The sequence below is a fragment of the Pseudomonas syringae group sp. J254-4 genome (assembly GCF_032586855.1).
Lineage (GTDB): Bacteria > Pseudomonadota > Gammaproteobacteria > Pseudomonadales > Pseudomonadaceae > Aquipseudomonas > Aquipseudomonas amygdali.
Genome location: NZ_JAWHOO010000004.1, coordinates 113,793 through 171,463, shown reverse-complemented (window position 1 = coordinate 171,463; position 57,671 = coordinate 113,793). Strand labels below are relative to the sequence as shown.

Here is a 57,671-nt window from a genome sequence, read left to right as displayed (position 1 = left end):
TTCGGAGTAAGTGGGCAACGGCGTCCTGGCAACTTCGTCTACTTCCTGGCCTGAGTCTTCAGCCGGGATGTAATTTTCGGTCGTTTCTTGCGGGGCATCGGTGTACATCTCATTGATTCCATTCATTATTGAAACTCCATTTATTTAACAGTCAGGCAAGCGTAAGCCTTCCCTCCATTGGCAAGCACATATCTATTTAACGAGTACAAAAAAATGTCAGGAAATTTGCCAGCGGCTATCTGCTATGGACAGCCGCCGGCAAGTCTCGCCTTCAACGACGCGCGTTGAGCTGTTGCGACAGATTCTGGATCTGGCTGGTGAGGGTATTGATATTGCGGGTGACCTGAGCACGAAACGCGTCGAACTCGGCAGTATTGGCCTCTGCTGAAGGGGCCGGGCGGTTTTCCTGCTCGCTTTTCATGACCATCAGGTCCTGTTCCAGGCGCTCGACAGCAGCCGACGGGTTGCCCTGTTTCTTCAGTGTCGCAACATCGGCTGCCACGCTTTTGATCTGCGCATCCAGCTTGCCCTGATCGGCCTGTGCGGTTTTCAGATCGGGCAGCGCGGCTTTCAGCGTGGTCAGCTCAGCGACGACGCTTTTGAGCTGCTCCTGCAACTGCGCGCTTTCACTGTGCTGCTGGGCGGTTTGCGCGGCCATCTGCTCCAGGCGCTTGTCGAGACTGCCCTGCTGGCCTTCAACGCCCTCGCGCTGTTTGTCCTGATCTTCCAGTTGCGCTTCCAGCAGCTTGATGCGCTGCTTGAGCGCCTCGCCATCGCTGGACAGCGCCTCGGTCGCAACGACTTTGCCGGAAATATCCTGCAGGCGTCCCGCCGCTTCTTCGCTGATGCGCGCAAAGCTCTCCTGAGTGGCGACCAATTGCTGCTCCATGAGAGAAACTTGCTGAAAGCTCCACCAGCCCAGACCACAAAAGGCAATGAACAGCGCGCCGACCAACGCCCATAACGGTCCTGTGTTCGGCCCCTTTACCTTGACCACCGGTGTGGTACGCGAATAGACCGTGGTGCGTTCGCGTGCACCATTGCCCGGCGCGAAGTCGTCATCATCGTCCTTGGCGCTCAGGCTGGGAACGTCATCGACGTCATCGTATGGATCGTTGCGCATGAATAACCCTTCAGGAAGCTGTTAAACCAAAGTCGGGCAGTATAACAACAGCGCGTAACCAATCTCACTGTGCCACTACCGCATTCAGATTGCGTGCTGTGCCTGCCACCAGCCACAGAATTCATCCAGCGCCGTCCACAGGCTGACCTGAGGCTGATAATCCAGATAATGCCTGGCGCGACTGATATCAAGCGTAAAATCCCTGTTCATGACCTGCATGCCCATTCTTGACAGGGTAGGTTCAGGTCGGCCCGGCCACAGCAGGCAGGCACCTTCATTGATCGCCGCGGCACTGTAGGCCAGCCCGTATGAACGATAACGGGTGACTTGAGGCAGATGCATCTGGCGCATCACATAATTGATCGCATCCCACAGCGGGACCGGCGTGCCGTTGCTGATGTTGTAGGCCTTGCCCAGCGCCGAGCCGGTTGCCAGCAAGCTGCTCAGCATGGCTTCGTTGAGGTTGTGCATGCTGGTGAAATCCACCACATTCAAACCGTTGCCGACAATCGACAGACGCTTCTTGCGCTGCATGTGCAGCAAACGCGGGAAAATACTGTTGTCGCCTGCGCCGGTGACAAAGCGCGGCCGCAGGGCGATCACCTCCAGGCCGAACTCTTCGGCACCGAAGACCTTTTGCTCGGCCAGGTATTTGGTCGCCGCATAGTGGTTATGGAAGCGCTTGGGCACCTGCTCTTCCTTGATGCCACGGTGCGACTTGCCATCAAAGTAGATGGAGGGCGACGAAAGATGAACCAGCCTTCGCACCCTTTGTTTCAGGCAGCCTTCGACGATATTTTCGGTGAGCTGCACGTTGCCCTGCATGAAATCCTGGCGCCGTCCCCACAGGCCGACCGAGCCTGCGCAGTGCACCACCGCTTCCACGTCATCGCACAGCGCCCGCACCAGATAAGGGTCAGCGAGGTCGCCCTGGATGAACTCTGCGCCACGCCTGACCAGGTGCTCGACACCTTCGGCACGACGGCCATTGATCCGTACGCTCATGCCCTGCTCAAGGGCAAAACGCGCAAAGCGTCCGCCGATGAAGCCGCTCGCGCCGGTGACCAGAATCTTCATTTACCGCTCCGTTAACGCATCTGCAGGAAAGGAAAAACCCTGCCTGCATGGATTACACATGATCATGTTGACGATCATTCCTCGCTCAGCGGCACCAGCCAATTGGCCGAATGTTGCACAAGATGTTCGGTAAGCCGGGTCAAGAGCTGCCCGCCATTGCGCCAATGGTGCCAGTACAGCGGCACATCGATGCAGCGCTCCGGCAGCAATTCAAGCAGAGTGCCGCTGCGCAATTGGTCGCGCACCTGCAACTCGGGCGCAAGGCCCCAGCCCATTCCGGCCTCGATCATACGTATGAAACCTTCGGAGGACGGGCACAAATGATGCTCGAAGCCGTCCTGAACACCAAGAAGTGCCAGATAACGATGCTGCAAAAGGTCGTCCGGCCCGTACACCAGCGCTGCCGATCTGGCCAGTTTTTCCGGGCTCACACCGTGCGGAAAATGGCGGGCGATGAATGCCGGACTGGCCAGCGCCCGATAGCGCATGGCCCCAAGCAACTGGCTGCGCGCCCCTGCCACCGGACGCTCGCTGCCACACAGGCAGGCCGCGACCTCGCCGGCACGCATGCGCTTGAGGCCTACGTCCTGATCTTCAACGACCAGATCCAGCAACAGCCGGTGTTGCGTGCAAAACGCCCCGATCGCCGGTGCCCACCAGGTCGCCAGACTGTCGGCATTCAAGGCGATTCGCAGACGCTCGGGCATGCCCTCTTCATCCAGCGCCGGCACCTGACTTTGCAAGTCGCGCTCCAGCAGCCGGACCTGCTGCACGTGATTGAGCAGGCGCCGTCCGATGTCGGTCGGGCTCGGTGGCGTCGCCCGCACCAGCACCGGCAGACCAATGCGTGCCTCCAGCAATTTGATGCGCTGCGATACCGCAGATTGAGACAGCCCCAGCACCTGAGCGGCACGCTCGAAACCGGCTTGCTCGATCACAGCCGCCAATGCAGATAACAATTTGTAGTCGAACATCAGTTTTCCTAATGAGCGATGAATATTATTTGTTTTCCTTATATCGCTCAACGCATAAGAATCGCCATCTGAATCTGCTCAATGGAACGTATTTATGTGGCAAAGCTACCTCAATGGCCTGCTGATCGCGGCAGGCCTGATCATGGCTATCGGTACTCAGAACGCTTTTGTGCTCGCTCAGGGCCTGCGCCGTGAACATCACGTACCCGTCGCGCTATTGTGCATTGTCTGCGACGCCATTCTGGTAGCGGCAGGCGTCTTCGGACTGGCCAATGTGCTCGCACAAAACCCGACATTGCTGGCGGTAGCGCGCTGGGGCGGGGTGATATTCCTGAGCTGGTATGGCCTGCAGGCATTGCGCCGCGCCTGCTCGCGGCAAAGCCTTGAACACAGCGCAGCCGTTGGCAAAAGATCATTGCGCACGGTGTTGCTCAGTGCGCTGGCCGTTACCTTGCTGAACCCGCATGTGTATCTGGACACCGTGCTGCTGATTGGCTCGCTCGGGGCACAACAGGACGTGCCGGGGGCTTACGTGGCCGGCGCTGCCAGCGCCTCGCTGCTGTGGTTCTCAAGCCTGGCACTTGGCGCGGCATGGCTCGCGCCCTGGCTCGCCCGCCCCGCCACATGGCGCATGCTGGACGTGATGATCGCCGTGATGATGTTCAGCGTGGCCTTTCAGTTGATCCGCTCAGCCTGACCGGTTTCATGAGCGCCAGGTCAAACGCGTTGGAACCTCTATCCCACACAGTTGTTGCGTGGTTAAGCCGCAGACCCGGTGCTATGATCCGGGGTCTGCGCCGCAAAAGAGTAAAACTCCCGGTGCATGCTGTATCTGGCCGCCCGTGATCGGCCGTGCGATTACCGCAATTGACCTGAAAGGAGATAAACCATGGCTTTTGAATTGCCGCCACTGCCCTACGCCAAAGACGCTCTGGTGCCGCACATTTCTGCGGAGACTCTGGAATATCACCACGACAAGCACCACAACACCTACGTCGTGAACCTGAACAACCTGGTGCCAGGCACCGAGTTCGAAGGCAAGACCCTGGAAGAAATCATCAAGACCTCTTCGGGCGGTATCTTCAACAACGCCGCTCAGGTCTGGAACCACACGTTCTACTGGAACTGCCTGGACCCTAAAGGTGGCGGCGAACCTACCGGCGCGCTGGCCGAAGCAATCAACAAGGCGTTCGGTTCCTTCGACAAGTTCAAGGAAGAGTTCAGCAAAACCTCCATCGGCACTTTCGGCTCCGGCTGGGGCTGGCTGGTTAAGAAGGCTGACGGCTCTCTGGCTCTGGCCAGCACCATCGGTGCCGGCAATCCGCTGACCAGCGGCGACAAGCCATTGCTGACCTGCGACGTCTGGGAACACGCCTACTACATCGACTATCGCAATCTGCGTCCGAAATACGTAGAAGCGTTCTGGAACCTGGTGAACTGGGACTTCGTGGCCGAGCAATTCGCAGCCTGAGTCCAGCGTCATCGAAAAAACCCGGCCTCGCGCCGGGTTTTTTATGCTCCAGGTTTACACCTGTAGTCTTTCCGGATTCGTGTTTAATAAACGGCGTCAGACTTCGACCTGCCAGTCAGGTGAACAGCAAATGTTTTTTCGCCTGCCGCTGTTACTTTGTGTATTGTCAGAAAACGCTAGCTGACTCGCATCACGACGTAATTCTTTACAGTGTTCTGCTCAAGTTACCCACCTGGCCACCCGACACACTCAGGTGGCTTGGGCCAGTAGGTGCAAGGAACGCGAAGATCAGCCAGACGCACCGTTTCTGACCACGTCACGACGGGCGGATCTGGCTTTTCGAGGGTCATGGGGCGATATGTCCTCCGACACGAACTAAGGAACGGCCATTGAAGCTGGAACTCAAGAATAGCCTGTCGGTAAAGTTGCTGCGCGTCGTACTGCTTTCGGCGCTGCTGGTAGGCGTCATACTCAGCTGTGCGCAAATCGTTTTCGACGCCTACAAGACGCGTCAGGCCGTGGCCAGCGATGCTGAACGAATTCTCGGAATGTTCCGCGATCCCTCCACGCAGGCCGTTTACAGCCTGGACCGCGAAATGGGCATGCAGGTCATCGAGGGTCTGTTCCAGGACGACTCGGTACGCATGGCGTCGATAGGCCATCCCAACGAAAGCCTGCTGGCAGAAAAAGACCGCCCGCTGAAAAACTCTCCAACCCGCTGGCTGACAGACCTTATCCTCGGCCAGGAACGCAGCTTCACCACCCAACTGGTCGGTCGCAGCCCCTACAGCGAGTATTACGGCGACCTGCGTATCACGCTGGACACCGCCAATTACGGCGAAAGCTTTCTGGTCAATGCCGCAATCATCTTCATCGCGGGTGTATTGCGTGCATTGGCAATGGGGCTGGTGTTGTACCTGGTCTATCACTGGTTGCTGACCAAGCCACTGTCGAAAATCATCGAACATCTGATCGCGATCAACCCTGACCGTCCCAGCGAACACCAGTTGCCATTGCTCAAGGGCCACGAGAAAAACGAACTGGGGATTTGGGTCAATACCGCCAACCAGCTGCTGGCCTCCATCGAGCGCCACACTTATCTGCGCCACGAGGCGGAGAACAATCTGCAGCGCATGGCGCAATACGATTTCCTGACCGGCCTGCCCAACCGACTTCAGTTGCAGACCGGGCTGGACAGAATTCTCGAAGATGCGGGGCGTCAGCAGCACAGGGTCGCGATTCTCTGCGTGGGTCTGGATGACTTCAAGGGTATCAACGAACAGTTCAGCTATCAGGCAGGCGATCAACTGTTACTCGCGCTGGCTGACCGGCTGCGCGCCCACAGCGGACGACTTGGCGCTCTGGCGCGATTGGGCGGCGATCAGTTTGCACTGGTGCAGGCCAAAATAGAGCAACCCTACGAGGCAGCAGAGCTGGCGCAGAATATTCTGGATGAGCTGGAGGCCCCGTTTATAGTCGGTGAACAGCAGATCCGGTTACGAGCGACCATTGGCATCACGCTGTTTCCCGAGGACGGCGACAACACCGAGAAACTCCTGCAAAAAGCTGAACAGACCATGACGCTGGCCAAAGCCCGCTCGCGTAACCGGTATCAGTTCTACATCGCCAGCGTCGACAGCGAAATGCGCCGCCGTCGTGAACTCGAAAAAGATCTGCGCGACGCCTTGCCGGGCAATCAGTTGTACCTGGTCTATCAACCACAGATCAGCTATCGCGATCACCGCATCGTTGGCGTAGAAGCCTTGATCCGCTGGCAACATCCAGAGCATGGTCTGGTGCCGCCGGATGTATTCATCCCGCTGGCCGAGCAGAACGGCACCATCATCGCCATCGGCGAATGGGTGCTTGATCAGGCCTGTCGCCAGCTACGGGAATGGCTTGATCAGGGCTTCACCGACTTGCGCATGGCGGTCAACCTGTCGACCGTGCAACTGCACCACGCGGAACTGCCGCGTGTGGTCAACAACCTGTTGCAGATCTACCGCCTGCCCCCGCGCAGCCTGGAACTGGAAGTGACCGAAACCGGCCTGATGGAAGATATCAATACCGCCGCCCAGCACCTGCTGAGCCTGCGACGCTCCGGCGCCTTGATCGCCATTGATGATTTCGGTACCGGTTACTCGTCGCTGAGTTATCTGAAAAGCCTGCCGCTGGACAAGATCAAGATCGACCGGAGCTTCGTTCAGGACCTGATTGACGACGACGATGATGCCACCATCGTGCGGGCCATTATCCAGCTGGGTAAAAGCCTTGGCATGCAGGTCATCGCCGAGGGTGTGGAGACGCTCGAGCAGGAAGCCTATATCGTCACCCAGGGCTGTCACGAGGGCCAGGGCTACCTGTACAGCAAGCCGCTGCCCGGTCGGGAACTGCTGGCCTACCTGAAACAGTCGAGAGAGCGGAACGCCGCCAGCCTCTGAACGGCCCTGAACGGTACGGCTCTTTCGAGCCATCTTGAAACCGACTGTTACAACCTGCTGAATGCCTGAACACGACCGCAAAGGCGTTTTGCCTTTACATCGAATGCAAATCTTTCGCATCATGTCGCAGATTTTCTGGGCGCACCCCGCCATCAACTTTCTCGACGCAGGATTCCGTCATGATTCGTATGCCTCTGGCAACCGCTAGTCTGTTGGCCATCGCTATCTCTCTCGCCGGTTGTGGCGAAGGCAAGGACAAGGCTGCCGCCCCGGCACCCGCGCCAGCTGCTGCTCCGGCGACTCCCGCGGCGACGCCTGCTGCCCCTGCTCCGGCTGCAGCCGCCCAGACTGACGAAGCGGCGGCCAAGGCTGTGGTCGCGAATTACGCCAATATGGTTTCTGCGGTGTTCGACGACGCCGAGGCTGGTGCGAAAAAACTGAGCAGCGCCGTCGACGCATTCCTGGCCAAACCCAACGATGAAACCTTGAAAGCCGCACGGGATGCATGGGTAGCTGCGCGTGTGCCTTACATGCAGAGCGAAGTCTTCCGCTTCGGCAACACCATCATCGACGACTGGGAAGGACAGGTTAACGCCTGGCCCCTGGACGAAGGCCTGATCGACTATGTCGCCAAGGATTACCAGCACGCGCTGGGCAACCCGGGCGCGACTGCCAATATCATCGCCAACACCGAAATTCAGGTGGGTGAAGACAAGGTCGACGTGAAGGAAATCACCTCCGAAAAACTCGCCAGCCTGAACGAGCTGGGCGGTTCCGAAGCGAACGTTGCTACCGGCTACCACGCCATTGAATTTCTGCTGTGGGGCCAGGACCTGAACGGCACCGGCCCTGGTGCCGGCGCACGTCCGGCCAGCGATTACCTGGAAGGCGCTGGCGCAACCGGCGGCCACAACGACCGCCGCCGCGCCTACCTCAAGGCCGTTACCGATCTGCTGGTCAGCGATCTGGAAGAAATGTCCGGCAACTGGAAGGCCGGCGTTGCCGACAACTACCGTGCCACGCTGGAAGCTGAATCCGGCGAAAGCGGTCTGCGCAAAATGCTCTTCGGCATGGGCAGCCTGTCGCTGGGTGAACTGGCGGGCGAACGCATGAAAGTCGCACTGGAAGCCAACTCCAGCGAAGACGAACACGACTGCTTCAGCGACAACACGCACAACTCGCACTTCTACAACGGCAAGGGTATTCGTAACGTTTACCTGGGCGAATACACGCGCACCGATGGCAGCAAAGTCAGCGGCCCGAGCCTTTCGTCTCTGGTTGCCAAGGTAGACCCGGCCACCGACGCCACTTTGCGCGCCGATCTGGACGACACCCAGGCCAAGCTGCAGGTCATCGTTGATCACGCCAACAAGGGTGAGCACTTCGACCAGTTGATCGCTGCGGGCAACACGGCAGGCAATCAAGTGGTGCGTGACGCCATCGCTGCGCTGGTCAAACAGACGGGGGCTATCGAACAGGCCGCTGGCAAGCTCGGCATCACTGACCTGAACCCGGACAACGCTGATCACGAGTTCTGACAGGTACTGTTTGCGGTAGCAACCAATGCCGGTCAGTTCGCTGACCGGCATTTTTTATGCCTGACCGATATGCGCATCAGGTCTGGCCAGCGATATTTCGGCGATCTTTGTAGGGCCTTTCCCAAAGTTATTTCTGCGTATTGAAAACGTTTCCCATACCGCCGAATATCCGCGCCCCTTGCCCCATCGAAGCGCGCACATGTTTGAATTTGAATCAGGCCCTGGCGGTCTGTCATGGTCGAAAAACGCTTATCTGCTGCTCAACGCCATCAATCTCCCACAGTTGAGAAGAAAGCTTTTCGAGTGGAATCCAGCGCCGATCTGCGCGCTGCTTTTTCTGCAAACCCGCTTCAGCGAATTACTGGATCACTCGCCCGCCCTGGTTCAGATCGACGGCCCACACGACCCGACTTTTTCAAATTTTTTGACTTGCGCGCGCGAAGAATGGGGCCTGCTGCTGTTCAGCGACGCCGACCACAAGACAGTGGCTGATCACCTGCGCTGGCTGGTGTTCGTTGATAAACCAACAGGCAGGGCCTGCCACTTGAACCTTTCCGACCCGCCTGTCGCCAACGCGCTGTTCGGGCTTCATCCGGAGCACACCGACAATAGGCTGTTTGGCCCTATCGACAGCGTTTATGCAGTAGATGTCATTACTGAACACTGGGTCCAGCACGAGCGCCGTGGGGAGCCAGCCGGTCATGACAAAACTGTTCTATATCGGATGAACGACCGGCAGATGGAGGCCATGAATGACGTCGCGTTTCGCCTGATCGTGATCAGTCTTGACCAGCACTTGCGCACATTTTTTCCGGCCTACCTCACATCCACGGGTTTGAAGTCGCGATACAGCCATGTGCATGCGCTGGCCGTCACAGCCTATGAAGCAGGCTTCAACAGCGAAGCGGATATTTTCCACTACGCCAACGTCACCTGCTTTCTGGCTACCCAGCCGGTCGAGTCGCATCTCGATATCAGAGCGCTGATGAATGAAAAGTCCTCATTGACGCCATCCCGGCGTATTCAACAGGCCAACTGGCTGGCAGTGAAACGCAGTCGCGAACCGCACGGAGCAACCCGGCCATGAGTCGCAAGACACTTTCCCCTGTGGACAAAGCCTATTGGGAGTCCAGAGCAAAAAGCCATATTGATGCCCGCAACAGTACGAGCAACTGCCCGTTGATGGGCACCAAAGTCCAGCTATTGCCACTGCGTTACGGCCGCGTGGAACGGCTTCATAACCTGCCGGATACCTCGGGTTACAGAGACTTGAAACGACCGCTCGGCTTGCGCCTGGTGCGTGACGGCTATCTGTATGTGATTGATGAAAGCAGTGGTTACCTGCATGAGTATCGCCTAGACAACGGCGTGCCGACCAAACTGCTCTGGCAGGACCGGGAAGTCGCTCAGGATGTCAGGCAGACCACAATTGGCGAGCACACCCTGATCTTTGCCCGCGATACAACATTGCATGTTGCCTATGCCGAACTGCAATGGACCGCCGCCAAATGCACCCATGTGCTGGCCAGCGCTGCAGACCGTTTCTATTTCATGCAAAAAGTGAATCTGGCTGCAGCCGATTGCCAGCAAGGCGGTGTCCACCTTCACGTCGAACAGCAGGTCAGAGAGCAACTTGCCGAGCTCGCCGAGTTGCCGGCACAGCAATGCACTACACCCGAGATGCCCGAAGGAGAACGCCAGGACTATGTCTGGGAGCATCTGCCACTGTTTCGCGAGGCGCACATCGGCGAGTTGAAAAATACACTCAACCCGTTCTACGAACTGAATCACCTGTATCTGGTGCTCGACGACAGCATCGGCATTCTGCGTGACCTTGCGCAGGAGCAGGACGAGGTAGTGGGCTGGCTCAACCAGTGGCGTGAGCGCAACAACAATGAAATGCGTTACATCACCGCCAGCTACATTGACACACTGATGAGCGTTGGCGAAAACACTGCCCGGCAGACAAGCCCTGACTCGAAACTGCTGAAGAACACAACGCCCGAACAACGCACGCGCATTTACGATTACCTGAATGCGCGCAATGACTGGCATCGGGAACACCATCAAGGGCCTGTGCCAGCCACTACTTCAGCGGGGCAGTATTCCGCCATGCGCGGGGGTGCGCACGCCGAGCGGCCGCAAACCAGGTTTGCCAGACTCGACATGGAAAACAAGCACTCACAGATGGTGCTCATACTTGGCAAACCACTCCATGAAGAACTGAAAGACGACATTGAAGCGCTGGAAGAGAACAGCCAAGGCACGCTAAACGGTGTGGGCCTCGGCTCACGAGGTATTTACGACCTTGTTCGTCACCAGGAAATGCAAGCCTATCTGACTCAGGAGCGCTCGCACCTTCAACGCTGGACGCAGCGCCTGGACGATATCACCCATGATCGCGTGCGCCTGTTCACTCAAGGGGAGCTCTTTCGAAGTGCCTGGTACTTCGACCCAGACCATCCCGACCAGTTGAAAAGCGCCTTGGCGATGGAGCTCAACTGCACCCGCGACCTGTGCCGCACCGACGAAAGCCTGCGCAGGGTCAGCGACTACTTTCACGACAACCCCCACTACATTCTGCCGGTGTTCTACGGGCGTCTGGACATGGACTTTCTGCGCGCCAAATCAGGCAGCCTGCTCAAGTGGCTGGATGATATTCACAACTTCAGCGACGGACTGGCCGATGCGCAAAGGCGCGTCGCTGATATCAGCCACATCATGGGCAATCACTGGACCAACAGTCTGAACCTGGCCCCCGCCGCCCTACCCTTTCATCAAGCCGTCAATGCCAGTTACATCCCGGCCGTCGCCCTGCACCTGGAGTGCTGGCTGATTGAAATGCAAAAGCAGTTGAACAGCCCGCCGCTACGCCAACACCTGGATAACTTCAGCAAGGCAAGCAATCGAGCACAACGACTGGGCATGCTGGTGGCGCTGCAACAGGAAGCCGTCACCCTGAGAGTTGCAAACGAAACCGACGTGACAAAATTTCGCGACAACTTCGTGCGCTTGAATCAGCTGCTTGCTACCGAAGACGACCTCATCAGAGAGCGCAACCGCCTCACCAAACTTATCAACCGCCGCACACTGACAGCGGATCAACATCAAGGTCTGCTTTACGAAAGGCAATACACCAACAAACGGCTGCTGCAGACCCGCAACACGCGCGACGCGCTGCGCCGAGACCTGGAAAAAGCCATTACCCCGACCGGTAACCCGCACAACGGCGCGATTGGCGTTCGACTGGATATCACTGACCCGCAACTGCACGCGCTCAATGCCGAAATTGACAGGCTGCGTGCTGGTGCGTTTGGGGGGTATGCGACTCAGGGGGCGGCTGCAGCGGCGTTGAAGGGTAGTTTCTTTCCTTTACTGGCGGTGTATTTACAGGTTGGGAATCTGGGGGAGGCTTGGAGTGTTTGGAAAGCATCAAAGGGAAATAGATCTGTAAAAGAAAACTTTATATGGGCAAGTACACTATCTTCAGTTACCTCAGCCTCTATTTCAGTATTCCAAGCTGTATATCTAGCGATGACCAGCGAAGCTTTTAAGGCAATAACCGAAAACAGTTCCGAAACAAGAGGTATGCTGTTCGGAGTTCGTATGGGACAGTGGGGCCTGGGGTTAGGAGCTATCATTACCCCCTTAAGCCTCGTAGGTGCCGCAGGAACAACTTGGAATAACGTTGAAAAGTGGAAGAGCGGTTTGATAAGCGGCAACTCTGGAGAAAAGTCAGGTGCTTTCACCGCAATGAGCGGCGATATTGGAGGAACCGGAATTAGTGCTGTGTTGACAGGGCATGCAGGCAAAGAGCTGATAGGCTTTCTAAAAGACATTTACCCTGAAACCGGAGATGCCAGGAAGAAGGCCGCAAGCATTGCTTGGGCAACCCGTGGATCACGCTTTCTGCAGCTTTCGATGCGACTTACTCCATGGGGACTTATTTTCACAGCCCTGCAACTTGGCGGTGAAGCACTTTACAACTACTCGAACCTGGACGAAGAGCAGCGATGGCTACTCCATTGTCTATGGGGTAACGAGCCCCTGGGTTGGGACTGGAGCACGCACTCACAAAAACTTGCCGAGACTACTCTGCTGCCCACGGTTCTCGATCAAGGCATTAGCAGGTGCCAGCTGGATGGACAAGCTGTACGCAGCCTGCATCTGATATTACCGGGACTTACCGAGTCCAGCTTTGACGACACTTCCTTGCGCTGGTTGGCCGAGTTAATAGAAGCCCCCCATAGGCAGGATGTCAGCAAAGGACTTCGCCAAGGACTGTCCGTTGCCTCTGCATCACCTTTGACATTGGCGCTGAAGATCCCCGAGGACTGGCAGGGACATAACGTACTGCTGTTATTGCGGCTCGCCGTCAAACCGGCATTAGCCAACACTTACCTGAAAGCGGATCAGGGATACCTGAATTACCGTATTCCACTGAGCATGGGCTCACTAAGCAAACCCATCCATGCATCGTCAAGCGTTACCGACGAGGGTATGACATTACCTGTTTTACCTATCGAGAGAGACCATCTTTTTGAATTCTAGCAAATACGAGCAATCTCCATGTGCAGGCGATACAGAGCATGAGGCCGACACAGAAGTCTTCTACCTTGCACCACGTCCCTTGCCTACCGGGGTATCGGCGTCAAACTTACAGAACATCGACAGAATGGCTGCCGACACTTATCTAGACTTCCATTTGACCTCTGCGTCACTGGAGTTCGCAGTGCGCTGCTACACGGCTTCAGTAGCAAGCATTATCATGATGTTCCTTTTGACCGGCATTGGTACAGGCATTGCCGAATATTTTATTTCCAACACCCCCATTCTTGAAACAGCAATACCTTTCATTTTTCCCAATTGGGCTCTGTGGCTGTTTGTGTTCCTTCTGGCATCAATGTATGGCTACTTTTTCTTCAAGGCAGTGTACCAACTCACCAGCACGCCCCCCATCCGCTTCAACCGTCAGCGCCGCGAGGTGGCCTATGTCGCCAAGCGTGGCCAACCGCCCCGGTTTATCCCTTGGGAAGAAATAATTGCCTGCGTCAGCAGCAGCACAGTTGCAACGCAATACGGCACTCAGCAGAAATTCGCTCTGATGATCGGCTTCGTAGACGCCTCGGACGGCCAGGTGATGTGGCTCACGTTGCCTACTTCCATGCTTGGTATGGCAGTCAGCGAGTGGGAAGCGATCCGCGCCTACATGGAAGAAGGCCCGAGCGCCCTGCGAAAGTCCATGATGGGCACTGACCTAGAGGAAGGCACTGTGGAGTTTTTCCACATGTGTCGCCGTGACTACCTGCTTGACCACGGCTGCTTGCGCTACCTGTTCGGATTTCTGCTGATCCAGTTTTTCAGCGGCTGGACTTTGCCCTGCCACGTCGCCAGTTGGGTCAAGCGACTGCCGAAAACGGCATTTCCAAAAGCAGTACAAGACTGGTCCAAACCCCTACCCCGCGAACAATGGCAAGCCCCCAGCGCCGAACTGATCGCGCAAAGCGAAGAAGTTCGCAAAATCCTGCGCAAGGGCATGAGTATCTTTGACTACTTTCTTGAGAAGGAAAGAAATCAGAGCAAAACCGGTAGCTGATCGAGCCATGACCACAAGAAGCGCAATACGGTATCAGCCATGATCAATACAACGTATCCGCAATGCGTCCCGGCAAAGCCTTGTCATAGGCATCACCATCGATCTGCTCGGCCGAAACCGCTTTTAGTATTTGCCCGGCAGTCGGCAGCGCGCTGCGTTCGATGTGCCGGGTTGCATCCCATAAACCGGACCTGATGGTTGCCCTGCTGCATTGGAAGTACACGCTGGTCACGGAGATGCGCAGCACTGACCTGGGCAGTTGGCCGTTCACCTCGAAACGCGACAACAGTTCGGGCTGAACCGATATCTGCGCTGTTCCGTTGACCCGCAAGGTCTCGCCCACGCCAGGGATGAGGAACAGCAACGCGACACGTGGGTCGCTGATGATATTGCGCAAGGTGTCGATGCGGTTGTTGCCGCGCCGGTCAGGCAGATAAAGCGTCTTGCTGTCCTCGATATGCACGAAGCCCGCCTGATCACCACGCGGGGACGCATCAAGGCCGTCGGGCCCGGCAGAGGCCAGCACAACAAAGGGTGCCGACTCGATGAAGGGCCGGTAAACCGCGTGAATATGGTCGACTTCCTTGGTCATGGAAGGAGGAGCAATCGGGCCATAGAGCGCTTCCAGTGCTTCGGTGGTGGTCACGAACGCGCTGTTTTCCGGGTTATCCATCGATGTGGTCTCTGCTGGGTGTTTTATCTGCGTGTGTGCTGTCAACTTCGACATGTGCAGCATAGGCAAAAATGCCGGGACCAGACCAGCCTCAGAGATTCGTAACAACGCATTACGTCAGAGCAGGCAAACGATAATCCCTCTTATTCAAACTGCACGAGGCTGCTAAGCTTGCACGCCCCGATTTTCGCCTCGTTGCAGGATGTGTATGAGTACGCGGCTCCGTCTATCCCTTGCCTTGCTTACGACTCTGGCCGTGAGTGCATGCGATGACGCCCCGCGTTTCACTCATGCCGAGCCGGGAGAAGCCTTGTCCGGTGGCAGTGCGACGGTCAGGAAGAGCGATCAGAATGCCTTTTCCATGCCCTCGGCCAACTTGTCGCCCGTGCGGCGCCTGGACTTCAGTGTCGGTAACAGTTTTTTCCGCAGTCCATGGGTGATTGCGCCATCGACCACCACAGCTCGTGACGGGCTCGGGCCGTTGTTCAACACCAACGCCTGCCAGAACTGCCACATCAAGGACGGTCGCGGTCATCCACCCGAAGCTGGCGACAGCAATGCCGTGTCGATGCTGGTCAGGCTGTCGATTCCTGACGACCCGGGCTACGCCGATCTTGTGCAGCGTAATGGCGTGCTGCCTGAACCGATTTACGGTGGGCAGTTGCAGGACATGTCGAACCCCGGCGTGGCCCCCGAGGGCAAGGTGCGGGTCGAGTACGATGCGCTGACGGTCAAGTTTCGCGATGGCACCTCCGTCGACCTGCGCCAGCCGACTCTCAGAATCACCCAGCTGGGCTACGGACCGATGCACCCCGATACCCACATCTCGGCGCGCATAGCCCCGCCGATGATCGGCCTGGGATTGCTTGAGGCCATTGCCGATGAAGCAATCCTTGCCAATGCCGACCCCGATGACAAGAACGCCGATGGCATCTCGGGACGCCCCAACTGGGTCTGGGACGATGCACAGCAAAAGGTCGTCATGGGCCGATTCGGCTGGAAAGCCGGGCAACCCAACCTCAACCAGCAGAACGTGCACGCCTTTTCCGGCGACATGGGGCTGACCACCAGCCTGCGCCGCTTTGATGACTGCACACCAGCCCAGACCGATTGCCTGGCAGCGCCCAACGGCAATGGCCCGAAAGGTGAGCCGGAGGTCAGCGACAACATCCTGCGTCTGGTGGAGTTCTACACACGCAACCTGGCGGTTCCGGCACGCCGCAAGGTCGATGACCCGCAAGTGCTGGCGGGCAAGAATCTGTTTTTTCAGGCGGGCTGTCAGCAATGCCACACGCCCTCATTCAAGACCCGTAGCGACGCCGCCGAGCCTGAGCTGGCCAATCAGGAGATTCGCCCGTACAGCGATTTGCTGCTGCATGACATGGGCGAGGGGCTGGCCGATAACCGTACCGAGTTCCAGGCCACCGGCCGCGAGTGGCGCACCCCACCGCTGTGGGGGCTGGGCCTGACCGGCACCGTGAGCGGGCACACCCAACTGTTGCACGATGGTCGCGCCCGCAATGTACTTGAGGCGATACTGTGGCATGGCGGCGAAGCACAGGCGGCGCAGCGGCAGGTTCTGGCATTTGACGCGCAACAGCGTGAAGCGCTGTTGGCGTTTCTGAATTCGTTATGATTGCTCCCTTTCCAGAATCGTCTCGTTCAACATGATTTTTTCAAAATCATCTTTCGAAAATAAATAAAGGAGCCGGACATGTTCCGACCCAAGTTGTTGCTGACCAGCCTTGCGGCGCTTGCATTGGGTGCCTGCTCGCCATCCGACCCTCAGGCGGTCACGTCCGCAGCCATTGCCAAACAGGTAATCCTGCCGACCTACAGCCGCTGGGTCGATGCTGATCGTCAGTTGGCAACCAGCGCACTGGCGTTCTGTCAGGGCAAGACTGATCTGGCCACAGCCCGCGCCGACTTTCTCAAAGCGCAGAAGACCTGGGCCGAACTGCAACCGCTGTTGATCGGCCCACTGGCCGAGGGCAACCGCGCCTGGCAAATACAGTTCTGGCCAGACAAGAAGAACCTGGTTGGCCGGCAGGTCGAGCAGCTGGTGACGGCACAGCCGCAGATCACTGCTCAGGAGCTGTCCAAGGCCAGCGTCGTGGTGCAAGGTTTGTCCGCTTACGAATACATTCTGTTCGACGCGGAAATCGACATGGCCAATAGCGAACAGAAAGCGCGCTATTGCCCGCTGCTGATGGCAATCGGCGAGCGTCAAAAGCAGCTTGCCGAGGAAATCCTCAACAGTTGGAACAGCACCGATGGCATGCTTGCGCAACTGAGCAAATTCCCCAACCAGCGCTACGCAGATTCTCATGAAGCCATCGCCGAACTGCTGCGGGTTCAGGTCACGGCCCTCGACAGCCTGAAGAAGAAACTGGGCACGCCACTGGGTCGCCAGAGCAAGGGCCAGCCACAACCCTTCCAGGCAGATGCATGGCGCAGCAAATCGTCGCTCAGCAGCCTGGAAGCCAGCCTGATCAGCGCCGAAACGGTGTGGACCGGTGTCGACAACAAGGGCCTGCGCAGCTTGCTGCCCGCCGAGCAGAAACCGCTGGCTGACAAAATCGATGCGGCCTACGCTACCAGCCGAAAATTACTGTCGGAACTCAAGCCGCCGCTCGCCGACCTGCTGGCCACCGAAGCAGGACGTCAGCAGCTCAATGCGTTCTACGACAGCCTCAATGCGGTACACCGCCTGCATGAAGGCGAGCTGGCCAAGGCACTGGGCATTCAGTTGGGCTTCAACGCCAACGACGGCGATTGATCAAGAGGTACACGTGATGTTGCGACGTCAGGCCATGGCCCTCGGCAGTCTTTTGCTCAGCGCTTTCACGCTGGGCGGCTGGACGCTGTTCAGGCAAAAAGACTCACACCCTCTGCTGCTCTCCGCTCGTGACGATGGCGACGGCAAACACTACGCGGTGGGTTTCCGGCTTGACGGAACGCAGGTATTTGCCACCCAGGTGGGCCAGCGCTGCCACGACATCATCAATCATCCCGACCTGCCACTTGCGGTGTTCATCGCACGTCGTCCAGGTACTGAAAGCTATCTGATCGATTTGCGCGATGGCCGCTTGCTGCAAACCATCGCTTCGCAGCCGAACCGGCACTTCTATGGTCATGCGGTGATTCATCGCGACGGCGAATGGCTGTATGCGACGGAAAACGATACCCGCGACCCTGGCCGCGGCTTACTGGGTGTCTATCGATTCGTTGATCAGCGACTGGTGCACTCGGCTGAAATTCCTACGCATGGTATCGGTCCGCATCAGGTTTCGTGGATGCCGGATGGCGAAACGCTGGTGGTCGCGAACGGCGGTATTCGCACCGAAGCGGAAAGCCGGGTAGAGATGAACCTGAATGCCATGCAGCCCAGTCTGGTGATCATGCAGCGTGACGGTACATTGCTGAGCAAGGAGACACTTTCCCAGCAGATGAACAGCGTGCGTCACATGGGCATCGCCAGCGACGGCACCATCGTGGCAGGCCAGCAGTTCATGGGCGACAGCCACGAAGTAGCCGAGTTGTTGGCGATCAAACGGCCGGGGCAGCCATTTCAGGCGTTTCCGGTGGCAGAAGAACAACTGCGGGCGATGGCTCATTACACCGCAAGCGTTGCAGTGCACAGTGATCTGCGCCTGGTGGCCCTGACAGCGCCGCGTGGCAACCGGTTCTTTATCTGGGATCTGGACAGCGGTGCATTGAGGCTGGATGCGCCGCTACCAGACTGCGCAGGCGTGGGTGCGGTAGCCGACGGGTTTGTCGTGACTTCGGGCCAAGGGCGTTGCCGCTTTTATGATTGTCGCAAAGCGCAACTGCTGGCCAAGCCGTTGGATCTGCCCGCAGGGCTGTGGGACAACCATCTTCATCTGGCCCAGGTGGGATAGTCAGCAGTCAGGCAGCAAAGCGCCTCAGTTCCTGACCCCGGCCCCTTGCGCCAGGCTGTACATGAACAGCAACAGGTCATGGTCGGGCTGCACGCTCACCAGACTCTTGGCCACACGCGGCAACGGGCAATATCCCTCGCCGTGCTGTGTCGTGAGTATCTGGGTAGACGGTTGTTCAAGCGCTGCCACTGCGACGGTGGCAATTGCCAATGCACCGAAGATAAACAGACCTCTTGCCATTTCTAGCTTCATGACTCTAAACCTTTGATAGAGCTGCCAAACGCTGCCTGATAAAAGTAGATCAACTTTTGCCAGTCTGCAGCGCTGAATGACGAATGGCGTCGTAGCTGTTTCATATCATGCTGGGCCGCCCCTTGGGCTGTCAGGCGACGACGGCCTTTTTCGAGGTCCAGCAAGGCAACCTCGACTTTGGCATCCGGCCCCTCACCGGTCACACGTACAAATATGTGTTTGATATACAGGCAGCTGTGCTGCCAGCGGCCAAGGTGCATACGGGCCAGGGTAGCCGCCACTTCCTTGAGCACGAGCTCATAAAACAGCTCGCCATGCCGCTCGCGCCCTCCGCCAGCCTCCCACTTTTCTATCTCTTCGAAACCTTCCAGCGCCACCGTAACCAGCAATGCCCGCCAGGCATTGTCCTCGCCACGCTCGGCACCGCAAAACACCACTTCCGGCACAACTACGCCAAGCTTGCGCAGACCCTCAAGCGCTTCGCGCTCACGCAATACAGTCGGTCGCCCCAAGGGGTGCAGCAAACTGCGGTATATATGCCCTGTCTGACGCTTGGCATAAAGCGTTTGCCCGTTGTCCATCGTGAGCCGCTGTACACCACTCTCTCCACCTCGACGGGCATTGGGTTCTTCAACCCATTCGCCGTGCTGACTCCAGAAATGGTTGAACTCATCCTGCACCGAGTTCACAACTGGCTCTTTCAAGGACTGCAAACCCATCTGTTTACCTTTTACGTAAGACATAGACACGCCACATGGCGTACATCGGCAGAAAATCCATTCGGTTCTGGATACGAAATCCTGCCTGTTCAAATTCGGATTCTGCGGTAGCAACCGGTAACACAAAACGATTCTGGTAACTTTCCTGCCCGTTTTTCTGCAGGCGCTGTTTCTCAAGGCGTGCACGCTTCCATGCTTTGAAATTGCCATCGACCCACAATGAGACAATCACACTGTCACGGGTTACGCGCTGGAACTCACGCAATAGAGCCATCCGGTCGCTTGACTGGCCGACATGGTGCAGCAGGCGCATGCAGAAGATGCTGTCTACTGCGTTATCAGGCAGGTCGATGTCAAAGGCAGATGTCTGCAAAGGTTGTACCCTTTTTACAACTTCTGCCGGCTGTGATGCACAAGCGGTACTGAGCATGTCTGCGGAGTTGTCAGCACCGATGATCGAGCGGTTCGGTTTCTCGGCCAACAATGGCCAGAAACGCCCTGCACCGCAAGGCAGGTCCAGCACCAGGCCCGGGTCACCGGCCAAGTGAAGCGCCTTTCTCGCCAGTTGTTCATCGCGATGATGCGACAACTTGCGCCACAAACCGTCCTGATGCTTTTCAAGGTACTGACGAGCATGCGACTTGTCGTACTTGCGGGAAAACTCGAGTTCTATACGGTCGCTCATGGGAGCCGCTCCTGACGTTGATGCGGGCCAAACTAAAGGCACCGCTGTCACTGTCAGGTCATCTGAATGTGAAAATATTGTTACCTTTATACTTCAGATGTTTCGAGATTTTACAGAGAGTTAAACGCCATGTGTGACTTATCGACGAAGTGCGGTCGATTTACCGCCACACACTGAGGTAGATTTTCTCAAAATGAACGTCAGGTTTTGTTCAGGTTCAGTGTCACTTCGAACCGGCAACCGTGCGGCTCCATGGGCGTGAGATCAACGCTCCATCCCTGGTTGGCGCAGATGCGCTGCACCAGTGACAAACCAAGGCCCAGGCCTTCCCCGCGCTGCTCATTGCCACGCACAAATGGCTCGAACATGGCCTCGCGTTTTTCCTCGGGAATGCCGACGCCACTGTCTTCCACGGTGAAACTTTCGGCGTGCAGGGTCAGCGCAATGAATCCGTAATCGGTGTAGTGCAGCGCGTTGCGCAGCAAGTTGCCCATCACGGCATGGAGGAAGGTCGCGTTGTAACGAATTTCGGACAGCTGGTCATCGGCAGGTGGCGTGTAGGTCAGTTGCAGCCCCTTGCCTTCTATTGGATCACGCCATTGAGAGATCAACTGTTCAGCCACCCCGACCAGCGTGGCCTTGGGCGTCATGGCCGGATCCTCACGCTGGGTGCGGGCGAGCATCAGGAACGTTTGCACCAGATCACGCATCTCCTCGCAGGCGCGGCCAATACGCTCTACCTGACGACGCCCTCGCAGGTCGAGCGCAGGGTTTTCCAGCAGCAGCTCGCAGGAGCTGGCCAGCACCATCAGCGGGGTGCGCAGCTCATGACTCACGTCACTGGTGAACATGCGTTCACGAATCAACGCTTGCCTCAGACGCCCCAGCGTTGCATCGAACGCCACCGCCAGCTCGCCGACCTCATCAGCGGCGTAGTCAGGCGCCAACGGCGGTGCCAGCCCCAGCAACTGGTCACGGTGACGAACCTGCCTGGCCAGACGCACTACCGGCGCCATCACCCGGCGGGCCAATACCCAGCCGAGAAATACCGCCAGTGCCAACGCCAGAACAAAACCGACCAGCACGACCGCGAACAGGACCCGCTCACGCTCTTCAAAATCGCTCTGATCCTGAAGCAGAGCGTAATGCCGACCGTCCACCACCTCGATCATGGCGTGGTACGACAGTGGCCCACGGAAGACCTCATGAAAACCGGGTTCAAGGTGCCGAAGGTCTTTGGGCAGATCGAAATCGCCCGGACCGTTGCTGAAGTAGAACAACTGATCGGGCTTGGGCCGGTGGCTCCAGTCACTGACACTGTCCATCAGCATCAGGCGATTAAGGTCGCCGCCGAGGCCGGCAGAAATCAGTTTTTCTTCGACCAGATGTACCGTGGAGATGATACCGATGGCGAAAGACCCGGCGACCAGTGCGCTCATCAATGCAAAGGCAATGATGATACGTTGGGCAAGACTCTGTTTAAACTCCATCCCGGCCCTCGGCCAAGCGATAGCCCACACCGTGCACGGTCTGCAACAGCGGTTTGCCGAACGGTTTGTCGATCACCTGACGCAACTGGTGCACATGGCTGCGCAGGCTGTCGCTGTCCGGGCAGTCGTCGCCCCACAGTGCCTCTTCCAGAATCTCGCGGCGCAGTACATGCGGGCTTTTCTGCATCAGGACGGCGAGCAGCTTGAGCCCGACCGGGTTGAGCTTGAGCATCCGGCCTTCACGCGTCACCTCAAGGGTATCGAGGTCATAGACCAGATCGGCCACCTGCAACGTCCGTCGCCCGCCGCCCTGGGCACGGCGCAACACCGCTTCGATGCGCGCGGCCAGTTCGGACAGGGCGAACGGCTTGAGCAGGTAGTCATCAGCGCCAGAGCGGAAGCCTTGCAGACGGTCGTCCAGTTGATCGCGTGCGGTCAGCATGATGACCGGGGTATCACGACGGGCATCTTCGCGCAGACGCTTGCACAGCGTGTAGCCGTCGATGCCCGGCAGCATGATGTCGAGGACAATCAGGTCATAATGCTCGGTGGCTGCCAGGTGCAGTCCTGAGAGGCCATCCTGAGCGCAGTCGACGGTATAGCCTTTCATGCCCAGGTAATCGGCCATGTTCGCCAGGATGTCGCGGTTGTCTTCAACCAGAAGAATTCGCATAACGCACTCTCATATGCAGTTTGGGCTGGCGCAGCTTAAGACGAAGTGAGCGTCAGGGCCAGCGCCGATATGGTATGACGATTTTTTCACCTATGATTTACAAAGCACATGACACACTTTGAGACAAACCGTCGCACACAATGAACGCGGCATGCCTTTCACCGATCTGGATTCGATATGTCGAAAACCGTCGCCCCACCCTACTCTCGCCCAATCAATCCGTGGATTTATCTGGGTATCCCCGCTGTTGTAGCGCTGACCCTCGTACTCCTTGAGCTGACTTCGCTGGACATGGACATCGCCAGGCTTGCCTTCGATCCCGTCAGTGGGCAATTCATTGGCAGGCACAGCTATTTTCTGGAAGACGTCCTTCACGACCGCGCCAAACAACTGGTGATGGTTTTCGGCGTACTGGCCATGATCGGCTTTGCTGCGTCGTTCAAGGTAGAACGTCTGATCCCCTGGCGCAGAGAACTGGGTTGTCTGGTGCTGTCCATGGCGCTTTCAACCGCCTTCGTGACGCCAGTAAAAGTGATGACCTCGGTGCAATGCCCCTGGAGCCTAACCGAGTTCGGCGGCCAGGAAACCTACAGCGAATTGTTGAGCCCGCGCCCTGCCACCGACAAGCCAGGGCGTTGCTGGCCAGGTGGTCATGCAGCCACCGGTTTTACCCTGTTTGCCCTGTTCTTCGCCTTGCGCGACCGCCGCCCGAGAATGGCGAAAATGGGTTTGGCCCTGGCCTTCGGTTTGGGAACAGTGTTCTCCATCGGGCGGATGCTGCAAGGCGCGCACTTCTTTTCCCATAACATCTGGACTGCAGTGTTTTGCTGGCTGATCTGCCTGGGGGTTTACTACTTTGTGCTTTACCGCCCCGAACCCAAGGGTCTCGAGAACAGCAAGGTACAACCGACGCATTGATTGATCCGGCACACAAAGACCATAAAAAAACCCCGCACAAGGCGGGGTTCTTTATGGGTGTAGCTTTTCGGGGTAAAGCCGGCTTACATCATGCCGCCCATACCACCCATGCCGCCCATGTCCGGCATGCCGCCGCCTGCTGGCTTGTCTTCAGGCACGTCAGCGATCATCGCTTCAGTGGTGATCATCAAGCTGGCAATGGAGGACGCCGCCTGCAGAGCAGAGCGAGTCACTTTGGCCGGGTCAAGGATACCCATTTCAATCATGTCGCCGTATTCGCCGGAAGCAGCGTTGTAACCGAAGTTACCCGATCCCTGCTTGACCTTGTCGACAACAACGCTTGGCTCGTCACCGGAGTTGGCAACGATCTGGCGCAGAGGCGCTTCGACTGCACGACGCAGCAGAGCAATACCAACGTCCTGATCAGCGTTGTCGCCTTTCAGACCTTCGATAGCTTGCAGGGAGCGAACCAGTGCTACGCCACCGCCAGGTACCACGCCTTCTTCGACGGCTGCGCGGGTTGCGTGCAGGGCGTCTTCAACGCGGGCTTTCTTCTCTTTCATTTCAACTTCGGAACCGGCACCGACCTTGATCACTGCAACGCCGCCAGACAGCTTGGCCAGACGCTCTTGCAGTTTTTCCTTGTCGTAGTCCGAGCTGGTGTCGCCGATCTGCTGACGGATCTGGGAGATGCGCGAGTCGATATCGGTTTTGACGCCAGCACCATCGATGATGGTGGTGTTTTCTTTGTTCAGGATGACGCGCTTGGCATTACCCAGGTGTTCCAGGGTAGTGGTTTCCAGGCTCAGGCCGATCTCTTCGGAGATAACGGTACCGCCGGTCAGAACAGCGATGTCCTGCAGCATGGCCTTGCGACGATCGCCGAAACCTGGAGCCTTGACGGCTGCAACTTTCACGATACCGCGCATGTTGTTGACAACCAGAGTTGCCAGCGCTTCGCCTTCAACGTCTTCAGCGACGATCAGCAGAGGACGGCCAGCTTTGGCGACTGCTTCCAGAACCGGCAGCATTTCGCGAATGTTGGAGATCTTCTTGTCGACCAGCAACAGCAGCGGGCTGTCCAGCTCGGCAACCATGGTGTCTGGCTTGTTGATGAAGTACGGAGACAGGTAACCGCGGTCAAACTGCATGCCTTCTACAACAGACAGCTCGTTTTCCAGGCCCGAACCTTCTTCAACGGTGATAACGCCGTCTTTGGTCACTTTTTCCATGGCTTCGGCAATGATGTCGCCGATGGAGTGATCAGAGTTGGCCGAAATGGTGCCGACCTGAGCAATTGCCTTGGTGTCGGTGCAAGGCTTGGACAGCTTCTTCAGCTCTGCAACGATGGCGATGGTCGCCTTGTCGATGCCGCGCTTGAGGTCCATCGGGTTCATACCGGCAGCGACAGCCTTCAGGCCTTCGTTGACGATGGCCTGAGCCAGAACGGTAGCAGTAGTAGTACCGTCACCGGCGTCATCGTTGGCACGGGAGGCAACGTCTTTGACCAGCTGCGCGCCCATGTTTTCGAAACGGTCTTTAAGCTCGATTTCCTTGGCAACCGACACACCGTCTTTGGTGATCAGCGGAGCGCCAAAGCTTTTCTCGATGATAACGTTACGGCCTTTAGGGCCCAGGGTCGCTTTAACTGCGTCAGCCAGGACGTTTACACCGGCGAGCATTTTTTTGCGGCCAGAATCGCCGAATTTAACTTCTTTAGCAGCCATGATCATTATTCCTTGAATACTTTGTAGTAACGGAAATCAGCGGGAGCACTCAGCCTTCGACGACAGCAAGAATCTCGTTCTCGCTCATCACCAGCAGGTCTTCGCCGTCTACTTTCACTGTGTTGCTGCCGGAATAAGGGCCGAACACAACCTTGTCACCCACTTTCACAGCCAGCGCACGTACTTCGCCGTTGTCCAGCACGCGGCCGGTACCCACAGCAACGATCTCGCCGCGGTTAGGCTTTTCAGCAGCCGAACCTGGCAGAACGATACCGCCGGCAGTTTTCGTTTCTTCTTCACTGCGACGGATTACGACGCGGTCATGCAGAGGACGAAGCTTCATTGTCGATCTCCTGATTATGTTTGTTTGATCGTCCGGTGAGTGCACCGGCCGGTTTAAATCCGGACTTGCCGGTTACGGTTCGACGCGCGAACCGCAGAATACGGTCTGGCCTTCATGCCAGAAACCTTGCGGTGACCCATACATAAGGGCGAGCAAAGTGATTACAAGTCTTGGGCAAAAAAATTTTACAGCCCAATTGCCACCCCAAAACGAGCGCGGCACCCGAAGGTGCCGCGCTGCCGGGGGTGTAACGGCTACTTGTCGCGATGTTCGAACTCGCCTTCGATCACATCCGGCTCGCGGGTCGGCTGGTGAATGGCATTCGGGCGATGGCTGGCAGGTCCCTGATTGGCCTGAGTCTGCAGATCATCGGCGAAGGCGCGCTGACGCATAGCCTGATCCTCTGCACGGCGACGAACCTTGTTGATCAGCAGACGACGAGTAATCGGCAGCAGACAGATCACACCCAGAATGTCACTGATGAAGCCGGGCAACAGCAGTAGACCGCCACCGACGGCGACCATTAGGCCTTCAAGCATTTCCTGGGCAGGCAGCTCGCCACGCGCCAGACTTTCGCGCGCACGCAGCGCCGTGGCAAAACCGGCTACCCGCATGACGAACAAGCCGAGCATGGACGTCGCGACGACCAGCAGGAAGGTCCAGAGAAAGCCGATGGACATCCCGACACGAACCAGCAGAAACAGCTCAAGTACCGGGAATAATAAAAACAGCAGCAAAAAAACACGCATCAAATGAGTTCCTCAAGGGAAGAATGCCTTCCGAGTAGACCGTATGTGATGTCAGAAGGTCGTTAATTCAAGCTCCCTGCGCTTGGGTAACAGCTCAATTATGCGCATAAGTCAGCTGAACCTGGGCTTCACAAACGTGTATCGGTGTATTTCAGGGCCAGACGGCAGACCCGAGACGAACGCGCAAAAACAGCCTATAACGTGCTCTGGCTATGGCATAAGCACTCGCATCAAGCCAGTGATGCCATGGAAACGATCAACTGTGATTGGGCACGCACATGGAATTGAAAGACAAGCTGATAATTATCACCGGCGGATGCCAGGGGCTAGGCAGAGCCATGGCCAAATATCTGGCTGGCAAGGGCGCGAACCTGGCACTGCTGGACCTGAATCAGGACAAGCTTGATCAGGCTGTCGCAGCCTGTGAGGCGCTCGGGGTCAATGCTCGCGCCTATCTATGCAATGTCGCCAATGAAGAACAGGTCGTCGACACAGTCAACAAGGTCGCCGAGGACTTCGGGGCCATTCATGGCCTGGTCAACAACGCCGGTATTTTGCGTGACGGCCTGCTGGTCAAGGTCAAGGATGGCGAAATTACCAAACTGAGCCTGGCGCAGTGGCAGTCGGTAATTGACGTCAACCTGACCGGCGTATTCCTCTGCACGCGCGAGGTAGCGGCGAAAATGATCGAGCAGAAGACTCAGGGCGCGATCATCAATATCTCGTCGATTTCACGGGCAGGGAATATCGGACAAACCAACTATTCGGCAGCCAAGGCCGGCGTTGCCGCTGCGACCGTTACTTGGGCAAGGGAACTGGCACGCTACGGAATCCGCGTGGCGGGCGTGGCACCTGGGTTCATTGAAACCGAAATGACCGAAAGCATGCGCCCCGAAGCACTTGAGAGGATGACCTCGGCCATCCCGCTCAAGCGCATGGGCAAACCGGACGAAATCGCCCACTCGGTGGCTTACATTCTTGAAAACGATTATTTCAGCGGCCGCATACTGGAGCTGGACGGCGCGATGAGAATCTAGTCAACCCATCCTGGCAGAGCGATGCACACAGTGCGCATCGCTCGCCACGTTGCTTACCAGCTCACACCGAAACCGGCGGTGTAGCGGGTCTTGTCCACGTCGCCGTTATCCGAGCCACTGATGATGTTTTTCTCGGCCTTCAGGTTAAGCGATGCCCAGTCGGTAACCTTGTAGCGCAGCCCGGCTTCGACATCCATGGAGTAATCGGCAACGCCACTCAACGGCTTGCCCAGCTCGCCGTTGCTGAAGAACTCGAACTTCTTGCCGATCAGGTAGCGGTTGTAATCCCAGGTACCTGCGACCGAATAGAAGTTTTCCTTCTGGCCATTGGAGAATTCGAAATCTGTGCGGTTAAGCAGCGCACCGACCTTGAAGGCTCCCAGCTCGTCATCCCACAGCTGGTAACCAGGACCTGTACCGACAACACGCTGACGCGACAGGTCTTCGATCTTGTCGCGCTTGTAGGTCACGCGAGCATCCCAGAAGAATTTCTCGGTCAGGAAGCGGTCCAGCGAGTATTCGGCGCTCCAGTTGTCGGTGCCGACCACATCATCGGTCGTTTCGCGGTTGTAATCGCCTTTGGCGTTATGGCGCCATTGGCCGTGACGCGCTGAAGTCTTGAAGGCAATGTTGTAGTCATTGGTGTCGTTTTCTGCCTGCTGGAAATCCAGCGCCGCATCGATATTGCCTTTCCAGACAAGATCAGTGATAACCGGCTTGGGCTTGATGATCTGATGGATACTTGCCAGTTCGACGGTCTTGGGTGCATCGCCATTAGCCAGCACGACCTTGCCATCATCGGCAGCCTGCAACGACTTGGAGACTTCGCCTGTGTGCTCATCCTGCTTTACCAGCAGTGGCTGATCGCTTTGCAGGGTTTTGACCTGCTTCCAGTCCAACGGAATAGCGCCGCCGTATTCGGTCTGCAACAGTAGCTTGCCACCATCGAACACTTTGATTGTGCCAGTCAGCCGGTCACCGTTCTTCAACCAGACAGTGTCGGCAAGCAATGGAGTGGAAACGGTAGTAATTGCGAGGCACAGCAGGGTTCTGGACAACATAAGCGGTAATCAGGCTCTGTTTGGCGGGAAGGCGGGCATCATCCTGCAGAAGAACATCAAGGCAATCTCAATCCATGGACCGCCGGACACGGTGATAACAGACAGCAGCGATCAACCAAAGTTCCGCGAACGACAATCAATATCGTTTTATACAGGATAAACGCGTGACCGACCCGGACTTGACACTTCTTTACCCTGGCGAGCAGTCAGCTACAGAAATACGACGTACAGCCCTCTACCTGACGATGGCGCAAATACCGGAGGGCAAAGTGGTCGCTTACGGTCAACTGGCTGAAATGGCAGGGCTGGGCAGAGCTGCGCGCTGGGTGGGCCGTACATTGAGTCAGTTGCCGGACGGCTCTTCCCTGCCCTGGCATCGGGTGTTGGGGGCCGGCGGTCGGCTCAGTCTGCCCGCTGGCAGTGTGTCCGGTGACGAACAGCGAGCCCGTTTACGCGCCGAGGGCGTTACCATTCGGAATAATCGGGTGGATATGCAGCGCCATGGCTGGCGTCCCCTATAGCACAGCGGTTAGAGTGCGCCCTTTGTTTTCGTAACCTGAGGCAGATTCCAGCCCATGCCCCGTAAAACCTGGCGCGCCGCGCTCGCCGCATATGCCAGCCCGTCGACATTAGTGTTACTGCTGCTCGGATTCGCTGCGGGCATGCCTTATATGCTGGTCTTTTCGACCTTATCCGTGTGGTTGCGCGAAGCCGGTGTTGCTCGCGAGACCATCGGCTATGCGAGCCTGATCGGTCTTGCCTACGCCTTTAAATGGGTCTGGTCGCCCTTACTCGACCAATGGCGCCTGCCGTTTCTGGGCAAGCTGGGGCGGCGGCGCTCCTGGCTGGTGCTGGCACAGAGCCTGGTGATTCTCGGCCTGATCGGTATGGGTTTCTGCGATCCGCAAAAGCATTTGTCCTGGCTGATCGCAATTGCCGTAGTAGTGGCCTTCGCCTCCGCAACACAAGACATCGCCATCGACGCCTATCGCCTTGAAATCGCTCAGGACACCCAGCAGGCCGCCCTCGCCGCCAGTTACATGTCCGGCTATCGGGTGGCCGCACTGTTGGCGACCGCGGGCGCGCTGTACTTCGCTGAAGGTTTCGGCTCCACAGGCTTTGCTTACAAGCATTCGGCGTGGACCGGCACCTATGTGCTGTTTGGCCTGCTGATGCTGCCAGCGCTGGTCACTACGCTGATCATGCGCGAGCCACCCGTACCGTTGCGCACCCAGCTGTCGGCAGCGCGCTATGGTTTTACCCACCAGTTGGCCTCGGTGTTCGTGCTCATTGTGCTGCTGGTTTCAGTACCGGCAATGTTTACCCAGCTTTACAACACCGACTTCGCCAGCGTGCTGTTCAACGGCACCAGCTGGATGGACCTGCTGCTGGAAGACCGGGCTTTCCTGCGCGCCATTCTCTACACGCTTCTGACCTTCGCCTGTCTGTCATCAATGGGTCGTCGCGGGCTAGCGCCGGTGCTTACGCCGATCAACGACTTCATCATGCGTTATCGCTGGCAGGCCCTGCTGTTACTGGGCCTGATTGCGACCTATAGAATGTCGGACACGGTGATGGGCGTCATGGCCAACGTGTTCTACATCGACCAGGGCTTCACCAAGGACCAGATCGCCAGTGTCAGCAAGATCTTCGGCCTGATCATGACCCTGCTGGGCGCTGGTGCCGGTGGTCTGCTGATCGTACGCTTCGGCATCATGCCGATCCTGTTCATCGGCGGCTTCACCTCGGCAGCGACCAACATCCTGTTCCTGTTGCTGGCGGACATGGGCCCGAACGTGAAGATGCTGATCCTGACCATCTCACTGGACAACCTCAGCTCAGGGCTGGCGACATCAGCGTTTGTCGCCTACCTGTCGAGCCTCACCAACCTTAAGTTTTCCGCCACTCAATACGCACTGCTCAGCTCAATCATGCTGCTGTTGCCGCGTTTGCTGGGCGGTTATTCCGGCGTGGTGGTGGAGAAATTCGGTTATCACAATTTCTTCCTGATCACCGCTCTGCTGGGCATTCCAACGCTGGTGATGATCATCCTGCAATGGAGCCGCGAGATACGCACCGCGAAGGCCGAGGCACCGACAGCAGTTTCAGAGATTGAGAAGCCCTGATCGCCGGATCACTCATCAAGGAAAAAAAGTGGACACCGAAAACCAAACACGCCCTTTCAACCCCATCCCACTGATTCTTATCAGCCTGGGGATCTGGCTACCTATCATCGGCACTCTGCTGACATATTATCTGTCGCGAGACGCTGATGGCCTGTCCGGATCAATGGCCTTGGGCAGTGCGGTAGTCCTGCTCGCGCAGGTGGAAATCTTCGCGATCATCTTTCTGCTGATTTATGCGTTCGCTGTAAAGCCATGGAGACTGTCCAGAAAGATACGCACAGTGTTCTCCATCAACGCAGTAGCCGCCACTGTCGCGGGCATCGGCATTATCGTCACGCTGGCCAATATAAGCCTGCAGTAAACGCCAACTAAAAAGCCCTGATGCTCGTGAGCCAGGGCTTTTCATAGCACACGCCTCCAGCCCTCTCCAAAAGCAAAGTCTTGCAGCCTGCATGGCTGTGTTCATTGCGCCGTAAGAAACGCACTACAGCTTCTTATGAATTGGACGACGAAATCGTTAGCCACTCCCCACTACCTCACCGCGCCATGAGGAGTAATGTTGCCCGGTGATGGCCCATTGCAATTTAAGTGCGTGCCCCCGGAAAGAAGTCTATAGACTCACGCCCCTCTCTATATCAGCACTCTCTAGCGGAACGAGCGGCTGGTTTTATATAACGGAGCAACAATGTTAAAGGATCTAACGGCGCTATTTGCGCCACAAAACCGTCGCTTGATCAAGCTGACGACCGTTGCCCGTGACGAACAGGAACTCCTGCTGGAAAGTTTTTCCGGCACTGAAAGCCTGTCCGAGCTGTTCAGTTTCGAGTTGTCGATGATCAGCCACGATGCCGGCCTGGAGCTCAAATCGCAGATTGGCCAGCCTGCACAATTGGCAATAGAACTCGCCACCGGCGAATCGCGCATATTTCAGGAACAGACCATCGAAGCCGTTATCCGAACGGTATTTGCAGCCTACGGCGCATTGCCCGACTTCGAGTTTCAACTCAGCCAGCCACTCAAGACGCACAGTTACATCACCCAGTACCGTGAAAGCGATCTGACCTTTGTATTGAGGTTGCTGGAACACGAAGGCCTGTTCTTCTATTTCGATCACAATCAGGAAAAGCACACGCTGATCATTCTTGATCACTCGCGTGACCTCTCGCCCCTGCCGCAACAGCCAAGCATTCGTTATCACAGCGCATCCGTTACCGAGACAGCGGACTCGATTACCGAATGGCGCAGCCATCGACGTCTGCAATCGGGGCGCATGTCCATTCAGACATTCGACTACAAGCAGCCGCGCAATTCGCTGCCGGTTGGCATGCCGAGTCTCAACGAGCAGGGCAACGTCGACTCGTATGAAGTGTATGACGTGCTCGATCACTACAGCCACGGCACCTTCAATGACGGTGAACGCCTGGTACGTCAGCGTCTGGAGGCCATTGAAGTTCAGGGCAAGACATTCACCGGCAACAGTAACTGCCGCGCCATGTACCCTGGCCACACCTTTGAGCTGACCCAGCATTTTGATCATGATCGCGGCTCTGCTGAAGATCGCAGTTTTCTGCTGATAACGGTCAAGCATGAGGGCAGCAACAATTACCTGTCAGACGAAGACGCGGGCTACACAAACGAGTTCGTGTGCATTCGCCACAAAATCCCCTACCGTCATCCGATCACCGTCCCGCGCCCGAGCATTCCGGGCCCTCTGAGCGCCATCGTGGTCGGGCCGGAAGGTGAGGAAGTGTTCACTGATGAACTGGCGCGGATACAGGTCAGGTTCCACTGGCAGCGCGGCGACAGCCTGCCGCAAGGCACCACCTGGTTAAGAGTGGCGATGCCCAGTGCCGGTAGCGGCTTCGGGCATCAGTTCATGCCCCGCATCGGCCAGGAAGTGCTGGTGACCTTTCTGGCGGGCGATATCGACCGGCCTCTGGTGACGTCGGTGCTCTACAACAACATTAATCTGCCGCCACGCTTCAGCAAGGCCTCGGGGCTGCCCGGCAACCGCACGCTGTCGGGGATCCGCACCCAGGAACACAAAGGCAGCGGCTTCAACGAACTGCTGTTCGATGACACGCCGGGCTCGCTGCGCGCTCGCATGGGCACGACCCATCAGGCCACCGCCCTCAACCTGGGCAAACTGACCGATCCGCGTACTGACGGCACCGCTCAGCCACGCGGCAACGGCGCAGAACTGCGCACCGATGCCGCCATCGCCCTGCGTGCCGCGCAAGGCATGTTGCTGACCACCTATGCGCGTACCGACGCAAAAGGCTCACAGCTGGATCGCGAAGAGCTGCTCAAACTGCTGGCCGAGTGCGGCGAGTTGTTCAAATCCCTCGGCGAAACCGCTGCCGCGCGCGGCGGTCATGCCGTGGATGTTCAAGGCATCGACGCCTTGCGTCAGTCGCTGAATCAATGGCCCGCGCCGGACAGCAACGGCCTGGGCGACCCGGTACTGGCCATGACCGCAGCAGCAGGTATTGCCAGCGCCACGCCGCGCTCGCAGGTTCACTATGCCGGTGAACATCACGACACCACCGCGCAGAACAACCTGCAATTGACCAGCGGCGCGGCCATGCACCTGCAAGCGGGCAAAGGGCTGTCAGCCTTCGCCCAGGACGCTGGCATCAGCGCCATCGCCAACCGCGGCAAAGTGCTGGTGCAGGCCCAGGAAGACGACATCGCTCTCAATGCCCAGAAAAACCTGCATGTCTCGGCCGTCGAAGGCGAAGTGGTCATCACCGCGCCGACCATCCGCCTGGTCGCCGATGACGGCAGTTACATCAAGATTGGCGGCGGCGTCGAGATCGGCTCGCAAGGCAAAGTCACCGTGCACGCCAGCGAACACGACTGGATCGGCCCCAAGACCGACAGCGCTGCGATCCCCTCTTTCGGCCGCGACCCCGCCGCCCAGCAGGTCACCTTCCACTACCCCGGCCACAGCGAACAAAGCCCGCGGGCAGCAGCCGATCACTCGTATGAAATCAAACTGGAAGATGGCAGCCTGGTGAAAGGAATGACGAACGCAGACGGACTGACCGAGCGCGTGGAACGCGAAATGATGCATCAGGCGCAAGTATCGGCACTGCGCAGCGGCACACCGAAAGGAGGTGCCCAATGAACGGTGCCGATGAATACGCCGTTGCCCAAGGCAACACACGCCTGATCCCCAACCTCAATACCACCTGCAAAATGGAAGTGCCCGGCGATTTGCCCGGCGTAGTGATCTTTCTGCACGGTGTGAATGACCCAGGGGCGTCATACAGCATGGTGGAGAGCGGGTTGTGTCAGGGGGTGAATGAGCGGCTGGATCGGCCGGATTTGGTGGCGGGACGGTATGGGGCTGAATACGACGTTGCGAAGAAAAAACTCAGAGCCAAGCAACCGCTGGGAGATCGAGATAAACAGCTACTCGACGACCCAGACACCCATCTTTACAGACGCGATGCAGAAGACCCGAAAACTCGCAGCCTGCTGATTCCTTTTTATTGGGGATATCGGGCCGACCCTAGCGAAATCAGTCGAGACAAGAACAACAACCCCACAAAACTGCGCGACCAGTATCAAGACATACAGGGCAATCGCCTGGATCGCCATTTTGGCAAGGCCGGTGGTTATTTTGTCAATGCCACCAATAACCTGCTGGAAATGTATGACAAGGGCCTGCCACTGACCATGCGCCTTAAGATTGCCCGACTCACGCTGCCCAATACCCATTTTATGGGGGATAACCCACATCGACGTTATTACGTGCTGGCTGCTCATCGGCTCGCGATGATGGTCAAGGAGATACGCCGGGTGTCTCCCGACGAAACCATCACGATCATGGCGCATAGCCAGGGCACGTTGATCACCCTGCTGGCGCAAGCGCTGCTGGTCGACGGAGGGCATCGTTGCGCGGACACAATCATCATGGTCGACACACCCTACTGCCTGTTCCCGGAAGTCACCCCCAAAGATCAAGACACGCTAACCACACTGACCCGCATCGTGGCACAGGTGACTCAGGCACCCCACACCCAGCCGCCGCTGTCGGACCTGTGCAATCCTGCAACCTACTGCGGAAGAAGCGGCCCACAGTGGTCACCAATACAAGGGACGCGCCTGGACAGTGACCGTAACATGACGGTATTTCCCGAGCGCGATAACCGCGGCAAGGTGTACCTGTATTTCTGCCCGGACGACACCACCGTCGCGCTGGATGACGTCAGAGGCATCGGTACGTTTGGGGTGTGGGATACGCACGGTAAGGATAGCGATCGCAACCCCATGGCTGAATTGAAAGCCGTGCGCTTTTATCAACGCATGTGGACCAAACGCCACCGTGACGGGTCGCCGGTCATGGTTGGAAAGCCTCCAGGCTATGACCTGTTGCGCGCCAAAAACGAATCTCGTTATGCCGGCGACAGTTGGTTCGCAGGCCTCCTTTCGAAAGGCCCTACTGAAGAAGGGCATCGGATACTGATCAACGCTGAACAACTGTACCCACCACACGCCCCCTATATGTTTGGCGGGGAGGAAATAAAGGGTAAGCCGACCGAATCGGGTCTCGACAGACCTGACGATGCAAACAAAGCCTCTGCCGTAGGCAATCCAAGAGCCAAGCTCAGATGGCACTTTGTGCGCAACCACACTGGATCGATAGATCTGGAGCGAGAGCTCGTAGAATGGAATATGGGCAAAGCGCCAGGTCAACAGACCCGCATAATACGCAAACGAAGATTGACAGGCGACGGCGCACCGAAGCCTTCGGATACCTACGAAATACTACGAGAGGACACGCCGGACGAAATACGTGAGTTCATGGATGAAAGCAATTCGACCGAGGTGCTGGACTTCAATAGCTATCACTCGGGTCTGTTGCGAAGCCCGGAAAACCATCAATGGGTAACGGCGATGGATATCGCGATTGGTCAGGCGAAATGCTTGGACGATCCAGCAATGCGTGATGTGCTGGTGGCGATTGCGGATTGGAAGATGGATGTAAGGCAGTTTCTTAGCACCACTGAATTACCTGGCTGGGAAAATCTTAGCGCTGAAGCTCAGGCACTCGTGAAGGCCAGCCATGAGTATTATCAAAAAGGAATCTTTCCACCTGCGAGCGTAGTATCTCTGGTCCCTCCTCCCTTAGTTCAGGCCTCAATGAAAAGTGGAGGTAACCAGTGACAGACAAACGGCAAAAATCAACGCTTCGTCCAAAACTTAAGCTTTATGTCTGGATAACCGGAGTAATGCTCGCGCTATGGCTCGGCTTCGTTCTGATGGTCTATCTCAACGCACAGGAAAACAACATGGAACTTCGTGACATAAACTCGGTTACCCGCTGGGGTATTGCAGGGATTCTAGGTGCGGTTCTGCTCAGCTACAGCGGGCATTGGTGGGGCAAAGCTATTGCCAATGAAAAGCACGAACTGGCGGCTTATAAATCCGAGATTATTGCTAAGAACTCAGAACAGCAGACTGCGCAAGCACGAACATACTCACTAGAAATACGAGGCGTAGGCCTTGCAGTCAATGACTGGCATCAATCGTCTGTCTGGCGAGAAATTGCTAAAAAAAGCAACAATTTCTCATCGATATTTCCGTCGGACTCTAAAGCCTATAACCCATCATTGAGCTCGCGAGAAACTACAGCGGATATTAATACTCGGGTGGCTTTTCAGCATTCCGCAGGAGAGTCAGTAGCCTATTGGCCAATTCCAGCCTTTGCTTTAGGCCCTCCGAACCCTTACGAAAAGCCCTACCGTGCAGCGAACCTGATCAACTCTGGCCGGAATGCAGCGACCTTAGGTGTCACCCAGCTTCTCTGGCAAAACGATGAGAGCACCAACTACGCACAAAGCATGATCGAGCGCCTGTTTCAGTTTTTTGAGGCTAATCCTAAAGTTCCGCAAGCACTGATCGCAAGCGAGGACGGGGACGTCACGCGGAACATATATCGCAAACGTGGCACTCCTGGCCTGCAGAAAAATACTCAAGTAGTACCAACGGTATTTGAAAGCATGACAGGCCTGCTGGTCACCCGCTCTGACAGGGTAGATCGATATATTCGTCCCTATGCGACAAACGAGCCAGAGGACAACCAGAGCAAAGATACCGATCTAGGCAAGCTTTGGGCTTTCTACTGGGATCGGGACAAAGCATTTATGGACTGGTACGAAACTGCCGAGAAAGCGAAAGGCGTTGAAACCCCCTACGCCCCCGGAACCATGTCCACCGCCTACTGGCAATCCCAGCTCCCCACCCTCTGGAAAACCATTAGCAATCGCGGCCCCGGCAATTTCGAGCCCTCCCCTTGGTTACCTATTCGCTGGGGTCAGCATCAGGTCAAGGAGTTCGACGCTGCGCCGGTGCTTGGCTACCTGCATCGGCCAATCAAGGCTCTGATGCAGGATGAAAACGGCAAGCGCCTGAAACCTGCCTTGCAAGCCAAAGCCTTGCAAGCCGCCTGGGTAAAGGCACTAGACACACTGCCTGAGGGTCAGAAACCTGTGCGGGTGTTCTACGACAGCACCAACAACCCTGAAGCGGAAATTGCCCTCAACAATGCCCTGCACGACCTGAACAAGGACGGCCACGGTCTTGAGCTGGGCAACGTCGAAGAGGGTTACGACATCGGTCGCCGTCTGGGTAATACCGGGGTCAGCGGTGCATTGGTCGAGATCAATCTGGCTACCATCGCCAGTTACAAGGATGGCGGTGTCAGCGCCGTGGTCTACGCCGGCACCGATGGCAACCTGACCGTACAAATGGTCCGCCCGCCCGATGAAGCCCGTAAAGCGAAGAACAGCCAGAACCGCGGCGCAGATCCGTTTACCTTCGGCTCGCCAACCGGCGGGGCACCCGCAGAGTGAGTTATCCGGTCTGCCTGGGCGACGCCACCAGCAGTGGTGGCCGAGTGGTCTCCTGCCAATTGGCACGCACTCACACAATCAACGGCAAGCCTCCGGCCGTACTGGGCGACAAAGCCACCTGCCCGCTTCATGCAGGTGAGTTCGCCTTTATCGAGGGCAACCCCACCCGAAAACTGAACGGCATACCGGTGGTCCTGCACGGCCACCGACTGGCGTGCGGCTGTCAGGGTGTGGCCAGCCACGCCATGAATGTGCGAGTGATTTAGGATATTTCGTGATCAGGTCATGCAGCGCAAGTACAGGAAACAACATGGAACTGCCCCCTCAATTGGAACAAGGAAGAAACATGTACACGCGTTTTTGTCAGGCCGTCGTAGGGATGCATTTAGTCGCTGGGATGGTTCTATTAGCGGGCTGTGCGCAAGAGTCAGTGTCCCCGTGTGACGAGTTGATTGGTGACTACGCCACAAAGCCCAAGAATCAGCCAAGGATTCGTATCGAGAAAAGCGGCGAGAAGTTCTTGTTCACGCATAGCGAATCGGGTGCACAGGTCAGTGAGCCGCTCACCCCCTTACCCAACGCCGAAATAGTGGAAATGTTTGAAGGCAAGATAGTCCCGCCTCGCTGCATTCTCACCGCTGATGGTATGAAGATAATGAAGCTCCCCGCTGGCAGCGGCGTTAATCCCACAGAGGATCCCGATCGGAAACTTTCGCAGTATCCCGAGCCGACCCCATTCCTCATGGGCATATCTGCGGGAGTAGCGGCTGTACTGGGTCTTTACCCGGTGCCTCATCAAGAAAAACTCAAAGATATCGACGAGGAAGATGAGGACGACGGTTACATTTACAGTAAATAACGTACTTTTTGTGCCGGAGAGCTGAAAGGCATGTTCGTATCAACAGACGGTAAAGCGCCCGGGCATCGCTGAAGGCAGACAATCATCAATCATGAAAATAGCCTTTTCCTGAACCTGCAGATAAAGAAAAGCCCCGACTCTCACGAGCCAGGGCTTTGTCATACCGCACAAACCACTATTCCTGAACCACCCGCACAATCCGTTGCGGCAGTGGAATCTCGATGCCTGCGTCCTTCAAGCGGTCGCGTGCTTCGATGTTGAACATCGACGTCACGTCGCCCATGTCGCCACTGCTGGTCCAGACGCGCAGGGACAAGGTAATTGCGTTCTCCCCCAGCGCTGCCACCACGGCCTGTGGGGCCGGGTCCTTGAGTACGCGTGGGTCGTCTGCCATGTCCAGCAGGACCTGCAACGCTTTCCTCAGATCTGCGTCGTGGCTGACGCCGATGTCGAAGGTGATCTTGCGGGTTGGCTGACGGTTGGTGTTGGTGATGATCCCATTGGACAGGTTGCCGTTGGGAATGATCACCGTACGGTTGTCGCCGGTGCGCAGCACGGTGTGGAAGATCTGGATGTTGTCGACGGTTCCCGACACACCCTGGGCTTCGATCCAGTCACCGATACGGAACGGGCGGAACAACAGAATCAGCACACCACCCGCAAAATTCGCCAGGCTGCCTTGTAATGCCAGACCGATCGCCAGGCCAGCCGCACCGATAGCGGCCACGAACGAGGTGGTTTCGACGCCGATCATCGACGCGACGCTGACCACCAGCAGGATTTTCAGAATGATGTTCGCCAGGTTGCTGACGAAGCCCTGCAAGGCCAGGTCGGCGTTTCGCAACGCCAGCAACGCACCAAGCTTGCCGGTCAGCCGGTTGATCAGCCACCAGCCCACACACAGCGTTACGACTGCCAGCAGCAAGCGGCTGCCGTACTCCATGATCATCGGAATCCAGGCCTGCGACGCTTGCCACAGATGACCGACTTCTGCGTTTAAATCCATCGTTATCTCCTTACTCGTCACGAACTGCGATCAAAACCACGGCGGCCTGCCGTCATTTCAATGCTCAGGGCGATTCGGACTGGCCGGGGAACGCAGGGTTCCCCGGCTTTCAATGCAATGATCAGTCGCGGAAGTTGTTGAATTGCAACGGCATGCCTGAATCGTAGGCACGCAGCGCTGCGATGGCTTCTTGCAGGTCGTCGCGTTTCTTGCCGGTAACCCGCACCTGCTCGCCCTGAATGGCGGCCTGGACCTTGAGTTTGGCCTCTTTGATATGGGCGACGATTTTTTTCGCCAGTTCCTTGTCGATGCCTTCGCGCAGGGTGACTTCCTGCTTCATCAATTTGCCGGAAGCGTAGGCATCCTTGATCTCGAGGCATTTTGCGTCGATCTTGCGTTTGACCAGCGCCAGCTTGAGGATTTCGACCATGGCCTCCAGCTGGAAGTCTGCTTCTGCGGTCAGCGTGACGGTCAGTTCCTTGAACTCGAAAGTACCTTTGCCTTTGAGGTCATAGCGACGGTCCAGCTCTTTGATGGCATTGTCGACGGCATTCGTGACTTCGTGTTTATCCAATTCGGACACTACGTCGAACGAGGGCATGTATGTTCTCCAGATAAACGGCGTGCGCACGATTCGGGCACGCGTGACTTGACGGTTTGAAAGAACGCTCATTATAACGAGACTTTTCCTGCATTCACTGTGAGCCTTTCATGCACATCCTTGTTTTCACCTTCAGCAGACCGCTTCAACGCCTTAACGTGCCTCACTGATGGCGCTGACATGGCATGTTCTCGGCGCGGGAAGTCTGGGCACTCTGTGGGCGGCGCGACTGGCGCGCGCAGGCCTGCCGGTGCGGTTGATTCTTCGCAATGCTGAACGGCTGGCGGCGTATAACGCCAGCGGCGGTTGCGTGACACTGGTCGAAAACGATATCGCCCATACGTACTCGGTCGAAGCACAGACCGCCGAACATCAACAACCCATCGAGCGGCTGCTGGTAGCCTGCAAGGCCTACGACGCTGAGCATGCTGTTGCGCAGTTGGCACCGCGTCTGGCGGCTCGTGCAGACGTCATCCTGCTACAAAACGGCTTGGGCAGTCAGGACGCTGTGGCTGCAGGAATTCCCCATATCCGCTGCCTGTTCGCCTCCAGCACCGAAGGCGCGTTTCTGGAGTCGGACTGGCGTGTCAGGTTCGCAGGCCACGGTTTCACCTGGCTGGGCGATGTATCGAACCCGGTAGCCCCCTCACTTCTGCAGGACTTACACGACAGTGCAATTCCCCATGAATGGACGCCGGACATCCAGACTCGCCTGTGGCGCAAGCTGGCGCTCAACTGTGCAATCAACCCGCTGACGGTGCTGCACGACTGCCGCAATGGCGGCCTGCTCGAGCACGCCTGCGAGGTCGCTACACTGTGTGCCGAGCTGAGCGATTTGCTGGGCCGCTGCGGCCAGCCAGCGGCAGCGCATGACTTGCATGCTGAAGTGCTGCGGGTCATTCATGCAACGGCAGCCAATTACTCATCCATGTATCAGGACGTGCTTCACGGGCGACGCACCGAAATCAGCTACCTGCTGGGTTACGCGTGTGCGGCAGCCGTGCGTCATCGCTGTCCGGCAGCACACCTGCAGCAATTGCAGACACGTCTGACAGCACATCTGGCACACAAGGGTTTGCGTACTGACTAGCGCGCGCTACCCTGCTCGCATCACACGTCACTGCGACTTGCCCAATGCCTTTGCGCCAACGCCTGGAAAACCTGCCGGTAGGTCAGAAACTGCTGGCCGCCCTGCTGGTCCTGATGACCACCGTGCTGCTGGTTGCGAACCTGACCTTCATCAGCGCGGCTTATTACATCTCTCAGGAAGCGATGGCCCCGCAGGCCCTGCAGACCATTGGCCGTCTGATCAGCAGCGCCAATCTCAACGAGCGCGCCTTGAACTCGCCTGCCGATGCACGTGCCTTGCTCAAGGAACTCAAAAGCTACGGCCCGCTACGTGCAGCGGCCATATATGACAGCGACGGAGAACGACTTGAGCAGATGCAACAGGGCGAGGGCCTGCAACTGCCCAGGCACTACAAGGACCTCGAAAGCTGGCGGCTTACCGAGTTTCGCAGCACGCAGGTCATCACCGTACCGAAAGGCGACGAACCGCCCGGGCACATGTTGCTGGTTGCCAGCAGCGAGCTGCCTCCCGCGTTCTACACCGGCACGCTGACCGCGAGTCTGGGCATTCTGGTGTTCAGCGTGTTGCTGTGGCTGGTGGTGGCACGGCAGATCCGGCGCTTGATTACAGAGCCCATTTATCAGCTGGAAGAACTGTCGCGGCAGGTCACCCGCGAAGAAAACTACGCACTGCGCGCAGAGCCTGGCAACGAGGATGAAATCGGCAGTCTGGCCGAAGCGTTCAATACCATGCTGTCGCGCATCGAAGCGCGTGAGCAACAACTCAAGCGCGCTCGGGATGATTCCCAGGAAGCTTACGATCAGGCACAGGGACTGGCCGAGGAAACCCGCCATACCAACCGCAAACTGGAACTGGAAGTTCAGGTGCGCAGCAAGATCGAGAAGAAGCTTACCGGTTTTCAGAACTACCTCAACAGCATCATCGATTCGATGCCCTCGGCGATGATCGCGCTGGACGAGCAGCTGTATGTCACCCAGTGGAATCAGGAGGCAACAGCGCTGTCCGGAACCACGCTGGACGAAGCGTTGAACCAGCCGATCTTTCTGGCCTTCGAACCGATGCGCTCGTTTCTGCCGCAAATCAAGCACACCGTCGAGCGCCACAGCGTGACCAAGATCGAGCGCGTGACCTGGATCAAAAACGACGAGTCGCGCCACTACGCGCTGACGTTCTACCCGCTGACCGGCGATGCCGGGCGTGGCGTGGTGATCCGTATCGATGACATCACCCAGCGTATATCGCTGGAAGAAATGATGGTGCAGTCGGAGAAGATGTTGTCTGTCGGCGGTCTGGCCGCGGGCATGGCCCACGAGATCAACAACCCGCTGGGCGCCATCCTGCACAACGTGCAGAACATCAGGCGGCGTCTGTCTCCGGAACTGCCGAAGAACATTGAGCAGGCCGAAGCCGATGGTGTAGACCTGGCACAGGTCAATCATTACCTGGAAAGCCGCGAAGTACCAAAACTGCTCGATGGCATCCAGCAAGCGGGGGCCAGGGCAGCAAAGATTGTCAGCCACATGCTCAATTTCAGCCGCTTGAGCAGTCGTCAGCTGTCAGCCTGCGACTTGCCGGCGTTGATCGATCAGGCTGTGGAAATTGCCAGCAACGATTTTGACCTTACCGTCGGTTTCGACTTCAAGGGCCAGCACATCATCCGTCAGTTCGACCCGGAACTGGGTCCGGTACCGTGCATCGCCAACGAACTGGAGCAGGTGCTGCTGAACCTGCTGAAGAACGCCGCCCAGGCCATTCACCAGCGCCCGGAGAGCGAGGAGCCTGGACGCATCATCCTGCGTACCCGTCTCAACCCGCCCTGGGCCGAAATTCAGGTGGAGGACAACGGCATCGGCATGTCCGAAAACGTCCGCAAGCGTACTTTCGAACCGTTCTTTACCACCAAGGAAATTGGCCAGGGCACCGGGCTGGGTCTTTCGGTGTCGTACTTCATTGTTACCAATAATCATAAAGGCCAGATGGAGGTGCATTCCTCTCTCGGCACAGGCACCTGCTTTACACTGCGTCTACCGCTGGTGGCCAACCAGGTAAGCGTTCAGCAGCAGGTTATTTCCAAGTCTTGATCAGGAATCGCAGCAATGGGCTTTCGTTTGTCGAAGATTTACACACGCACCGGTGATGCCGGAGAGACCGGTCTGGGCGACGGTCGACGGGTGTCCAAGGATCATCCGCGCGTCGAGGCCATTGGTGAGGTCGATACGCTCAACAGCCAGCTCGGCCTGTTGCTGGCCGGACTGATCGATGAGGCCAGAAGCGTGCCGGCCCTCAACGAAGTGATCGAGGTGCTCGCGCCTTGCCAGCATCGACTGTTCGATCTGGGGGGCGAACTGGCGATGCCGACTTACAAAGCCCTGAATGGCGCGGAGGTCGAGCGGCTGGAAGCGGCAATCGATGTGTGGAATGAAGAGCTGGGGCCGCTGGAAAATTTCATCTTGCCAGGCGGCTCTTCGCTGATCGCTCAAGCGCACATCTGCCGCAGCCTGGCGCGCAGTGCCGAACGCCGTTGCCAGCATCTGAACGCGGTCGAGCCACTGGAAGGCGCCGGGCTGGCGTATATCAACAGGCTGTCGGATTTGTTGTTCGTCGCAGCTCGGTTGATCGCCAGAAGACAGGGCATCGCGGAAATACTCTGGCAGCCCGCGCCCAAGCCGGTTTGATCGGCGCCACGAGGCTTATCGCTCCCCCCGCGGTGTAATGCATTTTCATGACGCTCTACGCGACTATCGTGCGATGCTTCGCGTCGGCATGCCGTTCAGGACGCTCTGCGTCCTCTGTAGCAACTCAGACGATCTCGTCAGGCCAGAACGCGCGGATCCCGGCCACGCCCTGTGCGCCGCTTTCCCAGGCCTGTTGGCGCAGCGCAGGGCCTACGCCGCCCAGCAGAAAGACGGGCTTGTTGAAACCTGCTATCAATCGGATGGCCTGCTCCCAACCCAGCGGCTGTGCATCGGGATGAGTCAGGGTGGGCTGAACCGGTGACAGGGTGACGAAATCCACGCCCATCTGTTCGGCCAGGGCCAGCTCTTCGGCGTTATGGCAGGAAGCAGCCAGCCAGCGGTTCTCAGGGAACGGACGTCCACGACTGGCGTACTTGCGCAATTGCTCCGCCGTCAGGTGCCAACCGGCGGACGGAAAGTCGCCCAGCCACTCCAGAGGCCCTTTGAGCATGAGCTGCGCCTTGCCGGCACACAGACCCGCCGCATCCACGGCCAGGTCACGGTACTTGGGGTCGTAACCACCCGGCGCACGCAACTGGACCAGTTTGATGCCGCCTGCGATGGCTTTCTGCATACCGCGCAACAGCTCGATATTGTCCAGCCCGTCAGGCGTGATCAGATACTCGCCGGGCAAACGTGCCGCGGCGACAATTGGCTGGTTGGCGGCCGGAAAGTCGTAGTCAGGCAGCTCTCGCGGAGCCGCCCAGACCAGTGGCTGCCCTTCAGCACCATGCGGCTCGCCGGTAAATGCCGAAACTTCCCAGACATCCAGCAATACCTGCTTGTCCGCATAGTCGTGACAGACCTTGATCAATGGGCGCGCTGCCGTGACCTGAATCCCCAACTCTTCCTGGAGTTCACGTGCGAGTGCGGCCTGGACGGTCTCACCCTCTTCGACCTTGCCGCCGGGAAACTCCCAGAGGCCACCTTGATGCTGAGTGTCGGCACGTCGGGCAATCAATACACTGCCGTCAGCGCCACGAATGACGGCGGCAGCCACATGAACTCGTTTCACGATCAGGACTCCTGCAGACCGGCCTGCTGCCAGCGCTTGAAAGCGGGCCACTGGTAGATGGTTTCGATATACGCCAGTGCCTCTGCCGGCAACTGGACGTGATAGCCGCGCAGACGAATAGCCACCGGTGCGAAGAACGCATCAGCAATGCTCGGCTTGCCAAACAGAAAAGGACCACTTTCGGCGGCGGCAGCGCGACATTCGGCCCACAGCTCGACAATGCGGTCGATATCGTTCTGGGTGTCGACGGTGATCACTTCCAGCGCCTTATCCTGACGCAGGTCCATTGGCATGTTCGAGCGCAGATTGACGAAGCCGCTGTGCATCTGCGCGCACGCCGAACGGGCCTGGGCACGCGCGGCGGTGTCACGCGGCCACAGCTCGACGTCCGGGAAGCGCTCGACCAGATATTCACAGATCGCCAGCGAATCGATGATCGTGCCGTGCTCACACTGAAGCGCAGGCACCTTGCCGGTCGGCGAATACTTGAGAATATTCTCGCGGGTGTCCGGCAGGTTCAGGCGGATGACTTGATCGGTGAACGCAGCACCGGTCATTTCCAGCACCAGCCAGGGACGCAGCGACCAGGAGGAATAGCGTTTGTCGCCGATAATCAGATGCAGGCTCATGGTTCAGCTCCATTGAGCCCGGCGCGAAGGCGGGATGCCCGCGCGCCGGGCATTGAATCAGGTGCGATATTCCGCGTTGATCTTCACGTATTCGTGAGAAAGGTCGGTAGTCCAGATGGTTTCGCTGCAATCACCGCGACCCAGCTCGATACGAATGGTGATTTCTTCTTCGGCCATTACCGCCGAGCCCTGCTCTTCGGTGTAGGTCGTGGCGCGGCAGCCCTGGCTGGCAATGCATACGCCGCCCAGGAATACGTCGATCTTGCTCACGTCCAGGTCCGGCACGCCAGCGCGGCCGACAGCCGCCAGAATACGCCCCCAGTTCGGATCGGAGGCGAACAGCGCGGTCTTGATCAGCGGCGAGTGGGCCACGGCATAACCGACGTCCAGGCACTCCTGATGATTGCCGCCACCGTTGACTTCTACCGTCACGAACTTGGTCGCACCTTCGCCATCACGCACGATGGCCTGAGCGACATCCATGCACACGTCGAACACGGCTTTCTTCAACGCGTCGAACAACGGGCCCTTGGCCTCGGTGATCTCGGGCAGATCAGCCTGACCGGTGGCAATCAGCATGCAGCAATCGTTGGTCGAGGTATCGCCATCGATAGTGATGCGATTGAAGGATTTGTTGGCTCCGTCGCGAATCAGGTCCTGCAGTACGCTCTGCGACACTTTGGCGTCGGTGGCGATGTAGCCAAGCATGGTCGCCATGTTCGGGCGAATCATGCCTGCGCCTTTGCTGATGCCGGTTACTGTGATGGTTACGCCATCGTGGGTGAACTGACGGCTCGCGCCTTTGGGCAGGGTGTCGGTGGTCATGATGCCGGTCGCCGCAGCGGCCCAGTTATCCACAGACAGATCATCAAGCGCGGCTTGCAGCGCGCCTTCGATTTTTTCCACAGGCAACGGCTCGCCGATCACACCCGTTGAGTAAGGCAGCACTGCTGATGCGTCGACGCCAGTCAGTTGCGCCAGCTTTTCGCAAGTACGTCGCGCAGCAACCAGACCTGGTTCGCCCGTGCCTGCGTTGGCATTGCCGGTGTTGGTCAGCAAATAACGCACCGTGCCCTGAACGCGCTGCCTGGCCAGGATGACTGGCGCGGCGCAGAACGCATTCAAGGTGAATACACCGGCAACGCTGGAGCCTTCGGCACAGCGCATGACCACAACATCCTTGCGCCCTGGGCGTTTGATGCCGGCAGAAGAAATGCCAAGTTCAAAACCGGGAACCGGGTGCAACGCAGGCAAAGGACCAAGACCAACAGCCATCGGGGTGCTCCTCAAGGAGTATGGCGCCGTCCGCATCGGTACGGCGATCAATGAAAAAACGCCGCGACGGGCAAGCCGGTCGCGGCGCAGGTATTACACAGTCAAAGGCCTAGTTGATCTGGCCGTGACAGTGTTTGAATTTCTTGCCCGAACCACACCAGCACAGCTCGTTGCGACCCAGTTTCTGGTCGTTGCGGACCGGCTCGGATGCGACGGCTACAGGCGCTTCGCCACCCTCTTCATCCGGCAGCGGCTGGTCGATGCCCGGCGCAGGAGCGTGTTCGAACTGCATACGACTGGCCAGTTCTTCGGCTTCCTGACGCAGGCGCGCCTCTTCTTCCTCTGGATCTTCGCGACGAACCTGAACATGCGAAAGTACACGGATGGTGTCGCGCTTGATCGAATCCAGCAGCTCCTGGAACAGCGTGAAGGACTCGCGCTTGTATTCCTGCTTCGGGTTCTTCTGAGCGTAGCCGCGCAGGTGGATACCGTGACGCAGGTGGTCCATGGTCGACAGGTGATCTTTCCACAGGTCGTCCAGCACGCGCAGGAGGATCTGCTTCTCGAAGGAACGCAGGGCTTCGGCGCTGGCCTGGTCTTCCTTCTCGTTGTACGCCACCAGCAACTGCGCCATGATTTTTTCGCGCAGGCTGTCTTCGTGCAGGTTGTCGTCTTCGTCCAGCCACTGCTGGACGGGCAGTTTGACGGCAAAGTCGGTGTTCAGCGCGGCTTCCAGACCGGCAACGTTCCACTGCTCCGGCAGGGATTGCGGCGGAATATGCTGACTGATGAGATTATTGAGCACTTCCTCACGGAAGTCAGCGATGGTCTCACCAATGTTCTCGGCAGCCAGCAGCGTGTTACGCATGTGATAGATCACTTTGCGCTGCTCGTTGGCCACGTCATCGAACTCGAGCAATTGCTTGCGGATGTCGAAGTTGCGACCTTCCACTTTGCGCTGCGCTTTTTCGATGGCGTTGGTCACCATGCGGTGCTCGATAGCCTCACCGGACTGCATGCCCAGCGCCTTCATGAAATTCTTCACGCGGTCCGAGGCGAAGATACGCATCAGGCTGTCTTCGAGCGACAGGTAGAAGCGGCTGGAACCGGTGTCACCCTGGCGGCCGGCACGGCCACGCAGCTGGTTGTCGATACGGCGCGATTCGTGGCGCTCGGAGGCAATAACGTGCAAGCCACCCGCTTCGATCACTTGCTGATGGCGTTTCTGCCAGTCAGCCTTGATCTGTGCAATTTGCTCAGGGGTTGGGTCTTCCAGATTGGCGACCTCTACTTCCCAGTTACCGCCCAACAGGATGTCGGTACCGCGACCCGCCATGTTGGTAGCAATGGTCAAAGCACCCGGACGACCGGCCTGCGCGATGATTTCTGCTTCTTTTTCGTGGAACTTGGCGTTCAGAACCTTGTGATCGATGCCTTCCTGCTTGAGCAGATTGGACATGTGTTCCGAGGTTTCGATGGTCGCCGTACCTACCAGCACAGGGCGGTTCTCTGCAATGCAGGCCTTGATATCGGTAACGATGGCTGCGTACTTCTCTTCCGCCGTCAGATAGACGAGGTCGTTGAAATCTTTACGCGCCAACGGCTTGTTCGGCGGGATGACCATGACGGCCAGGTTGTAGATCTGGTGGAATTCGAACGCTTCGGTGTCGGCCGTACCGGTCATGCCGGACAGTTTGTTGTACAGACGGAAGTAGTTCTGGAACGTGGTCGATGCCAGGGTCTGGCTTTCGGCCTGAATGTTCAGGTTTTCCTTGGCTTCGATGGCCTGATGCAGGCCCTCGGACAGGCGACGGCCCGGCATGGTACGGCCGGTATGCTCGTCGACCAGCAGAACCTGACCGTCTGCAACGATGTACTCGACGTTGCGGTTGAACAGTTTGTGCGCACGCAGACCCGCATAAACGTGAGTCAGCAGGCCCAGGTTGTGCGCCGAGTACAGGCTCTCGCCTTCAGCCAGCAGGCCGACTTCGGTGAGCATTTCCTCGATGAACTGGTGACCGGCTTCGTTCAGCTCAACCTGACGGGTTTTCTCGTCAACGGTGAAGTGGCCCGGTTTGGTGACTTCGCCTTCCACTTCCTCGATATGCTGCTCGAGCTTGGGGATCAGGCGGTTGATTTCGGTGTACAGCTTGGAGCTGTCTTCGGCCTGACCGGAGATGATCAGCGGCGTACGCGCTTCGTCGATCAGAATCGAGTCGACTTCGTCGATTACGGCGAAATTGAGTTCGCGCTGGAACTTGTCGTCCATGCTGAACGCCATGTTGTCGCGCAGGTAATCGAAGCCGTATTCGTTATTGGTGCCGTAGGTGATGTCGGCAGCGTAAGCGGCGCGTTTTTCTTCCGGCGGCTGGAATGGCGTTACGATGCCTACGGTCAGACCGAGGAATTCGTACAACGGGCGCATCCAGTTGGCATCGCGGCGAGCGAGGTAGTCGTTCACGGTGACTACGTGAACACCCTTGCCGGACAGCGCATTGAGGTACACAGCCAACGTACCGACCAGGGTTTTACCTTCACCGGTACGCATTTCCGCGATCTGACCTTCGTGCAGGGTCATGCCGCCGATCAACTGAACGTCGAAGTGGCGCATGCCCATGACGCGCTTGCCCGCTTCACGAGCGACAGCAAAGGCTTCAGGCAGCAATTGATCCAGGGTCTCGCCTTTGGCTATGCGGGCCTTGAACTCTTCGGTCTTGGCGCGCAATTGCTCGTCCGAAAGGGCCACCATTTGCTCTTCGAAGGCATTGACGATCTGTACCGTCTTGAGCATGCGTTTTACTTCACGCTCGTTCTTGCTTCCAAAAAGTTTTTTCAACAAAGGCGCAAACATATCGACAGGATCTTCCACACATAGGAATGGAGGGCGGCCCCGTGAGTCGCCCGTGCAGCCCAGATGGCCGCATGCGAACGAGCATTCTACCCGGAAACGATGGTGAGGAAAGTGGCGTTATTCCACGATGCTGGCACAGCGCTGTTACGGGGCAGGTTTACAATGGGGCCAATTTCAAGCACTTCAACCCATAATCCGGGGAAGTTACTCATTGATTTGCATATGAAAGCACGGAAATGCCCTGAAAAGCAGCCGTTAGAACGCTTTCTGTTAAGATGTTCATCTTGTTACCAGGCACTCCACCATGGCCTTTCGTCCTCTGAACGCCCGCCCGCCCGCGGTTCTGCTGCGTGAAGCCAAGCCCCTGAAGGCTATATTTCGCCACGCCGAACGCCTTAGCCATTTGCAGCGCCTGCTCGAAAGTCAGCTGCAACCAGCCGCGCGCGAGCATTGTCGTGTGGCCTCGTGGCGCGAAGGCACCTTGTTGCTGATCGTGACGGATGGTCACTGGGCCACGCGCCTGCGCTATCAGCAGAAGCGCCTGCACCGGCAACTGATGGCCTTCGACGAATTCATCAACCTGACGCGCGTTGTCTTCAAGGTGCAGCCACCTGAAGCCCCGCGTGGAGCGGCCACGCACACCATCGACCTGTCTTCGATTGCCGCCGAGAACATTCAGGCCACCGCCGAGGGCATCACTGATCCCAAGCTGCGGGCCGCACTTGAGCGGCTGGCCAGCCATGCCAAGGACAAGAAATAGCGTCTGAGTGATTTTCGCCAGATCCTCTGCGCAACTGACTTTCCCAATGAAGCCAATAAAAAAAGGCCACCCGAAGGCAGCCTTTAAAGAACAAAAGGAAAGAGAGTAAAGCTTGCCTACACAGCCGCGACAGGGCGCATGTAGGAAATAGGTGCCGTACTGGCATCCTCGAAAGTCACCACTTCCCAGGCGTCTTTCTGCTCGATCAACGTGCGCAGGAGACGATTGTTCAGTGCATGCCCCGATTTGAAGCCCCGGAACTCACCAATCAGGCTATTGCCCAGCAGGTAAAGGTCACCGATGGCGTCGAGGATTTTGTGTTTGACGAATTCGTCCTCGTAACGCAGGCCGTCTTCGTTCAGTACGCCGTCCTTGTCGACCACGATGGCGTTTTCCACACTGCCGCCGAGTGCGAGGTTGTGCTTGCGCAGGTACTCGATGTCACTCATGAACCCGAAGGTCCGGGCACGGCTGACTTCCTTCACGAAGGAAGTGCTGGAAAAGTCCACGCTTGCACTCTGGGTGCGATCACGGAAGACGGGGTGATCGAAATCGATCTCGAAACTGACCTTGAACCCTTCGAAAGGCACGAAAGTAGCGCGTTTACCGCCCTCCTCCACTGTGACTTCACGCAGGATGCGGATGAATTTCTTCGGCGCGTCCTGTTCTTCCAGGCCAGCCGATTGAATCAGGAATACGAAAGGGCCTGCGCTGCCGTCCATGATAGGAACTTCGGAGGCAGAGAGCTCGACGTAGGCGTTATCGATGCCAAGGCCAGCCATGGCCGAGAGCAGGTGTTCTACCGTGTCAACTTTGACATCACCATTGACCAGAGTGGTCGACAGAGTGGTGTCGCCGACGTTTTCCGCACGCGCAGGGATCTGCACGACGGGGTCAAGGTCAGCTCGGCAAAACACAATGCCGGTATTCACAGGTGCGGGCTTGAGGGTCAGGTAAACCTTCTCCCCGGAGTGCAGGCCTACACCTGTGGCACGGATAATATTTTTCAGGGTGCGTTGTTTAATCATGGCATGGGCCGCTTCAGCGCAAGTTGCGAACTGGTATCAACAAAGGCTGGCGATGATAGCAGACCATGCCTTTGCTGAACACCAATCACCCTAATACCCCTGATACATTTCATCAATCGGCCTGACGACGCAGGAAAGCCGGGATATCCAGGTAATCCAGATCATCGTTAGGGTTCATCTTCGCCGCTGCGGTAGCGCCTGCGTGTGCCTGATTGCGCATCACGGTAGGACGGTCCAGATCGCGGTAGTTGACCGACGGTGCTTCCTGACGCGACGCCTGCTGGGCAGGAGCCTGCTGGGTGGTCTGCAGCGTGTTGTCGATGACCTTGACCGGCTTCTCGATTTTCGCGCCCAGGCCGGTGGCAACCACAGTCACGTGCAACTCGTCACGCATGTCCGGATCGATAACCGTACCGACCTTGACCATAGCGTGCTCGGAAGCGAACGCTTCGATGATGCTACCCACGTCAGAGTACTCACCCAGCGACAGGTCAGGGCCGGCAGTGATGTTGACCAGGATGCCGCGAGCGCCCTGCAGGTTGACGTCTTCGAGCAACGGGTTGCGAATGGCCGCTTCGGTGGCTTCACGTGCACGGTTAGGACCGCTGGCGCAGCCAGTACCCATCATCGCCATGCCCATTTCGCTCATCACGGTACGGACGTCGGCGAAGTCGACGTTGATCATGCCCGGACGCTTGATGATGTCGGAGATACCGCGAACGGCACCAGCCAGTACATCGTCAGCCTTGGCGAAAGCCGACAGCAGGCTGGCGTCTTTACCCAGGATGGTCAGCAGCTTCTCGTTGGGGATGGTGATCAACGAGTCGACGCTTTCGGACAGCATGCGGATGCCTTCATCGGCGATCTGCATACGCTTGCGACCTTCGAACGGGAACGGACGGGTCACGACTGCGACCGTCAGAATACCCATTTCCTTGGCCACTTCAGCAATGATCGGTGCTGCACCGGTACCGGTACCGCCGCCCATGCCAGTGGTGATGAAAACCATGTTGGTGCCCTGCAGAACTTCTGCAATGCGCTCACGATCTTCCAGTGCGGCCTGACGACCGACTTCAGGGTTGGCGCCAGCGCCAAGGCCTTTGGTCACGCCGGTGCCCAGTTGCAGAATGGTCCGCGCGCCAATGTTTTTCAGCGCTTGAGCATCTGTGTTGGCGCAGATGAATTCCACGCCTTCGATGTTGCTCTTGACCATGTGATTGACAGCGTTTCCGCCACCACCGCCTACACCGATAACTTTGATAACCGGGCTTTGCGGGACGTTGTCTACGAGTTCGAACATTTCTCTCTCCTTCCGCTTTCTAGTTAGTTTTGCCTACTGCCTGCCGATATTGCTTTTGAAGCCCTGAATCTGAAGCTGTGAAACTTTTAAACGTTGAAACTTAAAAATTGCCCTGCACCCAACGCTTGATACGCTCAAGCACCGGTGCCTTGGTTTCGTCGCTGTAACTGCTGTTGCCGACCATCCCGGACAGCGAAATGCCGTCCGACTGCTTTTGCAGCCCGTACATCAACAGGCCTACGCCAGTCGAGTAGATCGGGTTGCGCACGACATCAGCGAGCCCTTTGACGCTGTGCGGCACGCCAAGGCGCACCGGCATGTGGAAGATTTCCTCGGCCAGTTCGACCGCACCTTCCATTTTCGCTGTGCCCCCGGTCAGCACGATGCCGGCCGGGATCAGGTCTTCGTAACCGCTGCGGCGCAGCTCGGCCTGGATCAGGGTGAACAGCTCGTCGTAACGAGGCTCTACCACTTCGGCCAGGGCCTGACGCGACAGCTCGCGAGGTGGACGGTCGCCCACACTCGGTACTTTGATGGTTTCACCGGCACCGGCCAGTTTGGCCAGGGCGCAGGCGTAGCGAATCTTGATTTCTTCGGCGTACTGGGTCGGGGTACGCAACGCCATGGCGATGTCGTTGGTGACCTGATCGCCCGCAATCGGGATAACCGCCGTGTGACGAATGGCGCCTTCGGTGAAGATCGCGATGTCGGTCGTACCGCCACCGATATCCACCAGGCACACGCCCAGCTCTTTCTCGTCATCGGTAAGTACGGAATACGCCGACGCCAGTTGTTCAAGAATGATGTCGTCAACTTCCAGACCGCAGCGACGCACGCACTTCTCGATGTTCTGCGCGGCGTTCACTGCACAGGTCACGACGTGAACCTTGGCTTCCAGACGTACACCGGACATGCCCAAAGGCTCGCGCACGCCTTCCTGGTTATCGATCACGTAATCCTGAGGAAGGGTGTGCAGCACGCGCTGGTCGGCAGGAATGGCCACCGCCTGAGCAGCATCGAGCACACGCTCCAGGTCCGCAGAACTGACTTCGCGATCACGAATCGCCACGATGCCGTGCGAGTTCAGGCTGCGAATATGGCTGCCTGCAACGCCGACAAATGCCGAGTGAATACGGCAACCCGCCATCAGCTGCGCTTCTTCGATTGCGCGCTGGATCGACTGCACGGTCGACTCGATATTCACTACCACGCCCTTCTTCAGGCCGCGGGAGGGATGGGTACCGATACCCACGATTTCCAGCGAGCCATCGGCCGCGACTTCGCCTACCAGTGCCACCACCTTGGAGGTACCGATATCCAGCCCGACGATCATTTTGCCGCTTTGCACGTTTGCCATGGTCCTGCCTCTTATCAATTCTTCGCGACAGCGGGTTTATCCGTCGTTGCCGCTGCCTGTTCGCGCCAACCGACCGCTAGGCCGTTGGAGTAACGCAAGTCAACGCGCGCGATATTCGTGATTTGTTCTTTCAGCGTTTTGTCGTAAATCGCGATGAAACGGCGCATTTTTTCGACGAGGTGGTCGCGTCCAAGCAACAATTCGATACCCGGGCCAGCACTACCGGCGCCTGTTGTCAGGAACCAGCTGCCGCGCTCGCGCAGCTCCAGGCGCACGATGGAGAAGCCCAGCGGGCGCAACATCTGACTCAACACCTGATACTGCTGCATCACCTGTTGCTGGGCCCGCTGCGGGCCGAACAACTGGGGAAGATGTTCGTAATTGGACAGTTCACGCGGCGTGAAAGCCTGTCCCTGGTTGTTCAACAGCGCTTCATCACCCCAACGGGCAACCGGCAACTGCTCTTCAAGACGAATCACGACCTGATCCGGCCATACACGACGAACTTCGGCGTGGGCGATCCAGGGCATCTGCTCAAGCTCGGTGCGCATGCCGGTCAGATCAATCTTGAAAAAGCTCGACGCCACATAAGGCGCAATCCGCTGCTGCACAGCCTGCTGGCTGATGTAACTCAAATCGCCCTGCACATTGATGCGGGTAATCGGGCGGTCGGCGTACGGCAGCAGGCGTTGCGCTGCCTCATAAGTGCCGAAGCCCAGAACCACCAGCAACACAGGCCAGAGCAGACGCTTCAGAACACTGAAGTTGGCCTTGGGCAGGCGCGCCGACAGAGGCTCCTTGGCCACCATTCGGCTGGCGCCACGCGGCACCGGCTTGTTGCGGCCGGGTGCAGGTGGCTGAGGACGTGCCGACGCGCCGTACATGCCTTACCCTCTCGCCTGAACACTGTCGGCCAGAATCGCCAACACCAGTTGTTGAAAATCCAGACCTGCAGCACGCGCAGCCATAGGCACCAGACTGTGATCGGTCATGCCGGGCACGGTGTTAACTTCAAGTAACCAGAACTTGCCTTGTGCGTCCTGCATAACATCCGTGCGCGCCCACCCTGCGATGCCGATGGCGTCGCAAGCGCGTGCTGCAAGTTGTTTGAGTTCCTGTTCCTGCGCATCGCCAAGCCCGCAAGGGATCCGGTACTGAGTATCGGACGCCAGGTACTTGGCATCGTAATCATAAAAACTGTGAGGAGTGCCCAGGCCAATGGGAGGCAACACCTGGCCACACAGAGACGCCACAGTAAACTCAGGTCCCTGAATCCACTGTTCGACTAATACTTGCGAATCGTAGGTACTGGCGGCTTTCCAGGCGGCGATCAATTCATCGACGCTGTTCACCTTTGCCATACCGATACTTGAACCTTCATGGGCCGGTTTGACGATCAAAGGGAAGCCCAGTTCCGTCGCTGCGCAAATACAATCGCTCTCGTTTTCAAGAACGGCATGCAAGGGCGTCGCAAGGCCGAGACTCTGCCAGACCTGCTTGGTGCGCAACTTGTCCATCGCCAGCGCGGAAGCCAGTACACCACTGCCGGTATAAGGGATTTCCAGGCATTCCAGCAGGCCTTGCATAGTGCCGTCTTCGCCGCCTCGCCCGTGTAGAACAATGAAGGCACGGTCGATCTTTTCGCTGACCAGTCGCTGCAGGAAGTCATCGCCCACATCGATGCCGAACGCGTCCACGCCAGCATCGAGCAACGCCTTGAGCACCGCATTACCGGAGTTCAGGGAAACTGCCCGTTCAGCACTCTTGCCACCGAAGAGCACGGCGACACGGCCGAAGCTTTTCGGCTCGAGCGTCGAGCGCAGGGAAGACTGGGCGACGGCTGTCATTTCAGCTTCCCTTCGGTGGGGGCCACTTTAGCGCCAGCGAACAGCGGGCTTTTCAGCAGTTGTGGCGCGAGACCGCCGATGTCGCCAGCGCCTTGGCACAGGAGAATGTCGCCAGCGCGCAGCAGCGGCTTGACCAGCGGCGCCAGCTCGACGCCGCGCTCGATGTAGATAGGGTCCAGCTGACCGCGCTGACGAATGCTGTGGCACAGGTTGCGGCTGTCGGCGCCGGGAATCGGTTCTTCACCCGCCGGGTAGACTTCCATCAGCAGCAACACATTGGCGTCCGCCAGAACCTGTACGAAATCGTCGTACAAGTCACGGGTGCGGCTGAAGCGGTGCGGCTGGTAGACCATCACCAGACGACGATCCGGCCAGCCACCACGTACGGCGCTGATCACAGCAGCCACTTCGCGCGGATGGTGACCATAGTCATCGACCAGCATCACGTTACCGCCTTCGACCGGCAACTCGCCGTACACCTGGAAGCGACGACCGACGCCCTGGAACCCCGAAAGGCCCTGCACGATCGCCTCATCGCTGACACCTTCGTCGGTGGCAATAGCGATGGTCGCCAGCGAGTTGAGTACGTTGTGATTGCCGGGCATGTTCACCGACATATCCAGCGGCTCGCGGTCGCGGCGCAGTACGGTAAAGAATGTCAGCATGCCGTCCTGACGCACGTTGATTGCACGTATGTCGGCAGACTCGCTGAAGCCGTAGGTCAGCGTCGGGCGCTTGACCTGCGGGAGAATTTCACGCACTACCGGATCGTCGATGCACATGACCGCCAGGCCATAGAACGGCAGGTTATGCAGGAACTCGACAAAGGTCTTCTTCAGTTTATTGAAGTCGCCTTCGTAGGTCGCCATGTGATCGGCGTCGATATTGGTGACTACCGCAACCAGGGGCTGAAGGTGCAGGAAGCTGGCATCGCTTTCATCGGCTTCAGCGATCAGGTAACGGCTGGTGCCCAGCTGGGCGTTGGTGCCCGCGGCGTTCAAACGGCCACCAATCACAAAGGTCGGGTCCAGGCCACCAGCAGCGAACACCGAAGCGATCAGGCTGGTGGTGGTGGTCTTGCCGTGCGTACCGGCGACAGCGATGCCGTGGCGATAGCGCATCAGTTCGGCGAGCATCTCGGCACGGGGCACGACTGGAATACGGCGTTCCAGCGCGGTGGCGACTTCCGGGTTGGAAGTATTCACAGCGCTGGACACCACCAGTACGTCGGCACCCACGGTGTTCTCGGCGCGATGGCCAACAAAGATCTGCGCGCCGAACGATTCCAGACGCTCGGTCACGGCCGAGCCTTTGAGGTCGGAGCCCGAGACTTCGTAGCCCAGGTTCAACAACACTTCGGCAATCCCGCACATACCGACGCCGCCGATACCGACGAAGTGGATGCGACGGATACGGCGCATTTCAGGTTGCGGCATGGCGCGTTGATTCTCAACCATGAGCCACCTCCACGCAGACGTTGACGACGGTGTTGGTTGCATCAGGCTTGGCCAGGCTACGTGCTGTGCGGGCCATGCTGTTCAATTGTTCGGGTTGCATCAAAACCTCTTTCAGGCGTGCTGCCATCTCGGCGGCGCCAGTTGTCGCTTGCGGCATGACGAAGGCTGCGCCTTCGCGAGCCAGATAGTCAGCGTTACGTGACTGATGGTCATCAATCGCGTGGGGCAGCGGTATCAGCAACGACGGCAGACCTGCGGCGGCCAGTTCGCTGATGGTCAATGCGCCTGCGCGGCAGACCACCAGATCGGCCCAGCTATAGGCTTGGGCCATGTTCTGGATGAATGGCGCAACCTGCGCCTCGACGCCCACGTTGCGATAACGCTCGGCGGTGACTGCGTCGTGATTCTTGCCCGACTGATGAA

At 57.8% G+C, this 57,671-nt stretch carries 50 protein-coding genes and 1 pseudogene (2 of these 51 cut by a window edge); 24 read left to right on the top strand and 27 right to left on the bottom strand.

All coding sequences use genetic code 11. The features are described from left to right. The 4 genes from RYB09_RS07435 to RYB09_RS07420 form a co-directional block, all read right to left on the bottom strand. Positions 1 to 108, bottom strand: partial view of a hypothetical protein gene (locus RYB09_RS07435; RefSeq protein WP_316887859.1) — the 5' portion only. The gene continues 612 nt to the left of window position 1, outside the view; 108 of the gene's 720 nt are visible here — the first part of the coding sequence; the start codon lies at positions 106 to 108; its stop codon lies off the left edge, out of view. Between the two features lie 163 nt (positions 109 to 271). Beyond that, positions 272 to 1,123 carry an ATPase gene (locus tag RYB09_RS07430; RefSeq protein WP_316887753.1) on the bottom strand — a complete coding sequence of 284 codons (852 nt, stop codon included), beginning with the start codon at positions 1,121 to 1,123 and terminating at the stop codon, positions 272 to 274. A gap of 84 nt (positions 1,124 to 1,207) precedes the next feature. Further along, entirely contained in the window at positions 1,208 to 2,200 is a 993-nt protein-coding gene (locus RYB09_RS07425; protein WP_004656428.1) for an NAD-dependent epimerase/dehydratase family protein, read from the bottom strand. A 74-nt stretch (positions 2,201 to 2,274) separates the two neighbouring features. Continuing rightward, positions 2,275 to 3,174 (bottom strand): LysR family transcriptional regulator ArgP, encoded by a 900-nt coding sequence (locus tag RYB09_RS07420; RefSeq protein ID WP_122281746.1) that lies wholly within the window; start codon positions 3,172 to 3,174, stop codon positions 2,275 to 2,277. 94 nt (positions 3,175 to 3,268) lie between these two features. On the opposite strand from RYB09_RS07420, the gene RYB09_RS07415 reads away from it, so the two are divergent. The 7 genes and pseudogenes from RYB09_RS07415 to RYB09_RS07385 all read left to right on the top strand — a co-directional run bounded on the left by RYB09_RS07415 (position 3,269) and on the right by RYB09_RS07385 (position 14,220). Beyond that, positions 3,269 to 3,871 (top strand): LysE/ArgO family amino acid transporter, encoded by a 603-nt coding sequence (locus RYB09_RS07415; RefSeq protein WP_005740997.1) that lies wholly within the window; start codon positions 3,269 to 3,271, stop codon positions 3,869 to 3,871. A gap of 192 nt (positions 3,872 to 4,063) precedes the next feature. Further along, positions 4,064 to 4,645 carry a superoxide dismutase gene (locus tag RYB09_RS07410; RefSeq protein WP_122259154.1) on the top strand — a complete coding sequence of 194 codons (582 nt, stop codon included), beginning with the start codon at positions 4,064 to 4,066 and terminating at the stop codon, positions 4,643 to 4,645. Between the two features lie 389 nt (positions 4,646 to 5,034). Continuing rightward, positions 5,035 to 7,096 (top strand): annotated as a pseudogene (locus RYB09_RS07405) (putative bifunctional diguanylate cyclase/phosphodiesterase). A gap of 169 nt (positions 7,097 to 7,265) precedes the next feature. Next, a complete protein-coding gene (locus RYB09_RS07400) occupies positions 7,266 to 8,624 on the top strand; it encodes an imelysin family protein (protein WP_058409274.1) in 1,359 nt (452 codons plus the stop codon). 199 nt (positions 8,625 to 8,823) lie between these two features. Next, on the top strand, positions 8,824 to 9,711 hold the full coding sequence (locus RYB09_RS07395) for a DUF4123 domain-containing protein (RefSeq protein WP_057401648.1): 888 nt from the start codon (positions 8,824 to 8,826) through the stop codon (positions 9,709 to 9,711). After that, positions 9,708 to 13,175, top strand: a complete 3,468-nt coding sequence (locus RYB09_RS07390) for a toxin VasX (RefSeq protein ID WP_316887747.1) — start codon at positions 9,708 to 9,710, stop codon at positions 13,173 to 13,175. Before RYB09_RS07395 ends, RYB09_RS07390 begins: the two co-directional genes overlap by 4 nt. A 352-nt stretch (positions 13,176 to 13,527) precedes the next feature. Then, positions 13,528 to 14,220 (top strand): DUF6708 domain-containing protein, encoded by a 693-nt coding sequence (locus RYB09_RS07385; protein WP_316887857.1) that lies wholly within the window; start codon positions 13,528 to 13,530, stop codon positions 14,218 to 14,220. 43 nt (positions 14,221 to 14,263) lie between these two features. On the opposite strand, the gene RYB09_RS07380 is transcribed toward RYB09_RS07385, so the two are convergent. Further along, positions 14,264 to 14,893 (bottom strand): pyridoxamine 5'-phosphate oxidase family protein, encoded by a 630-nt coding sequence (locus RYB09_RS07380; RefSeq protein ID WP_058400737.1) that lies wholly within the window; start codon positions 14,891 to 14,893, stop codon positions 14,264 to 14,266. Positions 14,894 to 15,101: 208 nt separating this feature from the next. On the opposite strand from RYB09_RS07380, the gene RYB09_RS07375 reads away from it, so the two are divergent. The 3 genes from RYB09_RS07375 (at position 15,102) to RYB09_RS07365 (ending at position 18,795) form a co-directional block, all read left to right on the top strand. Then, the gene (locus tag RYB09_RS07375; protein ID WP_122259152.1) at positions 15,102 to 16,529 is read left to right on the top strand and encodes a di-heme oxidoredictase family protein; all 1,428 of its coding nucleotides are present in this window, start codon (positions 15,102 to 15,104) and stop codon (positions 16,527 to 16,529) included. A gap of 78 nt (positions 16,530 to 16,607) precedes the next feature. Further along, the gene (locus tag RYB09_RS07370; protein WP_058400735.1) at positions 16,608 to 17,672 is read left to right on the top strand and encodes an imelysin family protein; all 1,065 of its coding nucleotides are present in this window, start codon (positions 16,608 to 16,610) and stop codon (positions 17,670 to 17,672) included. A 16-nt stretch (positions 17,673 to 17,688) separates the two neighbouring features. After that, positions 17,689 to 18,795: a DUF1513 domain-containing protein gene (locus tag RYB09_RS07365; protein ID WP_316887743.1), complete on the top strand. Its 1,107-nt coding sequence runs from the start codon at positions 17,689 to 17,691 to the stop codon at positions 18,793 to 18,795. Positions 18,796 to 18,819: 24 nt separating this feature from the next. Here RYB09_RS07365 and RYB09_RS07360 read toward each other — a convergent pair whose 3' ends face one another. The 5 genes from RYB09_RS07360 to colR form a co-directional block, all read right to left on the bottom strand. Beyond that, the gene (locus RYB09_RS07360) at positions 18,820 to 19,047 is read right to left on the bottom strand and encodes a hypothetical protein (protein ID WP_002555016.1); all 228 of its coding nucleotides are present in this window, start codon (positions 19,045 to 19,047) and stop codon (positions 18,820 to 18,822) included. Next, positions 19,044 to 19,766 (bottom strand): lipopolysaccharide kinase InaA family protein, encoded by a 723-nt coding sequence (locus RYB09_RS07355; RefSeq protein ID WP_058409279.1) that lies wholly within the window; start codon positions 19,764 to 19,766, stop codon positions 19,044 to 19,046. The genes RYB09_RS07360 and RYB09_RS07355 overlap by 4 nt, the downstream gene beginning before the upstream one ends. 4 nt (positions 19,767 to 19,770) lie before the next feature. Next, positions 19,771 to 20,451 (bottom strand): class I SAM-dependent methyltransferase, encoded by a 681-nt coding sequence (locus tag RYB09_RS07350; RefSeq protein ID WP_002555018.1) that lies wholly within the window; start codon positions 20,449 to 20,451, stop codon positions 19,771 to 19,773. A 200-nt stretch (positions 20,452 to 20,651) separates the two neighbouring features. After that, positions 20,652 to 21,941: a sensor histidine kinase gene (locus RYB09_RS07345; RefSeq protein WP_002555019.1), complete on the bottom strand. Its 1,290-nt coding sequence runs from the start codon at positions 21,939 to 21,941 to the stop codon at positions 20,652 to 20,654. Continuing rightward, positions 21,931 to 22,614, bottom strand: coding sequence for a two-component system response regulator ColR (gene colR / locus RYB09_RS07340; protein WP_002555020.1), 684 nt, complete (start codon positions 22,612 to 22,614; stop codon positions 21,931 to 21,933). Before colR ends, RYB09_RS07345 begins: the two co-directional genes overlap by 11 nt. A 177-nt stretch (positions 22,615 to 22,791) precedes the next feature. Here colR and RYB09_RS07335 point away from each other — a divergent pair, with 177 nt between their 5' ends. Then, complete coding sequence (locus RYB09_RS07335; RefSeq protein WP_058400732.1) at positions 22,792 to 23,532, top strand: phosphatase PAP2 family protein; 741 nt, start codon at positions 22,792 to 22,794, stop codon at positions 23,530 to 23,532. An 83-nt stretch (positions 23,533 to 23,615) separates the two neighbouring features. Here the strand turns inward: RYB09_RS07335 and groL are convergent, their stop codons facing one another. The 3 genes from groL to RYB09_RS07320 all read right to left on the bottom strand — a co-directional run bounded on the left by groL (position 23,616) and on the right by RYB09_RS07320 (position 26,351). After that, positions 23,616 to 25,259, bottom strand: a complete 1,644-nt coding sequence (groL, locus tag RYB09_RS07330; protein ID WP_002555022.1) for a chaperonin GroEL — start codon at positions 25,257 to 25,259, stop codon at positions 23,616 to 23,618. 49 nt (positions 25,260 to 25,308) lie between these two features. Continuing rightward, complete coding sequence (locus RYB09_RS07325; RefSeq protein WP_003304675.1) at positions 25,309 to 25,602, bottom strand: co-chaperone GroES; 294 nt, start codon at positions 25,600 to 25,602, stop codon at positions 25,309 to 25,311. Positions 25,603 to 25,856: 254 nt separating this feature from the next. Next, positions 25,857 to 26,351: an FxsA family protein gene (locus tag RYB09_RS07320; RefSeq protein ID WP_002555024.1), complete on the bottom strand. Its 495-nt coding sequence runs from the start codon at positions 26,349 to 26,351 to the stop codon at positions 25,857 to 25,859. Positions 26,352 to 26,629: 278 nt separating this feature from the next. On the opposite strand from RYB09_RS07320, the gene RYB09_RS07315 reads away from it, so the two are divergent. Continuing rightward, positions 26,630 to 27,388 (top strand): SDR family oxidoreductase, encoded by a 759-nt coding sequence (locus RYB09_RS07315; RefSeq protein ID WP_057401643.1) that lies wholly within the window; start codon positions 26,630 to 26,632, stop codon positions 27,386 to 27,388. A gap of 53 nt (positions 27,389 to 27,441) precedes the next feature. On the opposite strand, the gene RYB09_RS07310 is transcribed toward RYB09_RS07315, so the two are convergent. Further along, positions 27,442 to 28,449, bottom strand: coding sequence for a DUF481 domain-containing protein (locus RYB09_RS07310; RefSeq protein ID WP_002555026.1), 1,008 nt, complete (start codon positions 28,447 to 28,449; stop codon positions 27,442 to 27,444). Positions 28,450 to 28,613: 164 nt separating this feature from the next. Here RYB09_RS07310 and RYB09_RS07305 point away from each other — a divergent pair, with 164 nt between their 5' ends. From RYB09_RS07305 to RYB09_RS07270, 8 genes are all read left to right on the top strand, one after another. Further along, positions 28,614 to 28,970 carry an MGMT family protein gene (locus tag RYB09_RS07305; protein WP_057401642.1) on the top strand — a complete coding sequence of 119 codons (357 nt, stop codon included), beginning with the start codon at positions 28,614 to 28,616 and terminating at the stop codon, positions 28,968 to 28,970. Between the two features lie 54 nt (positions 28,971 to 29,024). Next, positions 29,025 to 30,575 (top strand): AmpG family muropeptide MFS transporter, encoded by a 1,551-nt coding sequence (locus RYB09_RS07300; protein WP_002555028.1) that lies wholly within the window; start codon positions 29,025 to 29,027, stop codon positions 30,573 to 30,575. Between the two features lie 28 nt (positions 30,576 to 30,603). Beyond that, on the top strand, positions 30,604 to 30,936 hold the full coding sequence (locus RYB09_RS07295) for a hypothetical protein (protein ID WP_004656474.1): 333 nt from the start codon (positions 30,604 to 30,606) through the stop codon (positions 30,934 to 30,936). 324 nt (positions 30,937 to 31,260) lie between these two features. After that, positions 31,261 to 33,705, top strand: a complete 2,445-nt coding sequence (locus RYB09_RS07290; RefSeq protein ID WP_316887739.1) for a type VI secretion system Vgr family protein — start codon at positions 31,261 to 31,263, stop codon at positions 33,703 to 33,705. Further along, positions 33,702 to 35,750 (top strand): DUF3274 domain-containing protein, encoded by a 2,049-nt coding sequence (locus tag RYB09_RS07285; protein WP_122259147.1) that lies wholly within the window; start codon positions 33,702 to 33,704, stop codon positions 35,748 to 35,750. Before RYB09_RS07290 ends, RYB09_RS07285 begins: the two co-directional genes overlap by 4 nt. Then, on the top strand, positions 35,747 to 37,438 hold the full coding sequence (locus RYB09_RS07280) for a DUF2875 family protein (RefSeq protein ID WP_193601004.1): 1,692 nt from the start codon (positions 35,747 to 35,749) through the stop codon (positions 37,436 to 37,438). Before RYB09_RS07285 ends, RYB09_RS07280 begins: the two co-directional genes overlap by 4 nt. After that, positions 37,435 to 37,704 carry a PAAR domain-containing protein gene (locus tag RYB09_RS07275; RefSeq protein WP_122259146.1) on the top strand — a complete coding sequence of 90 codons (270 nt, stop codon included), beginning with the start codon at positions 37,435 to 37,437 and terminating at the stop codon, positions 37,702 to 37,704. Before RYB09_RS07280 ends, RYB09_RS07275 begins: the two co-directional genes overlap by 4 nt. 80 nt (positions 37,705 to 37,784) lie before the next feature. Beyond that, on the top strand, positions 37,785 to 38,297 hold the full coding sequence (locus RYB09_RS07270; protein WP_122259166.1) for a hypothetical protein: 513 nt from the start codon (positions 37,785 to 37,787) through the stop codon (positions 38,295 to 38,297). A 175-nt stretch (positions 38,298 to 38,472) separates the two neighbouring features. Here RYB09_RS07270 and RYB09_RS07265 read toward each other — a convergent pair whose 3' ends face one another. Together RYB09_RS07265 and RYB09_RS07260 are read right to left on the bottom strand one after the other, a co-directional pair. Continuing rightward, positions 38,473 to 39,303, bottom strand: coding sequence for a mechanosensitive ion channel family protein (locus RYB09_RS07265; protein WP_058407945.1), 831 nt, complete (start codon positions 39,301 to 39,303; stop codon positions 38,473 to 38,475). Positions 39,304 to 39,424: 121 nt separating this feature from the next. After that, positions 39,425 to 39,904 (bottom strand): YajQ family cyclic di-GMP-binding protein, encoded by a 480-nt coding sequence (locus RYB09_RS07260; protein ID WP_316887735.1) that lies wholly within the window; start codon positions 39,902 to 39,904, stop codon positions 39,425 to 39,427. A 169-nt stretch (positions 39,905 to 40,073) separates the two neighbouring features. Between RYB09_RS07260 and RYB09_RS07255 the strand changes: the two genes are divergently transcribed. The 3 genes from RYB09_RS07255 to RYB09_RS07245 are packed head-to-tail and all read left to right on the top strand — an operon-like array spanning position 40,074 to position 43,669. Beyond that, on the top strand, positions 40,074 to 40,994 hold the full coding sequence (locus tag RYB09_RS07255) for a putative 2-dehydropantoate 2-reductase (RefSeq protein WP_219170156.1): 921 nt from the start codon (positions 40,074 to 40,076) through the stop codon (positions 40,992 to 40,994). Positions 40,995 to 41,038: 44 nt separating this feature from the next. Continuing rightward, positions 41,039 to 43,075 (top strand): ATP-binding protein, encoded by a 2,037-nt coding sequence (locus RYB09_RS07250; RefSeq protein ID WP_058400723.1) that lies wholly within the window; start codon positions 41,039 to 41,041, stop codon positions 43,073 to 43,075. A 15-nt stretch (positions 43,076 to 43,090) separates the two neighbouring features. Beyond that, a complete protein-coding gene (locus RYB09_RS07245; protein ID WP_058400722.1) occupies positions 43,091 to 43,669 on the top strand; it encodes a cob(I)yrinic acid a,c-diamide adenosyltransferase in 579 nt (192 codons plus the stop codon). Between the two features lie 124 nt (positions 43,670 to 43,793). Here the strand turns inward: RYB09_RS07245 and RYB09_RS07240 are convergent, their stop codons facing one another. The 4 genes from RYB09_RS07240 to secA all read right to left on the bottom strand — a co-directional run bounded on the left by RYB09_RS07240 (position 43,794) and on the right by secA (position 49,499). Continuing rightward, a complete protein-coding gene (locus tag RYB09_RS07240; RefSeq protein WP_219170160.1) occupies positions 43,794 to 44,744 on the bottom strand; it encodes a Nudix family hydrolase in 951 nt (316 codons plus the stop codon). Positions 44,745 to 44,746: 2 nt separating this feature from the next. Then, entirely contained in the window at positions 44,747 to 45,373 is a 627-nt protein-coding gene (locus RYB09_RS07235; RefSeq protein WP_122259142.1) for a glutathione S-transferase family protein, read from the bottom strand. A 57-nt stretch (positions 45,374 to 45,430) separates the two neighbouring features. Next, a complete protein-coding gene (gene argJ, locus RYB09_RS07230; protein WP_316887733.1) occupies positions 45,431 to 46,648 on the bottom strand; it encodes a bifunctional glutamate N-acetyltransferase/amino-acid acetyltransferase ArgJ in 1,218 nt (405 codons plus the stop codon). 109 nt (positions 46,649 to 46,757) lie between these two features. Next, positions 46,758 to 49,499, bottom strand: a complete 2,742-nt coding sequence (secA, locus tag RYB09_RS07225; protein WP_005733433.1) for a preprotein translocase subunit SecA — start codon at positions 49,497 to 49,499, stop codon at positions 46,758 to 46,760. Positions 49,500 to 49,803: 304 nt separating this feature from the next. Between secA and RYB09_RS07220 the strand changes: the two genes are divergently transcribed. Then, positions 49,804 to 50,259, top strand: a complete 456-nt coding sequence (locus tag RYB09_RS07220) for a DUF721 domain-containing protein (RefSeq protein ID WP_316887731.1) — start codon at positions 49,804 to 49,806, stop codon at positions 50,257 to 50,259. Positions 50,260 to 50,375: 116 nt separating this feature from the next. Here RYB09_RS07220 and lpxC read toward each other — a convergent pair whose 3' ends face one another. From lpxC to murG, 7 genes are all read right to left on the bottom strand, one after another. Beyond that, positions 50,376 to 51,287, bottom strand: a complete 912-nt coding sequence (gene lpxC / locus RYB09_RS07215; RefSeq protein WP_002555040.1) for a UDP-3-O-acyl-N-acetylglucosamine deacetylase — start codon at positions 51,285 to 51,287, stop codon at positions 50,376 to 50,378. A 112-nt stretch (positions 51,288 to 51,399) separates the two neighbouring features. Then, complete coding sequence (gene ftsZ, locus RYB09_RS07210; protein ID WP_002555041.1) at positions 51,400 to 52,587, bottom strand: cell division protein FtsZ; 1,188 nt, start codon at positions 52,585 to 52,587, stop codon at positions 51,400 to 51,402. A gap of 100 nt (positions 52,588 to 52,687) precedes the next feature. After that, on the bottom strand, positions 52,688 to 53,944 hold the full coding sequence (gene ftsA / locus RYB09_RS07205) for a cell division protein FtsA (RefSeq protein ID WP_002555042.1): 1,257 nt from the start codon (positions 53,942 to 53,944) through the stop codon (positions 52,688 to 52,690). Positions 53,945 to 53,958: 14 nt separating this feature from the next. Beyond that, the gene (locus RYB09_RS07200; protein WP_004666180.1) at positions 53,959 to 54,828 is read right to left on the bottom strand and encodes a cell division protein FtsQ/DivIB; all 870 of its coding nucleotides are present in this window, start codon (positions 54,826 to 54,828) and stop codon (positions 53,959 to 53,961) included. Between the two features lie 3 nt (positions 54,829 to 54,831). Continuing rightward, positions 54,832 to 55,791, bottom strand: coding sequence for a D-alanine--D-alanine ligase (locus tag RYB09_RS07195; RefSeq protein WP_219170164.1), 960 nt, complete (start codon positions 55,789 to 55,791; stop codon positions 54,832 to 54,834). Continuing rightward, on the bottom strand, positions 55,788 to 57,248 hold the full coding sequence (gene murC, locus RYB09_RS07190) for a UDP-N-acetylmuramate--L-alanine ligase (protein ID WP_316887728.1): 1,461 nt from the start codon (positions 57,246 to 57,248) through the stop codon (positions 55,788 to 55,790). The genes RYB09_RS07195 and murC overlap by 4 nt, the downstream gene beginning before the upstream one ends. Then, positions 57,241 to 57,671, bottom strand: partial view of an undecaprenyldiphospho-muramoylpentapeptide beta-N-acetylglucosaminyltransferase gene (murG, locus tag RYB09_RS07185; RefSeq protein WP_316887726.1) — the end only. 640 nt of this gene lie beyond the right edge of the window; only the last 431 of its 1,071 coding nucleotides appear in the window; the start codon falls outside the window, past its right edge — the gene reads right to left on this strand; it ends in the stop codon at positions 57,241 to 57,243. The genes murC and murG overlap by 8 nt, the downstream gene beginning before the upstream one ends.

Coding starts and splice junctions, on each gene's coding strand:
- RYB09_RS07430 (WP_316887753.1), bottom strand. CDS start 1,123: ATGCGCAACGATCCATACGATGACGTCGATGACGTTCCCAGCCTGAGC.
- RYB09_RS07425 (WP_004656428.1), bottom strand. CDS start 2,200: ATGAAGATTCTGGTCACCGGCGCGAGCGGCTTCATCGGCGGACGCTTT.
- RYB09_RS07420 (WP_122281746.1), bottom strand. CDS start 3,174: ATGTTCGACTACAAATTGTTATCTGCATTGGCGGCTGTGATCGAGCAA.
- RYB09_RS07415 (WP_005740997.1), top strand. CDS start 3,269: ATGTGGCAAAGCTACCTCAATGGCCTGCTGATCGCGGCAGGCCTGATC.
- RYB09_RS07410 (WP_122259154.1), top strand. CDS start 4,064: ATGGCTTTTGAATTGCCGCCACTGCCCTACGCCAAAGACGCTCTGGTG.
- RYB09_RS07400 (WP_058409274.1), top strand. CDS start 7,266: ATGATTCGTATGCCTCTGGCAACCGCTAGTCTGTTGGCCATCGCTATC.
- RYB09_RS07395 (WP_057401648.1), top strand. CDS start 8,824: ATGTTTGAATTTGAATCAGGCCCTGGCGGTCTGTCATGGTCGAAAAAC.
- RYB09_RS07390 (WP_316887747.1), top strand. CDS start 9,708: ATGAGTCGCAAGACACTTTCCCCTGTGGACAAAGCCTATTGGGAGTCC.
- RYB09_RS07385 (WP_316887857.1), top strand. CDS start 13,528: ATGTATGGCTACTTTTTCTTCAAGGCAGTGTACCAACTCACCAGCACG.
- RYB09_RS07380 (WP_058400737.1), bottom strand. CDS start 14,893: ATGGATAACCCGGAAAACAGCGCGTTCGTGACCACCACCGAAGCACTG.
- RYB09_RS07375 (WP_122259152.1), top strand. CDS start 15,102: ATGAGTACGCGGCTCCGTCTATCCCTTGCCTTGCTTACGACTCTGGCC.
- RYB09_RS07370 (WP_058400735.1), top strand. CDS start 16,608: ATGTTCCGACCCAAGTTGTTGCTGACCAGCCTTGCGGCGCTTGCATTG.
- RYB09_RS07365 (WP_316887743.1), top strand. CDS start 17,689: ATGTTGCGACGTCAGGCCATGGCCCTCGGCAGTCTTTTGCTCAGCGCT.
- RYB09_RS07360 (WP_002555016.1), bottom strand. CDS start 19,047: ATGAAGCTAGAAATGGCAAGAGGTCTGTTTATCTTCGGTGCATTGGCA.
- RYB09_RS07355 (WP_058409279.1), bottom strand. CDS start 19,766: ATGGGTTTGCAGTCCTTGAAAGAGCCAGTTGTGAACTCGGTGCAGGAT.
- RYB09_RS07350 (WP_002555018.1), bottom strand. CDS start 20,451: ATGAGCGACCGTATAGAACTCGAGTTTTCCCGCAAGTACGACAAGTCG.
- RYB09_RS07345 (WP_002555019.1), bottom strand. CDS start 21,941: ATGGAGTTTAAACAGAGTCTTGCCCAACGTATCATCATTGCCTTTGCA.
- colR (WP_002555020.1), bottom strand. CDS start 22,614: ATGCGAATTCTTCTGGTTGAAGACAACCGCGACATCCTGGCGAACATG.
- RYB09_RS07335 (WP_058400732.1), top strand. CDS start 22,792: ATGTCGAAAACCGTCGCCCCACCCTACTCTCGCCCAATCAATCCGTGG.
- groL (WP_002555022.1), bottom strand. CDS start 25,259: ATGGCTGCTAAAGAAGTTAAATTCGGCGATTCTGGCCGCAAAAAAATG.
- RYB09_RS07325 (WP_003304675.1), bottom strand. CDS start 25,602: ATGAAGCTTCGTCCTCTGCATGACCGCGTCGTAATCCGTCGCAGTGAA.
- RYB09_RS07320 (WP_002555024.1), bottom strand. CDS start 26,351: ATGCGTGTTTTTTTGCTGCTGTTTTTATTATTCCCGGTACTTGAGCTG.
- RYB09_RS07315 (WP_057401643.1), top strand. CDS start 26,630: ATGGAATTGAAAGACAAGCTGATAATTATCACCGGCGGATGCCAGGGG.
- RYB09_RS07310 (WP_002555026.1), bottom strand. CDS start 28,449: ATGTTGTCCAGAACCCTGCTGTGCCTCGCAATTACTACCGTTTCCACT.
- RYB09_RS07300 (WP_002555028.1), top strand. CDS start 29,025: ATGCCCCGTAAAACCTGGCGCGCCGCGCTCGCCGCATATGCCAGCCCG.
- RYB09_RS07290 (WP_316887739.1), top strand. CDS start 31,261: ATGTTAAAGGATCTAACGGCGCTATTTGCGCCACAAAACCGTCGCTTG.
- RYB09_RS07285 (WP_122259147.1), top strand. CDS start 33,702: ATGAACGGTGCCGATGAATACGCCGTTGCCCAAGGCAACACACGCCTG.
- RYB09_RS07270 (WP_122259166.1), top strand. CDS start 37,785: ATGTACACGCGTTTTTGTCAGGCCGTCGTAGGGATGCATTTAGTCGCT.
- RYB09_RS07265 (WP_058407945.1), bottom strand. CDS start 39,303: ATGGATTTAAACGCAGAAGTCGGTCATCTGTGGCAAGCGTCGCAGGCC.
- RYB09_RS07260 (WP_316887735.1), bottom strand. CDS start 39,904: ATGCCCTCGTTCGACGTAGTGTCCGAATTGGATAAACACGAAGTCACG.
- RYB09_RS07255 (WP_219170156.1), top strand. CDS start 40,074: ATGGCGCTGACATGGCATGTTCTCGGCGCGGGAAGTCTGGGCACTCTG.
- RYB09_RS07250 (WP_058400723.1), top strand. CDS start 41,039: ATGCCTTTGCGCCAACGCCTGGAAAACCTGCCGGTAGGTCAGAAACTG.
- RYB09_RS07245 (WP_058400722.1), top strand. CDS start 43,091: ATGGGCTTTCGTTTGTCGAAGATTTACACACGCACCGGTGATGCCGGA.
- RYB09_RS07235 (WP_122259142.1), bottom strand. CDS start 45,373: ATGAGCCTGCATCTGATTATCGGCGACAAACGCTATTCCTCCTGGTCG.
- argJ (WP_316887733.1), bottom strand. CDS start 46,648: ATGGCTGTTGGTCTTGGTCCTTTGCCTGCGTTGCACCCGGTTCCCGGT.
- secA (WP_005733433.1), bottom strand. CDS start 49,499: ATGTTTGCGCCTTTGTTGAAAAAACTTTTTGGAAGCAAGAACGAGCGT.
- RYB09_RS07220 (WP_316887731.1), top strand. CDS start 49,804: ATGGCCTTTCGTCCTCTGAACGCCCGCCCGCCCGCGGTTCTGCTGCGT.
- lpxC (WP_002555040.1), bottom strand. CDS start 51,287: ATGATTAAACAACGCACCCTGAAAAATATTATCCGTGCCACAGGTGTA.
- ftsZ (WP_002555041.1), bottom strand. CDS start 52,587: ATGTTCGAACTCGTAGACAACGTCCCGCAAAGCCCGGTTATCAAAGTT.
- ftsA (WP_002555042.1), bottom strand. CDS start 53,944: ATGGCAAACGTGCAAAGCGGCAAAATGATCGTCGGGCTGGATATCGGT.
- RYB09_RS07200 (WP_004666180.1), bottom strand. CDS start 54,828: ATGTACGGCGCGTCGGCACGTCCTCAGCCACCTGCACCCGGCCGCAAC.
- RYB09_RS07195 (WP_219170164.1), bottom strand. CDS start 55,791: ATGACAGCCGTCGCCCAGTCTTCCCTGCGCTCGACGCTCGAGCCGAAA.
- murC (WP_316887728.1), bottom strand. CDS start 57,248: ATGGTTGAGAATCAACGCGCCATGCCGCAACCTGAAATGCGCCGTATC.